Origin of the sequence: Dapis brunnea BLCC-M229 (assembly GCF_050015995.1) — a bacterium.
Classification (GTDB): Bacteria; Cyanobacteriota; Cyanobacteriia; order Cyanobacteriales; family Microcoleaceae; genus Trichodesmium.
Genome location: NZ_JBNHEP010000310.1, coordinates 1 through 40,927, shown reverse-complemented (window position 1 = coordinate 40,927; position 40,927 = coordinate 1). Strand labels below are relative to the sequence as shown.

24 protein-coding genes, 1 tRNA gene and 1 pseudogene are annotated in these 40,927 nt (G+C 37.1%); 12 read left to right on the top strand and 14 right to left on the bottom strand.

Annotated elements, in window-relative coordinates; all coding sequences use genetic code 11:
- Positions 1–688 precede the first annotated feature (688 nt).
- Positions 689–880 carry a transposase gene (locus ACP6PM_RS35685; RefSeq protein ID WP_426591609.1) on the bottom strand — a complete coding sequence of 64 codons (192 nt, stop codon included), beginning with the start codon at positions 878–880 and terminating at the stop codon, positions 689–691.
- 310 nt (positions 881–1,190) lie between these two features.
- The gene (locus tag ACP6PM_RS35680) at positions 1,191–1,625 is read right to left on the bottom strand and encodes a hypothetical protein (RefSeq protein WP_426591608.1); all 435 of its coding nucleotides are present in this window, start codon (positions 1,623–1,625) and stop codon (positions 1,191–1,193) included.
- Positions 1,626–2,298: 673 nt separating this feature from the next.
- Between ACP6PM_RS35680 and ACP6PM_RS35675 the strand changes: the two genes are divergently transcribed.
- Positions 2,299–2,457: a hypothetical protein gene (locus ACP6PM_RS35675; RefSeq protein ID WP_426591607.1), complete on the top strand. Its 159-nt coding sequence runs from the start codon at positions 2,299–2,301 to the stop codon at positions 2,455–2,457.
- A gap of 34 nt (positions 2,458–2,491) precedes the next feature.
- Here ACP6PM_RS35675 and ACP6PM_RS35670 read toward each other — a convergent pair whose 3' ends face one another.
- Together ACP6PM_RS35670 and ACP6PM_RS35665 are read right to left on the bottom strand one after the other, a co-directional pair.
- Positions 2,492–4,930: an ATP-dependent helicase gene (locus ACP6PM_RS35670; RefSeq protein ID WP_426591606.1), complete on the bottom strand. Its 2,439-nt coding sequence runs from the start codon at positions 4,928–4,930 to the stop codon at positions 2,492–2,494.
- A gap of 536 nt (positions 4,931–5,466) precedes the next feature.
- Positions 5,467–6,579, bottom strand: coding sequence for an ATP-binding protein (locus ACP6PM_RS35665; protein ID WP_426591604.1), 1,113 nt, complete (start codon positions 6,577–6,579; stop codon positions 5,467–5,469).
- Positions 6,580–8,898: 2,319 nt separating this feature from the next.
- On the opposite strand from ACP6PM_RS35665, the gene ffh reads away from it, so the two are divergent.
- The 7 genes and pseudogenes from ffh (at position 8,899) to ACP6PM_RS35630 (ending at position 14,982) form a co-directional block, all read left to right on the top strand.
- A complete protein-coding gene (gene ffh / locus ACP6PM_RS35660; RefSeq protein ID WP_426591602.1) occupies positions 8,899–10,350 on the top strand; it encodes a signal recognition particle protein in 1,452 nt (483 codons plus the stop codon).
- A gap of 209 nt (positions 10,351–10,559) precedes the next feature.
- Complete coding sequence (locus ACP6PM_RS35655) at positions 10,560–11,147, top strand: hypothetical protein (RefSeq protein ID WP_426591601.1); 588 nt, start codon at positions 10,560–10,562, stop codon at positions 11,145–11,147.
- A gap of 103 nt (positions 11,148–11,250) precedes the next feature.
- Positions 11,251–11,610 carry an IS200/IS605 family accessory protein TnpB-related protein gene (locus ACP6PM_RS35650; protein ID WP_426591600.1) on the top strand — a complete coding sequence of 120 codons (360 nt, stop codon included), beginning with the start codon at positions 11,251–11,253 and terminating at the stop codon, positions 11,608–11,610.
- Positions 11,611–11,818: 208 nt separating this feature from the next.
- A pseudogene (gene rpsP / locus ACP6PM_RS35645) lies at positions 11,819–12,088 on the top strand (30S ribosomal protein S16); the annotation flags it as partial.
- Positions 12,089–12,233: 145 nt separating this feature from the next.
- Positions 12,234–12,662 (top strand): KH domain-containing protein, encoded by a 429-nt coding sequence (locus tag ACP6PM_RS35640; protein ID WP_426591599.1) that lies wholly within the window; start codon positions 12,234–12,236, stop codon positions 12,660–12,662.
- A gap of 643 nt (positions 12,663–13,305) precedes the next feature.
- Positions 13,306–14,259 carry a PhoH family protein gene (locus tag ACP6PM_RS35635; protein WP_426591598.1) on the top strand — a complete coding sequence of 318 codons (954 nt, stop codon included), beginning with the start codon at positions 13,306–13,308 and terminating at the stop codon, positions 14,257–14,259.
- A 309-nt stretch (positions 14,260–14,568) separates the two neighbouring features.
- Complete coding sequence (locus ACP6PM_RS35630; RefSeq protein WP_426591596.1) at positions 14,569–14,982, top strand: ChuX/HutX family heme-like substrate-binding protein; 414 nt, start codon at positions 14,569–14,571, stop codon at positions 14,980–14,982.
- 392 nt (positions 14,983–15,374) lie between these two features.
- Here ACP6PM_RS35630 and ACP6PM_RS35625 read toward each other — a convergent pair whose 3' ends face one another.
- From ACP6PM_RS35625 to ACP6PM_RS35605, 5 genes are all read right to left on the bottom strand, one after another.
- Entirely contained in the window at positions 15,375–25,580 is a 10,206-nt protein-coding gene (locus tag ACP6PM_RS35625) for a hypothetical protein (protein WP_426591595.1), read from the bottom strand.
- A gap of 435 nt (positions 25,581–26,015) precedes the next feature.
- On the bottom strand, positions 26,016–26,195 hold the full coding sequence (locus ACP6PM_RS35620) for a hypothetical protein (protein WP_287525561.1): 180 nt from the start codon (positions 26,193–26,195) through the stop codon (positions 26,016–26,018).
- Positions 26,196–26,886: 691 nt separating this feature from the next.
- Positions 26,887–27,597 carry a PEP-CTERM sorting domain-containing protein gene (locus ACP6PM_RS35615; protein ID WP_426591594.1) on the bottom strand — a complete coding sequence of 237 codons (711 nt, stop codon included), beginning with the start codon at positions 27,595–27,597 and terminating at the stop codon, positions 26,887–26,889.
- An 819-nt stretch (positions 27,598–28,416) separates the two neighbouring features.
- Entirely contained in the window at positions 28,417–31,278 is a 2,862-nt protein-coding gene (locus ACP6PM_RS35610) for an efflux RND transporter permease subunit (protein ID WP_426591593.1), read from the bottom strand.
- A gap of 154 nt (positions 31,279–31,432) precedes the next feature.
- Positions 31,433–31,792, bottom strand: coding sequence for a hypothetical protein (locus ACP6PM_RS35605; RefSeq protein WP_426591592.1), 360 nt, complete (start codon positions 31,790–31,792; stop codon positions 31,433–31,435).
- 424 nt (positions 31,793–32,216) lie between these two features.
- Here ACP6PM_RS35605 and ACP6PM_RS35600 point away from each other — a divergent pair, with 424 nt between their 5' ends.
- Complete coding sequence (locus tag ACP6PM_RS35600) at positions 32,217–32,915, top strand: choice-of-anchor K domain-containing protein (RefSeq protein ID WP_426591591.1); 699 nt, start codon at positions 32,217–32,219, stop codon at positions 32,913–32,915.
- A gap of 529 nt (positions 32,916–33,444) precedes the next feature.
- Here ACP6PM_RS35600 and ACP6PM_RS35595 read toward each other — a convergent pair.
- Positions 33,445–33,588, bottom strand: coding sequence for a hypothetical protein (locus tag ACP6PM_RS35595; RefSeq protein ID WP_426591589.1), 144 nt, complete (start codon positions 33,586–33,588; stop codon positions 33,445–33,447).
- A gap of 362 nt (positions 33,589–33,950) precedes the next feature.
- Complete coding sequence (locus ACP6PM_RS35590; RefSeq protein ID WP_426591588.1) at positions 33,951–35,330, bottom strand: hydrogenase; 1,380 nt, start codon at positions 35,328–35,330, stop codon at positions 33,951–33,953.
- 81 nt (positions 35,331–35,411) lie between these two features.
- Here ACP6PM_RS35590 and ACP6PM_RS35585 point away from each other — a divergent pair.
- A tRNA-Arg gene (locus ACP6PM_RS35585) sits at positions 35,412–35,484 on the top strand.
- Between the two features lie 507 nt (positions 35,485–35,991).
- Here ACP6PM_RS35585 and ACP6PM_RS35580 read toward each other — a convergent pair.
- Entirely contained in the window at positions 35,992–36,393 is a 402-nt protein-coding gene (locus tag ACP6PM_RS35580) for a hypothetical protein (protein WP_426591587.1), read from the bottom strand.
- Positions 36,394–36,917: 524 nt separating this feature from the next.
- On the opposite strand from ACP6PM_RS35580, the gene pyrE reads away from it, so the two are divergent.
- Both pyrE and ACP6PM_RS35570 read left to right on the top strand, forming a co-directional pair.
- Positions 36,918–37,535, top strand: a complete 618-nt coding sequence (gene pyrE, locus ACP6PM_RS35575; protein ID WP_426591586.1) for an orotate phosphoribosyltransferase — start codon at positions 36,918–36,920, stop codon at positions 37,533–37,535.
- Entirely contained in the window at positions 37,525–38,004 is a 480-nt protein-coding gene (locus ACP6PM_RS35570; RefSeq protein WP_426591585.1) for a tellurite resistance TerB family protein, read from the top strand. The genes pyrE and ACP6PM_RS35570 overlap by 11 nt, the downstream gene beginning before the upstream one ends.
- 51 nt (positions 38,005–38,055) lie before the next feature.
- Here the strand turns inward: ACP6PM_RS35570 and ACP6PM_RS35565 are convergent, their stop codons facing one another.
- Positions 38,056–38,277 carry a DUF4327 family protein gene (locus ACP6PM_RS35565; protein ID WP_426591584.1) on the bottom strand — a complete coding sequence of 74 codons (222 nt, stop codon included), beginning with the start codon at positions 38,275–38,277 and terminating at the stop codon, positions 38,056–38,058.
- Between the two features lie 764 nt (positions 38,278–39,041).
- Positions 39,042–40,927: CHAT domain-containing protein (locus ACP6PM_RS35560; RefSeq protein ID WP_426591583.1), on the bottom strand; the 1,886-nt coding region annotated here is incomplete at its 5' end.

The following is a 40,927-nucleotide window of genomic DNA, read 5'->3' as shown; positions in this document are numbered from 1 at the left end:
ACTTATCAAAATAATTGGGTCTCATACCATTTCTCAAAAATCTTACTATACCCGACTAGATTTTTCTTGATCATCAAATAATTAGTATGAGTTGTTTTAGCTCAGTAATTTAAGCATGATAAATGTTCGACTAAATTAAGTCGAGCATTTTTTATCTACTTTTTTTAACTTATCAAAATAATTGGGTCTCATACCATTTCTCAAAAATCTTACTATACCCGATCCGATGGGTAAGTGTGGGAGGTGGGGGAAGAGGAAAAGTAGTAATAATAATTACTAACTCACTAATAATTGCCAAAAACAGACTTTGAATCTTGGTAACTACTTGAGTGTTGAAGTATTACCGAAGTATAGCATTACTTTTGGTAATTGGTCTAAAACCCCAGTTTTCAAGGGGAAATGTTTTTGCTGGGTTCTCACGCATCCCCCTTACAAAAACAACTTCTGACTTCTAACTTCTGATAAAACCACAATTAGAAGACTTTTGGGATGTAGGTTCTCATCTATCAATGACTCTAAACTCTTCACCATATTTCTCGTATTTAGCCTCAGTTACATTTCTAAATTATTGCCAACCTCAATCTGAAATAGCCTTAGCTAATTTGTGATTCTTAACCATGACAGAAAAATTCAAACCTTCCAAACAAAACAATTGTTTGATTTTTACGAGTTAATTGTAGTAGAAAGTTTATATATGCAAAAAGTCAGTTCTAATATCAATTATTGTATAAAGTTTAGCTACTCTTAATTTAGTTTTTTCTTGACGTTTACTACCAAGAGTTTTCTGAAATAGTTTACGCTGAAACTTAGCTAACTTTTTAATATTTTTTTTAAGTGGTTTAGGAGAATTAAATTTTTCTCCGTTGCTCAAAGTTGTCAAAGTGGATACACCTAAGTCAATGCCAATAGAGTTATTTGTACTGTCTTAAAGACTTAGGATTGATATTAACTACAAAACTGGCAAAATAACGATTAGCACTATCTTTGATAATAGTTCTACAACTAGGTTCACTAGGTAGATTTATTGACCAAATAATCTTAATTTTGCCTACTTTTGGTATATATAGGGATAGGATCTAAATTTTTAAATTTAGTTGCTGAGGTATAGAATTATGGTTGAATAAGCACCTTAATTTCTACTAACTGACAATTTCTAAATAATTATGTCAATTAATCGAAAGTGAGAAATACTATGCTAAAACTTTGAGAGCTTCTGGTTTAACAATAACTTGGACTCCTGAGTTAACTTTAATGTGCCACATACCGTTAGGTAATTGATTTAGTAATTCTACAGGTTTACCTTGATCCGCTTCTAGTTGGTCGCTGGGAGAATTAACTAAAACAACAGTGGTTGATGATTCTTTTGGAGATATTAAATTAGTAGAGAGAGGAGAAGTTAGAGGAGCAGAGTGTTCTGAAAGAGTTACTAACTGCATCCTTAGTTGGGTTAATTTGTTTTGCAGTTCTTGATTTTCTGTTTGATATTGTTGTGCTTGTTCTCTTAGTTCTTGATTTTCCTGAGTTAATCTTTGAACTTCTAGTTTTAATCTCTGAACTTCTACACATTCGTCGATACTAACATTACAAGCTTTAGCTATAACTTTTTTAATTAGAGGACTGTACATAATCTTTCAAAAATGAATTAGAGTTAATTGTTTTGATTGAAAGAGAAGTTATCGTTTTCTTTAACTTCCCTTACCTATTCTTATAATGTTCTATTTTTTCCATAGAGTATGTGACCCCTTATAGGATTTTAATGTGATTAAAATCACTCTAAAAATTATGGGTCGATGATGGGATAACTCTCAAGGAGAACAAACCTTTCTAGTTAATAGTAATTAATACTTAGATTACTTAGATAAGTTTTTTCAGCTAAGTATAATTACTTCTACTTGTTATTACACTTCTTAATCCGGAAAGAAAATTAATTGAAGTCAGTCAAAGAGCCGATCTAATCAATAATTCGTAGATCCCCTTCATCTTGAGAGTTGAACGGATCTTTGCACATATTATCTGTTTTGTCAACCTATTTTTAGAGAAAGAGTTTTTTATTTAATGTAAGATAACCCATAGTTTATGGTACTACTTTCTATTGCAGATACCATCAATTTATAATATTTTATTTGGTATTTTGTTAAAGCTTATCTTTTTCAATGTATTATTGAGATAATCGCCTATTTTTTGTTAAATTAAGCTAGGCGAGATTTTGATGTTCACACTAAAAAGCAATAAATTTTAACTTTTTTTAATAAAATTTAAAGAAGCAAAAAAAACCCCTGATAAAATTTGGAAAAAAGATTGTTACGGCATGAAATTGCCGGAAGAATGTTTGAAGATGAATATGATTTAGCCAAGGCAATTAAACAAAGTCTTTGTCAAAGGAGTTATGGGGAAAAATATCAATTAAATCCATATAAATTTAACTATAATTGCTTAAAGATAAGAGATACAAAATGATCTATCTTTTTAACGTTTATTGAGGGCAACCTACTTACCTAACACTCTCCGGAAACTCAGCCTTTAAAACTGGTAAAACTGGACAAGGTTTTTGCGACTGTAAATTTTCCGGTTTATTCCAAGTAAAAGGCGCTAACTTTGCAGCAGACATCCACAACAACTTTTTTGCCCTAGTCATTGCCACATATAATAACCGAAATTCTTCACCCATCTTTAAATATCCTGCCTCTTCCCAAGCTTTAGAAATATCTGGCAAATCTTCCCTTTGCAAACTTGCGCGAATTTGTGCCCTCGCCACTTCAGCTAAGTCAAAATATCCTAAAAAATTAGCCTGGGGTAAAACTCGTAAATTACCAGGAATTATATTTTCATGCAAAAAAGGTAAAAAGACAAAATCCCAATCTAACCCCTTAGCTTTGTGCATAGTAATAATAGTAAGTTGCCGTTCGTGAGTATAATTTTGCTCTGAATTTTCCCCCATTTCTTTTGAATTTTCCTCCGCTTCTACAGATTCAAATCTCTCGGAATTTACAATTTCACTTAACACTTCTAACATGGCATTCATCGAACTATTACCAGCAGTTTGTTTAGCAACTCTTTCTGCTAACTTATCCGCAGTTGCCAAATCTGACTGTTCATATTTTAATTCCAAAGCTAAAAAAGAAATTAACTGATATAAAGGTAATTCAGATTTTGCTCTGAGCAAACTACGACAAAAATCTCGACATTTACGCACCTTTTCTGACTGATATGGATCGAGAGGACCAGGGTAAAGAAATTGTTCTAATTGAGAAGCAAAAGCATTATAATCTTGCTGCGGAATTAAGTGGCGATCGCCCAAAACTTTCAAAGCAGATTTTAAATAATCTGGAGAATGAGGGCGGTCAATAAATTGCATTAATGCTAATATTTCTGCGGGAATTTGAGAGTGACGTGCCCCTTGAGAAACGTCATGTATTTTAATACCATATTTTCCTAAATCAATATCGATTCCATATTTTCCAGGATTAGTAAAAGTATCTGCAATAAATTTGCCTTGTTTATTTTCCCGCACTAATACAGCAAACTTACCTTCAGGATTTTCTTTAAACAAACTAATTATGCGTTTACCCATCAACTCAAGTGTTTGATAAATATCTCTAGGTTCATATATTTCTAAACCACCACCAGTAGCTAAAGGATTCTTATTTTTTTCTGATTCTTTAGCTTTTACAGGATGAATATTTTGGTCTCTAAATGCTTTTTCCTTTCCTGCTAAGTTGGAATTATTTACCCACTTCAACACAAAATTAGCTGCATCAATAATTATCTGACAACTCCGACCTGCTTGTTCCATAACTGCCAATTTTTCTAACTGTTCACACTCTTCACAAAATCGCCGAAAATCTATTGGATCTGCTGGGGTAAATGTAGAATTAATTGCTTGGTTTGGGTCTCCCACACGCATCAGATTTAGATGACTTAATTTTGATAATCTTTCTTCCTGAGCAATAGAACTAAAATCTAAGTTACTATCATTATTTTCACTGGATGTAGCAAGTATCTCTAATAATTTAGTTTGCAAGGGAGTAGAATCTTGAGCTTCATCTTCAAAGACAGCAAATACTTGATTTTGCCACATTTTTCTAGCACTTTCATTCTGCAATACCCGTAAAGCTGCTAAAATCATTTCATCATAGTCAATTAATTGACGTTCCCTCAATATTTCCTGATATATTTGATATAAACTAGCAGCAATAGTCAAAACTTGATAACTATCATTTGTTTCGTTTCGTAGTTGCCATAAATCTTCAGGTTTAAGACCAGAACTTTTTGCCTGTTGAATCGCTTTCCAAGCTAATTGAGGTAATACTTCAGTGCGTAAAACTGACTGCCTTCTTAAACGTTCCGTTTCTTCTCCATCAAACTGACTTCCTTCAATTAAAAGTTGATAATGTCTCGGATTATTAGCAATCCAACTTTCTACACAAGTGCGAGTTATCTTATTACTAGGAGTAGGCAAAATTAAATTATAATTTTCTAAATCTAACTCAGATAATTCAGGATGACGTAGGGCAATACTTAAAGCCAAACCGTGCAAAGTATGAACAACAAAACCACCTTCAAAACTGCCTTTAGGTAAAGATAATTTCTCTAAAAATTTGCGAATTTTAACCCTAATATTATTAGCTGCCGAACGGGTAAAAGTAACAACAATTAATTGATAGTGACTATGTAATTTATAACGAGCGATCGCTAAAGCTGCTGCTGTTGCCATACCATAAGATTTTCCTGCCCCAGGAACTGCCGATACTGCTAAAGGTCCCCCTTTCCAGTCAGCCATTTGTTGTTGCCCTGGTCTCAAATTGAAAGGAATTTTTTGAATTGTTTGTTTTCTTAAAGCTGCTATAGATAAACCATTTTCTGTGTCTGTAGCATTAGTTTCAATATCAGCAGATGGAAATGTAAAATTATCGTCAAAATCGTCAGTCACCTTATTTTAAATCCCAAGTTAAAATTCAAGATTTAGCAATAAATATTAATGTTTATTTCTTCACAAATAAGCATTCAGCATTCAGGATCAGCTATTAGCTGTTAGCATCTCAATTATCAATTAAGTACCTAAACAAAATTATTTACCTATTCTAATTATATGGAATCTTTAGCAGGGAAAAAATTAAGCTTGTTTAGATGTGTAATTAATTTTGTGTACTTGCATTATCAATTACCCATTAAGCATTGGTGGCAAACCTCCATACCAAAAAGTGGCAAGATTTTTGACACCAATAAAATAGGATTGCTATGTCAATTATTAATTATCAATTATCCATTAGAGAGTGAATGCACAACTAAAGATTAAGACGGCCAGAGCGCTTAATTTTCGGTGGGTGGGGTACGGAAAGTTAAATTTTAGTTACGATTCATCATTATTGTCGTCTTTTCATGTTAGCGACAGCCGAAACCAACCCTAACCCTGGATTTAATATTCCTTTTACAAACAGTCTCTTATCCATTATTAATTATTAATTATTAATTATTAATTATCGTTGTAGCTAGGGGAAAATGAAGGTAAAAAGTTGTGCCTTTGCCTAGAATTGATTCAAAAAAAATCTCTCCACCGTGAGCATCAACAATTGTTTTAACAATAGCAGTTCCTAACCCTATACCACCCTGTTTTCCATAACTTACAAAAGCTTCAAATAAATTATTCTGAATTTCTTTAGGAATACCAGCTCCATTATCCGAAAATATAATTTCAACCCATCGTTCTTTTCTCTTAGCTTTAATTTCTATCTTGCCTTCATATTGATTGATAGCTTCTAAAGCATTAGCTAATAAATTTTGTAGGGCGCGGTTTATTTTGTTTTCATCAGCATTTATGATCAAACCCTCTTCAACAGAAACTATCAATTCTACAAAAGCAGAGTCAACATAAACCTGATTTAATTTAGCAAAATTTTGTAATAGGTTGGCTATATCAATTGGCTTACAATGTAATGTCGTATTTCCCTGAGAAAAAGCCAGCACTTCTTCCGCCATATTTAACATTCTCTGAACTTGCATAGAAATTAAATCACACCACTCTTGACTTTCTGGATCTGGATGGAGTTCTTTTAACATTGAACTTGATAATTGAATACCAGTAAAAGGGCTTCTAAAATCGTGAATAATAGTGTTGAGCATCTCTCCAATCAAAGTCATTTTTTCTTTATAAGCTAATTGATTGACATATTCAGTCGTCACACTCCGCAGTCTTTGAGATAAAATACTTAATATTTTTAAAACAACATCACCTTTTGTATTAGCTAATATATCTATTATAGAGTCATAAGAAATTTTAGCTACAATTGTTTCCTTAGATGCAACTACCCTGCCGCTCCTTGGTTGTTGATCTATAATCCCCAATTCCCCAAAATAACCATTTGATTCAACCGATGTAATCACAACATAATTATTACCTTCACCGCTCTTTTTAGTAACTTTAACTTCACCCTCTAGAACTAAGAATAAAGAATCTGAATCATCACCTTCTTCAAAAATAATCTCTTGCGGACTAAATTTTTTAATAATAGCAATCTGAGAAATTTGTGCAGCTTGCTCAGGTTCAAAATAGCGAATAAACTGATGTGATTCTAGTTTCATTTTGTGGTGTGATATTAATATTTTTAGGTTTAATAGTATTGGTGATGATAAATTAATCTACCATAAAAAATCTCTGGTGTCAAAAATTGTTAGTTCTATTACACAACAAAATTTTGAGCCTAGGAATTATAAATAAAGAAGAGTGAGCTAGTAAAAGATAAATCAAACTCAGAGAAATTATTGATCTAGAGCTACAGCATAGAAATTATCTCCTAATATATTCTTAATTATGTATAGCAATCCCTATTGTTTGTGTATATAAAATATATGGAAATTAGGGAATAGCTTGACTGGCAATGGATAAGAAGGGTAATAAATTCATATTTATTATGTATATTTTGCAGTTTTAAAAATCACTTATAACTGCTAGATTTTTATTACTAATTAACGGAACATGATCTGAATTTACCGTTTAAACTATAGCGAAAAAATCCTGAATTTTCTAATAGTAACTCTTGTTATTTAGCTAGTTTACTATTGTCCTGAGACAGTGATTGATAGTAGCTTCAGAAAATATCTGTGAATATAGAATATGGATTACACTGATTTCCAAAACAGAAAATATATCTGAGTAGTAAATATATAAATAATTTGGCCTAAGTAGGTCGGCGTTAAAAATTATCGTTATCAAAAGCCAGGTAGAGGTTGGGAAACCGTGGGATTGACGGCCTATTGGCGACGTACAGAGGGCAGCTATCCTGAAGGGAAAAGGTTTTTGAGAAACTTTACTTTTCGTTACATACTGAGGTCTTTTTGCGCCTTCTTACCGAAAAATTCAGGTATAAAGCCTCTCATGAGCAAGGAGAAACAAGCGGTCGTTTGCGGAGCATGACCTAGGATGGGATAGCGTACTTCGGAGCGGCTCTGCAAGAGGCCTCGCCCTTATAAGGCGAATTTTTAGTTAATTGGTGTTTCAATAAATATGTTTTAATTGATTAAAATTCAGCAATAAATATATTAGTCGCGGGCGGGCAGTCCGAGACAAAAAACGGACTTGGAGGCAAGTTTAAGACTACCCTCAAGGTAGCAGCAGTCTGTGAAACGTCAACTCACCCAAGAAGCTCACGCTCCGTAGGAATCTCCGCGCCTGACAGCTGGGGAGGATGTCAAATAATTATCTTTTTCCGCTCCCATTTAAGCTGTTCGTAACTCTGGTGTTCTGTCACTTTAGCAATGTTTTATGAAATTGGTATAAAATTATTTTATTAAATTGGTATACCTATATTTACAAATTGTTTTGCTTGTGTTAAGATAGAAGATATTCTAGTAGAAGTAATAATATTGATCGGTATATCCCTTCCATTATCAGGAGACATATTAGAAAAATTACTACTTGTTTACCGAATAATTAAAGTAAAAAGCCTCTCCTTTAAAGGAGAAACAAGCGGTTGTTTGCGGAGCATGACCTAGGATGGGACGGCGATGTCTCCTCGCTGACCTCCAATCTCCCCTTGATCAGAAAAAATTTTCACGCTCCGCGTAAATCCAATCCGTTTTAGGGAGAGGTAATTATCCATTAATAAACAGTACCAAATAGACATAGGCGTGAAAATCAAAAATCAAATCAATTCTTATCCAGAAATTATCAATTACTTCTCCCTGTTCCCTGTTCCCTGTTCCCTCTTTTCCGGAGAGGTCTAATAATCTAGATTCATGAAGAGGTGAGTAAGCTAAACTCTCAAGCTCCAACTTAAATCAGAGGCAAGAGAAGCAGTCCCTCATTAACTATCATCGACTATAAGGCTATCGACTATACCAGTATAATCAAGGATTTTGCTCAATTTCTGAGTGAATTGAAGTTAAAAAAATTACGATTTATGTAGGAAAAAAAATAGATTAGAAAATTATTGCTAACACTATAAATTTTATCAAAGGTAAACGAGTTTATAGCTTGCTCAAAAAAAAATCTCAACTTAGAGTTGTTTTTTACTCAAAATATGTGATAAAAATTTGAACTGCAAACTTGAGGATGAAAAGACCTCCTAAAATACTTAATTATTTATATAATATGTAATATAGAGAAAACTTTATTGACAGCAAAAACCCTAAAATATAAATTGTCTAAGTGTTTGAGCATAAAATATTATGGATAGATATTAACCCTGTGGAAACGAGAGAAAGGCAGGAATAAAATTAGATATTGTTAAAGTTTGGGATGAGCAACACATAAAAGATAAAGATAAAAAGCAGTTAATTGAGAGAACAAAGCTGGCAACTACCAAATCAAAGATAAACACTAAAAAAAATCAGAAAAAAAATACAAAAAGTTGTCAAATGATATATAATGAAAAACTACTACTAGCTAGCTGAAATTGCTTTATGTTTGATGCCCTTGCTGACCGCTTAGAAGTTGCCTGGAAAAAACTAAGGGGTCAAGACAAAATTACAGACTCAAATATACAAGAAGCCCTGCGAGAAGTACGTCGTGCCCTATTAGAGGCAGATGTTAACTTACAAGTTGTGAAAGACTTTATAGCCGAGGTCAGCACCAAGGCAAAAGGAGCAAATGTATTAACAGGAGTAAGACCAGACCAACAGTTCATCAAAATAGTCCATGATGAGCTAGCACAGGTAATGGGAGAAACCAACACTCCCTTAGTAAAAGCTGACCAACCGCCAACTATTGTCCTGATGGCAGGTTTACAGGGAACAGGGAAAACCACAGCCTCAGCTAAGTTGGCCCTACATTTACGGAAGCAGAACCGGAGTGCTTTGCTAGTAGCTACTGATATATATAGACCAGCTGCTATTGACCAGTTAGTTACTCTAGGCAAACAGATAGATGTATCCGTATTTGAATTAGGTACAGATATAGACCCTGTAGAAATTGCTCAAAAAGGAGTAGAGAAGGCCAAAGCAGATGGTATAGATACAGTAATTATAGATACAGCAGGTCGGCTACAGATAGACCAAAATATGATGGCAGAACTTGCCAGAATTAAAGCAGCAGTTAAGCCCCAAGAGACCTTGCTAGTAGTAGACGCAATGACAGGTCAAGAAGCGGCAACATTGACCCGTACCTTCAACGATCAAATTGGGATAACAGGGGCAATCCTAACTAAAATGGACGGGGATACAAGAGGTGGGGCAGCTTTATCAGTCCGTCGAATTTCTGGTCAACCGATAAAATTTGTAGGGGTAGGAGAAAAAGTAGAAGCTCTGCAACCTTTCTATCCAGAAAGAATGGCTTCTCGGATTCTGGGGATGGGAGATGTACTGACCCTGGTAGAAAAGGCTCAGGAAGAGTTTGACATAGCTGATGCTGAAAAAATGCAAGAGAAAATCCTCTCAGCTAAGTTTGACTTTACTGACTTCCTGAAGCAAACGCGACTGATGAAAAATATGGGTTCCCTGGGAGGAATTATGAAATTAATTCCAGGAATGAATAAAATAAGTGACGATCAGTTGCAGCAGGGAGAAACTCAGCTAAAACGGTGTGAATCTATGATTAATTCAATGACACGCCAAGAGCGCCGAAATCCAGAACTTTTAGCAAAATCTCCTTCCCGACGACGACGTATTGCTGGTGGTTCAGGTTATGCTGAGAAAGATGTTAGTAAACTGGTAAGTGACTTCCAAAGAATGCGATCGCTGATGCAGCAAATGGGCCAAGGCGGAATGCCAGGGATGGGGATGCCTGGTATGCCAGGGATGGGGATGCCTGGTATGCCAGGAGGTAAAACACCTCCTGGTTGGCGTAACCAGCAAGGTATGGGTAGTGGTAAAAAGAAAAAGAAGCAGAAAAAGAAAAAGGGCTTCGGGCAGCTTTAAAAGAAGGGACTACAACAGTCAAAAATACTTAGTAAAAAACTGTAGATTTGACAATAAATATCGAAATGTTGCCTAGATTACCAAAAAAATGGGTTTAGAGCAATGCTCTTCTAGGGTGGCTTTTTTATATTTTCAAGTGGCAGATAATAGACTTAGTATGATATAATATCCTTTACTATTCTATTATCAAAAAAAGGAGGTGAAGTAAATTGTATGGATGTCAACAAGATTTAATCAAAAATCCTCAACTTCTTCCCTTTTTGGAGTATTTGTGTACTACACCCAATAAACTTATTAATTGTGGGATTTATTTGGCACGTCAATGGTACTTTAAATTAAGCTATATCACAGGTAAATATGATTTAGAGAAACAATTAAAGTCAAATTTTAATTATAAATTTATTCATTCTCAAGCAGCACAACAAACTATCAGAACAGTGGCAGAATATTTTCAGTCCTACAGACAGCTTTTTCATCAGTATTTAGGAGGAGAGTTGTCAAACAAACCTCAACTTCCGAGATATGGAAAAAAAGCAGGATTAGGAGTTATAACTTATCCTAAACAAGCTATAAGATTGAAACAAAATAAAGTCAGAGTACCTTTGGGCAAAAAAGTAAAAGCTGCTTTTAAAGTTGATAGTTTTTTGTTGAATTTCCCCAAAAATATTGACTTTAAAAAAATTAGAAAAATCAGGATTAGACCTTGTAATAATTATTTTTATGTTGAGTGGGTGTATAAACTAGAAATCGAGCTAAACCAGGCTATGGAAAAAGATAAAGTTCTTGGTTATAGATAATGGCGTTAATAATTGGTTAGCTTGTCTTAGCAATGTAGGAACGAGTTTTATAATCATTGGCAGACACCCACCCCTTTAGTTCCCCTCCCGGGAGGGGATAGGGGTGGGTTGGTACAACAAACAGGTGGCAAAAATTAAGGAGAACAACCCTCAAGGATTTTGGTCAAAAAAGTTAGCTAACATCACAGAAAAACGCAATCGCCAAATGAGAGATGCAGTGAATAAAACAGCAAAATTAGTAGTTAATCATTGTCTAAAATATAGAATTGGCAGGATTATTTTTGGATGGAATAAGGGGCAAAAAGATGGTATAAATATTGGAGCAAAAAACAACCAAAAGTTTGTACAAATCCCCACTGCTAAACTTAAAGAAGGTATCAAGGATATGTTGTGCGAACTAAAAGGAATAGAGTTTGTGGAAACAGAAGAGTCTTACTATATCAAACCAAAAACGGTTTATTAGTTAATGCCGACGTTAATGGTGCAGGTAATATTCTCAGAAAAGTATCAACAACTTGAAGATTTTCTCTTAAATGGAGTTAGTAGAGGCAGCTTGATAATGCCTTTAAGGGTCCACTTTTAGATTGCTTAAGAATCCCCGTACTTCAGAGTGGGGAGTATCAAGATGAAATAATAGCTTATAATTTTAAACAGGAGTATAATCACTCGAAATGATCAAACTGCGATTAAAGCGATATGGAAAAAAACGGGAGACTAGCTACCGGATAGTAGCAATGAATAGCAATTCTCGTCGTGATGGCCGTCCATTAGAAGAACTCGGATTTTATAATCCTAGAACAGATGAAACAAGATTAGATGTACCAGCAATTACAAGACGCCTTGAACAAGGTGCTCAACCAACAGATACAGTGCGTGACATATTGAAAAAAGCCAATGTCCTTGAATCATCCAGAATCGGAGTTAACACCCAAGCAAATGTATCAGTTTCCAATGCAGAACCGACCGAAGCCATTACCAATACTGAACCGAGCCAAGCAACTGCCAATACCGAAACCAACGAAACCATTGACAGTGAGTCAACTGCAACAGCAACCATTAGCGAGTCTGAGGAACAACCACCAGTCAGTGAATCCTGATTATTCTGAAATAGTTAGGTCTTTAATTGAACCATTTCTAGAGTCACCAGAATCTTTACGAGTGGACTGTGAAGTTAACCCCCGGCAACCAAAAGCTTGGATTCGTCTGGCTTTTGATGAACCGGAAAAAGGGCGAGTCTATGGTCGTGGAGGACGTAATATCCAAGCGATTCGTACTGTATTAGCAGCAGTAGCTCAAGCAGCAGGTCAATCTGTACATTTGGAAATATACGAAGACCAGTCAGATATACAACGCTCTTATCATTCTGACTATCCAAGTAATCGAGAAGAAGGAGTATACAATAGAAGGATAATACCAAGTAGTCGCCTACCGGAAAACAGACACAGACTATCTCGTCATCGTGGTACAACTCCAAGTCCAATTAGATACAAAAGAAATGGACATGGAATGACATAAAAATCATCACTAATGCCACCACTAACCTCTATCAGGAATAGTGGGGGCATTTGAGTTATCAGTCAGCTTCCTGGGTCGTAACTTCCTTAAAAGTACCGACCGCTGAAGCTAGAGCCTTGAAATACTGCAGTTTATTTTTTTACCCCTTTAAAAGCTATGCTTTACCCATACTTGAAACCCTTTTCTGATAGGGAGATCGGGGTATGGGGGGAGAAAGAGAGCACGCATTACATCCAAGCCTCTAATTAAATCTAATTAAATACGTTTTAAATACGTTGACTCTCCCGAAATATCCATTTAATGGCAAATACATAACTTCTCTCTTTTGTCAAGTTTTATGTTAAGAAAGATGTGGGTAATGGATACCTTTAAAAGGATATGCTTGAAACCTTACTTTTTTGGTCAGTTTGACCATGACTGGCTGTAGTAGCGTGTCTAAGTTAAAATTATGGGTAAAACCTAACTCCCTGACCCCCTTCCCTGCTAGCGTTGGGAGAGTTTCTTCCCTCTCCTACAAGTAGAGGGGTTGGGCGAGAAGTCTTTATTTTCTCAAACTTAACCACACTCAGAAAGCTAGACCCGCTAGTAGAATAGCTAATTTCAACAATTCTAGAATGAGGATGAGACAAAGAAATATGTTGGCATGACAGAGGCACTAAAAATAGAATTGCCTAGTATTGATAGCGCGATCGCTCTTTCTGGCTATCAGGAAGAAAATATAAAACTACTGGCAAAACACACAGGGGCAAATATCGTACTACGGGGACAAGAATTACTCATAACTGGCACTGCAACTCAAATTGAGCGATGCCAGAAAATTGTATATTCCCTAGAAAGCCTCTGGAAGAATGGCAAAACTATCACTGGGGTAGAAATTCTCACTGCTCGCCATGCTATTGAGACAAACCGTCAGGATGACTTGGAACAACTTCAGCAAGACGTTCTGGCCAAAACCCGCCGTGGACTAGAAATTAGGGCCAAAACTTTTCGCCAAAGAAAATATGTGCAGGCCATTCGTATTAAGGATATGACTTTTTGTGTTGGACCAGCGGGGACTGGTAAAACATTTTTGGCAGCAATTCTAGCAGTAAAAGCGCTTTTAGACAACCAATATGAACGCCTTATTTTAACTAGACCTGCTGTCGAAGCAGGAGAAAAATTAGGATTTTTACCAGGAGATTTGCAACAGAAAATCAACCCCTATTTGCGACCTTTATATGATGCTCTTTATGAATTAATTGAACCAGAAAAAGTGAATACTTTGATGGAAAAGGGAGTTATTGAAGTTGCACCTTTAGCTTATATGAGAGGTAGGACTTTGAATAATTCTTTTGTGATTCTTGATGAAGCTCAAAATACCACTCCTGCTCAGATGAAAATGGTATTAACTCGCTTAGGTTTCCGTTCAAAAATGGTAGTGACAGGAGACATTACTCAAACAGATTTACCCCTAAGTCAAAAATCAGGATTATCTGTTGCTATGAAGATTCTACGGAATGTTGAAGGTATTGCTATTTGTGAACTATCTCAAGCGGATGTGGTACGACATCCTTTAGTACAGAGAATAGTTGCTGCTTATGAAGACTATGAAAAATAGGCGTTTTAGGGAGATGGGGAAATAGGGGGATGGGGAGATGGGGAGATGGGGGGATGGGGAGATTATTTAGAGAGGGATTTGAAAAGGGTAGTTTTGATAACCCGATTTGGTATGATTTACACATTAGACCTCTTGCAAAAGTTTTAATTAAATCAATTCAAGATATAAAATCAACAATTTCATTCCCCCTATTCCCTATTCCCTATTCCCTATTCCCTGACTTCTGCAAGAAGTCTATTATAAATTTAGGAATTTCATACCTAAAATCAACAACGCCGAAAAATAAATAATCAAAATAAATATTTATCTATGACTACTAACCTGAAAGATTTTTTAGAAGCTTGTGAACAACTTGGAACTTTACGTTTAATTGTGACAAGTAGTGCTGCAGTATTGGAAGTTAGGGGTAAAATTCAAAAGTTATTTTATGCTGAACTTCCCAAAGGTAAATATGCTAATATGCACGCCGATCTTTTTGAGTTTCATCTGAATATGGATCTGATTAAACAAGTAAAGTTTGAAACTGGGGAAGCAAAACGGGGAAATTTTACTACTTATGCGATTCGTTTTTTAGATAGTAAAGGTGAAGTTAGTTTGAGTGCATTTTTGCAGTGGGGAAAACCGGGAGAGTATGAACCTGGGCAGGTGGAATCTTGGCAAGATTTGAAGGAAAAATATGGTGAGGTTTGGGAACCTGCGCCAGTGGAAAGCTTGGAATCTTGAGTTAATTTTTTTAACAGTTTTCACCCAATTCAGTAAAAAAAGTGTTTCTAGGTGATGTTTCTTTGACTCAAAAGAGAGTTTCAATCTAAGAAGTTCAGGACTTACACACACCCTATTTTTTTGTAGTGGACTAATATCATGTCTGCTTGAATAGTTATAAATAACGAAGGAGGAGTCAGGAGTCAGGAGGGAAGAGGAGAAAGTTTTTTTATCACTAATTATCCGGACATGATATAACACAGGTAATTTTGTGTATTAGGGCGGGTTCATCTCATCTTAGGTTAAGCATTGAACTTTCAACTGGAACCCGCCCCTACTGTTGCAACATTTCAGGCGTGTCAGTCTAGTAGAGCGGGCAAAGATTTGCCCACCTTACTTTCAGAGGATATCAATTAAATCAGTGCCTCATTCGTATCTATGGCTGCTAAAACTGGATCTTGACTATCATTATCAGCAGTTTCAATGGTGCTTGAACCTGTTGTGATATTATCCTCAATATTATTATCAGATGTAGTTAACTCTTTAACTTCAATTTCAGGGATAGAAGCTAAATTATCTCCATCTCCAGCAAGTAGAAACTCATCTGTATTGTCCAAGGATAACTCCGACACACCATTAAGTAGTTCATCTTCTGTTTCTGTGGATACCTCTTCACCAGTTATAATATCAGTTTCTTTATCCTTGGGTGAGTTGGAAGCGATCGCTTCTAATTCTGCTACAGAATTATCCGACTCATCAGTTTCTGGAGATTCAGCATCAGAAGTAATATCTTCGGACTCTGCGACAGTTTCATTATCAGTTTCTGGAGATTCGGAAGTAACATCTTCCTCTTCTGTAATAGAATTATCTGAATCATCAGTTTCCTCTTCAGAAGTAATATCTTCCTCTTCTACCACAGTTTCATCAGTTTCTGGAGACTCAGAATCAGAAGTAATATCTTCCTCTTCTACTACTGTTTCATCAGTTTCTGGAGACTCAGCATCAGAAGCAATATTCTCTTCTACCACATTTTCATCCAACTCATCAGTTTCCTCAGACTCAGACTCAGAAGTAATATCTTCCTCTTCTGTCACAGTTTCCTCAGTTTCCTCAGACTCAGAAGTAACATCTTCCTCTTCTGTCACAGTTTCATCAGTTTCCTCAGACTCAGAAGTAACATCTTCCTCTTCTAGCACATTTTCATCAGACTCATCATTTTCCTGAGACTCAGAATCAGAAGTAATATCCTCCGACTCTACCACAGTTTGATCAGTTTCAGCATCTACAGCAATTTCTGTTTCCTCTTCATCAGTTTCCTCCTCTACCTCATCACCACCAAAGGGGAAGAAATGAAAACCAGTCAACTCATCCGCCTTCACACCCTCCACAAAAGCAAGTTGTTCCCCACTATCCAAAACACTAATTACAGCATTATCATTCGACTCCGTTTCCTCACTTATTTCCAACTCCTCAAAAGTCAAATCTATTAACTCAAAGAAATCATCATCCACTTGGAAATTATAAACCGAATCAAAACCTCCTCCTTGCTGCAATACAAATGTATCACTACCACTGCCAGCATATAACTCATCATCACCTTTCCCACCATCAAGAATATTATCACCCTCATTTCCATGTAAGGAGTCGTTACCCTCACCACCTTCTAACAAATCATTGCCTTCCCCAGCATTTAATTCATCATCACCTTCCCCTCCAATAATATAGTCATCTCCATCTTCTCCTTCAATTACATCATCACCTTCTTCTCCATCAAGTAAGTCGTTGCCTTCATTACCATTAATATTATCGTTTCCTGTACCTCCGTAAGCTTGGTCTTCACCTTTTCCTGCTGTAATTTCATCATCACCTTCCCCACCTTCAATATAGTCGTGACCAACTCCTGCATCTAAAGTATCATTACCTCCTTCACCATAAAGTTGGTCTTCCCCTTTTCCTGCTGTAAGTTCGTCATCACCATCACCACCTTCGAGGTTGTCATCACCATCTCCACTATCAAGAGTATCATTACCTTCCTCGCCAGAAAGTAAGTCGTTACCTTTACCTCCGTCTAGTTGGTCATCGTCATCCCCTCCATAAAGGTTATCGTTACCGTCTTCTCCAGAAAGTTTGTCTTTGCCTTCTTGACCATATAGTTGGTCGTTACCTTCACCTCCAGCTAATTCGTCATCGCCTTCACCACCTTCAAGATAGTCGTTACCTTTACCTCCTGTCTGAGTATCGTTACCTTCTTGACCGTAAAGTTGGTCTTCGTCTGCTCCACCGTCTAATTCATCATCACCATCACCACCTTCTAAGTAGTCATCTCCTTCTTTGCCTAATAATAAGTCTGCTTCTTCTCCTCCTTCCAGTATGTCTTCTCCTTTTCCTCCGTCTAGGTAGTCTCGACCAGACTGACCTAATAGATGGTCGTCTCCTGTTTCTCCTTTGAGTCTATCGCTCCCTTCTCCTCCATCTAGGTAGTCATCTCCACTGTCTCCACTGAGGCGATCGCTTCCTTCTTCTCCATACATGAAGTCGTCGTCTGCTCCACCATCTAGTATGTCTTGACCTGTTCCTCCTTCTAGGATGTCGTCTCCTTCGCGACCGTAAATGCGGTCATTGTCTTCGTTACCTTGAAGTTCGTCGTTTCCTGCTCCTCCGTCTAGGTAGTCGCGACCTGTGTTTCCTTTTAATTCGTCGTCTCCATCTTCTCCATAGAGGCGGTCATTCCCTTCATTTCCTTCAAGTGTGTCGTTTCCTACTTCACCATTGAGATAGTCGTTTCCTTCTTCTCCATAAATGCGATCGCTGTTGCCTCCTCCCCAGAGGTTGTCGTTGCCTTCTCCTCCTTTGAGCAGGTCTTTGTCTATTTGGCCGAATAGTTCGTCGTTTCCTGATCCACCTTCTAGGGTATCTTTGTCAAAACCACCTTTGAGTAGGTCGTTGCCGTCTCCTCCAGAAAGGTAGTCGTTGCCTTGGTTGCCATAGATGCGGTCGTTGCCTTCTCCTCCTTCTAGTTGGTCGTTGCCCGATCGTCCTTCTAGGAGGTCGTCATCTGTTCCTCCATCAAGACTGTCTTGGCCTCCCCAACCGTAGAGTTGGTCGTCCCCTGCTTCTCCAGAGAGGTTGTCGTCTCCGTCTCCTCCGTCTAGTTGGTCGTTACCTTCTCCTCCTTTGAGGTTGTCGTCGCCTATTTCTCCAGAAAGGTTGTCGTTACCTGCTTCGCCGTCTAGTTGGTCGTCGCCTGCTCCTCCTTTGAGGTTGTCGTTGCCTGCTCCTCCTTCTAGGGTGTCTTTACCTGTTTGACCGTGGAGGTTGTCGTTGCCTTCTCCTCCGTCTAGTTGGTCGTGGTCTTGGCCGCCTTTGAGGAGGTCGTTACCTGCTTGACCTTCTAGGGTGTCGTTGCCGTCTTGACCGTAGAGGCGGTCGTTTCCTTCTCCTCCGTCTATGAGGTCGTTCCCCCTTTTGGCTTTGAGTAGGTCGTCTCCTCCGAGACCGCTGAGAATGTTGTTTTGTGCGTCGCCGATGAGTAGGTCTTCGTATTCTGAACCTTCGAGGTTTTCGATGTTGGTGAGGGTGTCTTTTTTGGCGTCTCCTGCCCAACCTTTGCCGTCATAGAGGCTGACGTGGACTCGTTTTTCGGAGGTGAAGTAGGAGGCGGTGTCGTTGTCGTTGCCTCCGTCTAGTTTGTCTGGGTCTTTGCCTCCGACGATGAAGTCGTTGCCGTCTTCGCCTTTGATGTCGTCTGTTCCGTCTTCGCCGAAGATGATGTCTTCTCCGTCGCGTGCTTCTACGATGTCGTTTCCTGTTCCGCTGTGGATGATGTTGTCTACTTCGTCGCCTGTGATGGTGTCATCGAAGTCGGAACCGATGACATTTTCTGTGTTTAAGATTTGGTCTGTGTTGCCGAAGCCGTCGTTGGCTTGGTTTTGTTCGAGGTTGACGTTGACTTTGTCTGGGTCTCGGCGATAGGAGGCGGTGTCGTTGTCGTTGCCTCCGTCTAAGGTGTCGTCTCCAGCGTTACCTACCATTATGTCGTTGCCTGCAAGACCTTCAATGCTGTTGTCTTTTTCGTTGCCGATGAGAACGTCATTGAATTCTGAACCGATGATATTTTCTAGGTTGGTGAGAATATCTTCTGTGTCAAAACCGTCTTGGGCAGTGCCTTCTTCAATGGTAAAGTCTGGTTCGGTGTCGGTAGGGATGGATTTTTCGGTAACAATGGTTGTGTGTTGATATCCGCCTGGGTTTTGGTAGTCTTGTTGTTCGTCGATATTGACTACTACTCCATTTGGTGAGTTGTCGTAAATGACTGTATCGTTGTCGCCTCCACCGTCGATGAAGTCGTTACCTTGTTCTCCTTTTAGGAGGTCGTTATCAGCTTCACCAAACAATTCGTCGTTGCCTTCTCGACCATTAACTGTATCGTCTCCACCACCAGCAGTAATAATATTTTTTTCTACATTGCCAGTAATTTCGTCGTCAAATTCTGAACCAACGACGTTTTCAATGTTGGAAAGTGCATCTGTATCTCCCCAACCATCTGTAGCTTCCCCGACTTCAAGGCTAACATTAACTGAACTCGGATCTCGACGATAGCTAACAACATTTCCACCGTTTCCGCCATCAACTGTATCGTTCCCAGCGTTACCAATAACGAGGTCGTTTCCATTCAGTGCAGTAATTTCGTTATCACTAGCGTTGCCAATAATCACATCATCAAATTCTGAACCGATGACATTTTCAACATTGAAAATCTGGTCTTCACCTCCCAAACCATCTTTTGCCGTAGCAGCATCAATCTGAAAGCTATCCTCTAAATCACCAATACCACCTGAATTTTGATAATCTTTGCTGTCGTCAAGATTTACAACTACAGCTTGTGTTGCCTCCTGATAATCTATTAAGTCAGTATCATCACCGCCATCAATGTTATCATTACCTGCTTCTGTTTCAAAGAAGTCGTCTCCTGCTTCTCCCAATAGTTGATCGTCTCCCTCTCCACCAGATACTGTATCGTTGTCAGTACCTCCAGCAACAATATCGTTTCCTAGACCACCATCAACTATGTCCTCTCCTGCTCCACCGTTAATATCGTCGTTTCCTGCATCTCCAGAAATCACATCCGAATTGCCGTTTCCTTGGAGAGTGTCGTTTCCTGAATTTCCATTTATGGTATCTTGACCGCCACCTCCAGTCAGAACATCGTTACCATCACCGCCAGAAAGTTCTGCATTTACATCAACATTGATAGTAACTGAATCATTTTCTTTTGCACCATTGGCCAAGATTTTACTGAGATTTGTTGCTGTTTCATAATCACCAGTTGCATTATCAAAGCTGGGTAAATTTGCATCTACAGTTACTTCGTTTCCTTGCTGACTACTAACGATGAAACTTTCACTACCATCAGTAGTATCCCTAAATAGGCGATCGGGTGCTGCATCTCCCATATTGAGACGTAAAACTCCGCCTCCCAGATCTTCAGCGAGGATAGGAAAGCAATCTGGGTGTGATAACTCAAACTCGAAGAGTTCAAACTCTGCAATTTCAAATGTTTTGCGTGAGAAGAAAGTCTCAACAAACGCATAGAAATCTAGGGTGATATCTCCTTCAATCTCAAATAAGTAAGCAAGTTTTCCTAATTGATTACCCTGGTGTTCAGCACACTCGAATAGTTGAGCAATCTCAGTAGCTCGAACTTTACCGTCATCGTTTACATCATTCAAATCTAAATTTACAGTTCCAGTGAGTCCTCCACCTACACCGCCTCCTAGTATGAAAGCATCAAGTCCACCTTCAGCAAATAAACGTGCTGTGAGAACAGTTTCTGGTTTATCAACTCCATCTTTATCTAAATCATCAAGGAAAAATCCATCAAATACATTGGCAAAACTGCCTCCCTCAGCAAACTTGCGCAGTCCAAAAGTGTCATAACCGAAATCGTAATCCAACTTTGCGCCTAAACTACCTCCTATAGTAAACTTAATCACACCTAAAACTCGGAAGGGTTGACTATAACCAAAAGTAAAGTCAAAGGTTGGCATATCGTAGGTAAATAAATCAGCATCTTGTCCGAGGAAAAGACCAAAAACGGAGGCTGGGTCTTCCAGGATCGGAAATTCTAATCCACCACCGGGTTGTTGTTCTGCTTTAGTGACAAATTCTGGTGTACCTGCGGTAAATGTTGGTGCTGGAAGGTCAAGTTGCAAATCTTGAAGATTTGGTAAGGCAGCATTGGGGTCACTTAAATCTAAATCATCCAGTTGGGAATCATCTCCAGTTAAAACAAAGTCACCAAATGAAACTTTTCCCGAATCTTCTGCGTCTAATAATTCATTAATCCTATTAACTGCACCGATAAAATTTCTTGCAGTGTCAATGACTTTTGGATCGACATACCCTGAAAATTTTGCTAGATCGAGTAAATCAACATCGCCAGCAAACTCAGAAATTAGGGGAATGGGAGCATCTATAAAGTTGATAACGGGTTCAAGAGGGTCGGTAACCTCTTGGATTTTTCCTAGAATAGGTGTTGCAAAGTCATTCAGGAAACTACCCATATCAAGTTGGATGTCATAAAAGCCAACATCAGGAGAACTATTCTGAACGCTATTTGCTAAACTTTGACTGCCTTCAGGAGCGAATTCCCAGTCAAGTTTGAAATTACTCTCAAGTTGTGGAAAATTAGCATCGCCCTCAAAACTGACTTTTAAATCTAAATCAACATTGGCACCGGGATTTTCTTGACCATCCAGACCTTTAAGGTCGGTGTCAAACAAATTGCTGAGAGAACCCCCAGAGACTAACTCATTTAAAGTTAATTGATTATCTGAGTTAGGGTCTTGGATATCAATGGTGAATTTACCACCCAATTGACTCTCCTGATCTGTAACATCAACTTGCAAAAAGGCTAGTTTTCCTGTTGCTGTAGCAGGTTGACCTTCAGTATCAGATTTTAAACCAGCTTTTAGGGTAACTTCTAGTTCGTCTTCATCTGAGGTATTAAAATAGAAACCCTGGTCTTCATTGATACCAAAACCAAAGTCTAAATTCCAATCTAGATCCACATCCACATTGGCATCCACATCAAGATTTAATGCAGGAATGCCAATATCAAATCCGGCGGGAATTTCAAAATTAGTATTTTGACCTAGATTCATATCAAACTGAATATCATCGTCAGTTTCTATGACGAGAATATCTTCAAGGGTAATTCCAGATTGACCATCTCCGTCTTGTAATAACCCTAAACCACTCGCTCCAAATACATCAAATAATGCTTTTTGGACAACTTCAATAACATTATCACCTGCATTATTGATCTGACGCCTCAATTCTTCAAGAACATCTTCACGGAAATCCTCGATAAACTGACTTGCTTCTGTTTCAGCTAACGCATCACCGACAATGGGTAAAGAAACCCCTAAGATTTCACCATTGAGTCCATCTTGTAGGGTGGCTAATAAGGAATCTATTCCATTGATTAATGTATCTGGATTTTTCAGCAGATTGGATATACTAAAATCAGGTAATTCCAACAGGTTACTAAAGTCTGGCAACGTGAAGTTGTCTGTAGTGAGAGTAGACGTTCCTAGTAGTAACCCTTCAAGATCGTCTATGACAATTTCTAGGGGGTCAGTAGTTGTAGACAGGGATAAATCGATCGGTAGATTTGCTTTGGCAGTTGCTTGTCCCAGGTCAGCCTCAAAGTCAATGGTTTCTGTACCTAAATATAGTCGTCCATCGTCACTATTTTTCAGATTAACAGTAAAGGTAATTGGATTGCCATCAGGATCGGCAATGGATGCAGTTCCATTTTCCACAGATAGATTCAATGGTCCTACATTGGCTGTAAAATCTAGATTGTCTGCAGATGCTTTTGCTTCTAAAATTAAACCTGTTCCGCCTTCTTCTGGTTTTCCTTCAAACAAAAATGGTTGGGGATTATCTTGACTTAAATCAAATCCCAAAGCAATTTGATAACCTGCATTTGCTTTTAAGTTTAGTTGTGCTGAAGCACCAACACCAATTAAATTGGTAATGGCTTCTGGAAGGTCTATTCCGGCAGATTTTGTTAAATCCTGTAGGTCAATATTTAATCCTAAATTATCCTCAAAATCAGCTTCTAATTGTAGATCGACCCGCAAAACATCATCAATCAAAGATAAATCGACTTCGGAATTACCCGAAATTTCTCCTAATGCTTCTTGAATAACAGATTCTAGGGTTTCAATTGTATTTGTTGGATTTTCCGAAACTTGGTCTATGATGTCGGCAAAGCGATCGCTATAATCTAGTACGTCATTAATACTCAGATTAATTAGAGGAATTTCTTCATTGAGAAGTGGGAAGTTATTTTCATCAGCTAAGTTTCCTAAGAAACCCACTGCATCAGTTAAGTAAGCCACAACTGTTGAGAAATCTAATTCACTCAAATTATCAAAGATATTCTCAAATCCTTCTACAGTAACCTGTGGGTCTATGGGTTGAGTAATATCCTCAATTTCAACAGTAATACTTGCATCATCACCGATGGGTATATTTAGTGAATTGTTGGGAAGAGTAATATTTTCTAAATTGAGAGTAGCTGTTCCAGCAATGTCTTGATTTGTGATAATTTGATTGACATTATTATCAATGGCATTATATAGTTCATCAATGGTGAGACGATTATCTCCAGTTGTTTCGCCTAAAGCTAGATTAACGGAGGAATTAATATTAGCTTGACCATCATTTACCTCAATTTCTAACAAACCTAAATTAGCTGCAGCTTCAAAATTGCCATTAATATCAACACCTGCTTCTAGTGAGGTATTGTCAATAAAAATAGACTCGCCAAATGAGCGTGTATCTATTAGTTGACCTTCTATTATACCATCTTGAACCGGGGGTTCTTCAGTGGAATCTGAAGAGTCTGTTCCTAAAATTCCAAGGACAAATGCCGCACCTGAACTATTAATTGACTTGACAGTTAATTCTTTATCTCCACTGGTTTGATCTTCTAAAATGATGCGATTTTTGTTAGGATCAATCTTGGCAATAACCTGACCTGCTGCAGCTGTATTAATAGCATTAATTACATCTCCAATTGTATTAGCAGAGTCCAAGTTAACTTGAAAAAAATTGCCATCTTGTACTTTAATTTCGATGTCATTTTGACCATCTGCATTAAAGATACCATTGCCATTATTAAGGTCACTTAGTTCTGTATCGACAGTAAGATTTTGGGTTAATTTATCTAAGTCAATTCCAAAAGTTAAATTGAGCGTCCCCGTAGGTGTTACTGTCACATTCGCTTCACTACTAATATTACCTACAGGTTCTAGATTAAGATCGAAATCTAAAGGCAACTCGACATCTTCGGAACCTTCAAAGGGAGAAAGGGTTAAATCAAAAGTCAGTTCACCACTCGTCTTATCATACTGAGCATTAATATTTGTACCTGGAAGTATTTCTTCTAAAAGAGTAGTGAGTTCTTGAACTGATGCAAATTTAAGGATTTCTTGATCAACTTTTTTAGAATTAGGATCGTCAGGATCGAGTTGAATCTTTTCTTTATCAATCAACTTGCTAACAAAACTGTTTTCCAAACCTGTTCCAATATCAAGTAAATCTCCCAAAGTTTTATTATCGATAAAAGGAATTTCAATTCCATAGATATCAGATTGACGAAGTTGATCTAACCAGGAACCTAGTTGTCGAACAATACCAATAAAATCTTTAGCCGTAATATTTGTAAAATCTGTCCAGAGTTTATCACCGGGAAGCTGAAGTTGTGGTGCCGTTTCAAAGAAATTTGTTGTGCCATCTCCTAGAGTAATGTCTACAGGTTGTGATGGAGTAGAACCCAAGACAACATCACCAGACTTTACTTCCACAGGTAAATTTGCCAAAATTGTACCTGTTGATGACAAATTCACTAAATCTTGCAGGTTTTGAATTTGTTTTTCTGAATCAGATTCTGCAATCTCTAATTCTGAGAGTGTAATCTTATTTCCGTTGCCACCAGGGTCATTAAAGGTCGCTTCAATTGATGCGTCTAAATCAACTGTACCCCCTTGAATACTTGCCCCTAAAAAACCAACATCTAAATCTGCATTTAGGGGAGAATTCGTATTATCAACACTAGCTGTCCCTAATAACTTATTAATATCAATAAAGGAATTTTGTTGATTATTTAGGTCTAAACCGACAGTGGCCTTAAAATCTAAACCAGTTGTTAGATCGATTTGAGTTTCTCCATCAAATCCTAGCTGAAAATCACCGCCATTTAGATTAATTGATTGTGTCTGGGTGGGAGACAAACTTAAATCAAAGGTTAATAAATTCAGTCCTGAATCAAATTGAGCATTATCTATATTTGGTACTAGATTATTGAGTCTGTCAATTAGTTCTTCTGTTGTGTCATTTGGCTCTGCTGAAAAATAGTCATCAATTGGCTTAATTATATTTTCTTGAACTTGATTTCCTAAATCAATTACCTTTCCCAAACTTGTCTCTAATATTGCTAATGGCTCTGCCAGAGTACCGAATTTACTAACTGTTTCAGTTAATAATTTTATGTTTTCTAGGGATTCCTGAATATTATCGATGCCTGTAGTGTCGATTTGATCCATGATATTCTCCTTAATTATGATTTGATTTTAACGAAATAAACAGCCTGAAATGGAGAAATATAATACCGCTTCATTTCAAAACGGTATAAATTACTGAATAATTAATTATTAATTATTAATTATTAATAATTACATCCCTTGGTTAAAAGCCTCCCCGCTCTATGAAAAAAAAAGTGCTAGGAGATTTCCTTATATTCAATTCCCGAACGGTTTTAACCAGAGGTAATTATCCATTATCAATTGATGAAAATATTTTTCCATTAAGTGAAACTTTTATAATTACTTAACAACTAAACGCTAAATTTCTGTATCTTCTTTCGCTCAATAAATAGTATTATTAGCTCCTGCAAAAGCACCATTCGCACCATTAATCTCTGCTGCGGAGCGAATATCAATCTTGGGCAACCATTCTAAATTTTCTACTTCCCACTTCCCTCACAAATCTTCTGCTTTTTCTCGCTCAAATTGATTACCAAAAGCTACTTCAAATATTGGTAATAAACTGCCATCTGTAGCAATTACTTTCAAGCTTTCTTCTAAACTTAATAATCCTAAATTCAAAGCAGACATTTCAGACTCATCTAAAAGCTGAGTCCCCATTATTATATTATTCATGTTATTCTCCTTAGCCCTCCATATTATTATATTATTCATGTTATTCTCCTTAGCCCTCCATCCAGAGCCGCTAGTTCTAAGGAGTCACCCTAATTATTTGTTTAGTACCAAATACAATTTATTACTCAACTACTAGCCTATGCTAAATCATCTCACCTAAAATTCGGTACTTCTTTAGGTAGCTCCCTGATTTTTACTTGTGATAATTAACCTAATTATTAGATTAGCATTATTTACCCGTATTTTTGCTATTATTATGTTAATTATTATTAATAAAATCCGGTTTTTTTTGCTATACAATATTTCTTTTTGTAAAAAGCTAAGTATTTATACATATCTCTACATTAATTAATTAATGTTTAGTTCTCGTGCATTAAAACTTTCTGAAAAATATTGAGTATTTAATATGATTTGTAGTAGTAGAAATTCAGTAAAAGTAGATTGGGTTGAGGTACTCCGAAACCCAACATTAATAAGGCTTTGTTAGGTTTATTCTGCGAATAAACTTCCCTAACACTGTCGTTTTACTAAACCTACGCTTCCAGGTGTACCTGATAACTACAGGACTTACGCATGAGGTGCGCAAAACTAAGATTTGAGATTACTATCCTGACGGACTGCTACGCAAACGCTGTCGCTCGTAATGACAGAAATAAGTCCTGTTTGCGTAAATCCTAAACTGATAACCGACTCAAACACTTTGCTTTTGCTTAACCAACAAAGCCACACCTAATACCCCTAGACCAAATATAGAACTAGGTTCAGGAATTGAAGTTTCTTCTAAAGATGAAGAATCTACTACTAACTCAAGAGTTGCTGAAGAAATCCGAGCATCATCCTGAAAAAACCAAGGGATACTCTTAGGAGTGCCAGAGTTGAAAGCCGATAAAATTTTCTCAGGAGTAAATCGAAGGTTGTTAGGACCAATTAAAGGACTAAAAAGGTCAATCTCAAGTATGCCCGTCTCTCCCACAGCAGGAATATCGGACAAACCTTGCATTAAAACAGAAGGCCCGATAATGCGGGTTATACCTGTAGCATCAGTAGATAAGGAATTCATTGGTGTCATTGTCAGTGAAAGGTTTGCTGACAACAAAGAAGAGCCTGAGTCAATTAGATTCTTAAAAATATCTACATTGGGGTCTCCATTAAAATCAAAATCCCAAAAAGCTATGTCATCGAGTCCATCACCTAAGCGACCAGCTGAACCAGTAAGCCGAAAATCTCCATCTTGTAGAGAAGTGCCAGCAACTGGCACTGTATTAGGGTCGCTATTAACTGTGGAGGTAATAGATATTGCAGCAGCACCCCCAGTGAAGCAAAAAGCTGTAGTTGCTAAAGTTATGGTTGTAGCAAACATTTGACGGACAAAGGGAAAGAGTGACTTGAATTGGGTAGACATATAACACTCCTGGTTTGAAATCAAAGTTAGGTTTGTGTTTTTGATATTCAGGACTTACGCAATACCAGGTATTTCCGTCATTGCGACCGATAGGGAAGCAATCTCAAACCTAGATTTTGCGTCTCTCATAGGTAAGTTCTAATATTGTCAAAGAGCGATCGCTATTAAAGAACAAAAATCCATATGTAGGAACAAATGGCCGTTTGTCCCTGGCGGTATGTAGTAATGGGAATATATAATTCTGGTTCAACCAGATTCGATTTAATTGTGGTTTGAATGAAAGATATATTGAGCGATCGTTCTGATATAATAGTGAGCATATGAACTATAATTCCCAGTTTTCCTTAATCTTTTTTTTATTTTTGCTGCTTGTTATTTGCATACAAGTAGACAAACTAGATAACAAGAATCTAGCTTAAGTAGTCCCACGGTTGTAAAATAACTAGCTTAAATACGATGTTGACCCCCTATGGAAATCAGTTGATAATAAGTTTGGACATTGGGTTGAACAAGTCTACATTTATATATCAGTCCTACAGAAAAAAATCGTGCAAAATTAGATTTGAACTAACCCACATCTATACATCAGCTATATAGAAAAAAATCGTGCAAATTTTGATGTATTTAATTTCTTACTTAATAATTTTTCACATAAACTAAAAGTAATTGTGAAATTTTGATCGATTAGTATTCAGGCAGTTGTATGATTAAGAAAAAAAATTTTATTAACAATTGAAGCGATCGCTTACCATCCATAAAATCTCCAGGTTTTGTTGTTGGGTTTATCCTAATGAAATTATGCAACTAACCCAACTGTTTTTACAATTCCCACCAATCTTCTAATAAAGTATACAACACAGGAACTACAATTAAACTCAACAATGTAGAAGTAATCAACCCCCCAATAATTGCCACAGCTAAAGGTTGTCGTAATTCTGCTCCTGCTCCTAATCCCAGAGCGATCGGCAACATCCCTAAAACAGTCGAACTTGTGGTCATTAAAATCGGTCGCAGTCGCACCATCCCAGTTTGCAAAATTGCTTCTCTCCGGTCTAACCCTGACTGACGCAGTTGATTAATATAATCCATCAACAACAAGGCATTTTTATCAAGCAAACCCAGGAGAAAAATCAGACCTAATAAAGAAATTACCCCAAAATCACTCTGAGTAACCAACAACCCTAACATTGCTCCCACAATAGACAGAGGCAAACACAAACCTACTACCAGAGGTTCCAAAAATCTACCAAAAAGTAAAAATAGCACTGTCAACATACAGACAACAGACAAACCTAACGTCACCCCAAAACTACCAAATACTTCTCCCACTCTTAGAGAATCTCCACCTAAGTCTAACTCAACACCATCTGGTAAAATAGGTTGAGCTACATCTACTGCTAGATTGATGGCATCTGCTAATCCTAAACCATCAGAGAGATTAGCAGTAATATACACAACTTGTTTAAGACCGCGACGAGTTATTTCCAGGGGGTTATCAAAATTCTGAAACTGAGACGTTATAGTTATGTCTACAAAACCCGGTATTTTTTGAATCTGAGTTTGAATTTCGGTAGCAGTATTGTGCAGAATTTCCCGGTTATCTCCCAACAGCATTATTTCAAAAGGTTTTCCTGCACCAGTCTCTACAAAAGGAATATCCTCAACACTGACAGTAACCTTTTCTAATTCTGATAAAGCACTACGAGTTTGCTCTTGTACTTGAGTAGTGGTTAGCGAACGCTCTTTTTTCAGTTTCACATATACTTTACCACGATTTGGTTCCCCCTGAAAACCTGCAATACTAAAAACAGATTCTACTTCTGGGGAAGATAAAACAATTTTCTCAATTTGTTGAGCTATTCTACGAGATTTTCTTAACAATATTCTGGTGGGAGAGTTAGTTAAATCATTAATCCAATTAAATGCACCTTCCCCAAAAATTGAGTTTTGAGGAGGCGGTTGAATTTCTGGCGATGGGGGAGATTTTTCAGTATTAGTCGCAAAAGTAGGCAGAGGATAAGAGTAGGTAATATTAAATTCACCTCGGTCGAGTTGAGGTACTAACCCTTTAGGAATTAGAGGAATCATTGCTACACCAACAACAAAACTGAGTAAAGCTATTGCGATAACAATTTTGCGATGATCTAGCGAAAAGTTAAGTAATTTTTGATATTGATTAGATAAAGTTTTTTCCCACTGCGGTGTTTGATTTAATAAACTATCTTCTTTGAGACTTACATCATTTCCTTCTAAATTCAAACTTTTGACTTTTGACTTTTGAATTTGGAATTCATTCTCCTGACTTCTAACTTCAAAATTCAAACTTTTGACTTTTGACTTTTGACTTTTAACTTCATTATTTCCTTCTAACTTTTGACTTTTGACTTTTGACTTTTGAATTTTAAAATTACTTGCCAATACTGGGGATAAAGTGCGGGCAACCAATAAAGAAATCAATACTGCTGCGGAAACAGTTAAGCCAAAAGGTTGAAAAAATTGACCGAGAGTATCTCCCATAAAAGCAACTGGCAAAAATACTGCTGCAATAGTGCAAGTAGAAGCAACAACAGTTAAACCTATTTCATCAGTGCCAGAAATTGCTGCTTGTTTAGGAGTTTCTCCTGCTTCAATATGTCTAGAAATATTTTCCACATCCACAATAGCATCATCAACAATAATCCCAATAATTATTGCCAATGCTAAAAGAGTAATGGTTTCTAAATTAAATCCAAATATTGCCATAACAATACAAGTTCCTAATAAAGAAATAGGTATTGCCAAAGCTGTAATCATTGTCGCTGCAAAATTCCGCAAGAAAGGAAAAATGACTGCCACTGCCAAAATAATTCCCAATAGCAAAGCATCAATAGTAGCTTTGGTTGCCTCCTGAATATAATCTGCTTGAGTTTCTGCTAAGACGAGTTTTATTTCCGGTAAGTCAGACTGCAATTTTGCTACAGTTGCTTCTACCCTACTCACAACTTCTAGAGTATTAGCATCAGCACGTTTAACTACTTGAAAAGCTATAGCATTTTTAGCATTGAAACTGACCAGAGTTGGGGGAGAGGTAGAGATTAATTTTTCCTTATCTTTTTGTTTTCGGGAAGTATCACCCAGTAGATTAACTTTTAAAACTCCTGGTAATTCTGCAATAGTAGGAATAATTTGATTTTGAGCAATTTTAGTTAATTCTCTTAGGGTTTGACTCTCACTGGTAATAGCGTAACTAATAGCTGCTGACTCATTTAAATCCAGACTAATTATTTCTAAACTGCTTTCTGGAGGTAAAGTAACTTTTTTGAGAGCAGTTTCCACATCTGCGGTTGCCGAGCTTAAATTGTTGAGAGTGCTAAAAGCCATATTTATGACTGCTTGACCTGGATATGTCGAGGAACGCAATTCATACATTCCTTTTGTTTCCAAGATTTTTACAGAATTTTCAATAGGAGCAGTAATTTCTTTTTCTGTTTCTATCGCAGTGTCAAAAGTTGATTTTACTTGTACTACCACTACCGGAAAACTGACCTCTGGAAATAAAGCATATTTGAGAGTGCTAAAAGCAAATAATCCTCCTATAGTTACAGTTAACCAAAAACAAATAGTTAACCAAGGTTTAGCGATCGCCCACCTAGAAATATTCCAGCGCTGCCGCAGATTTTTGCCTGAAGACTGTTTCATCATAAATTCTCATTATTCTATAGAGAGCGATCGTTTGTAGTAGGGTTTTAGCCCCATCTATACTTATACTTAGGGCTATTGCCCTACTACGAGCTTTGATTATAAAACATAATATTACTCCCCTACTCCCTACTCCCTACTCCCTATTCCCTAAAGATCAATTTATTAACTTTTCAGCACAAAGCTCTCCGATTTCTATTAACTCCTCCCCTTTTTCCTCCTTTGCTGATTCTGCCAATAGTTTCTGAAATTTTTCTAAGGTATATTTAGATTGAAACTGATTCAAGGTACAATTACATAATATTTCAGCTTGTTCTTCAGACAATCCTTTTGCTACAGCATTAAACTGACAACTTGCCTGATAAGTCTCCGCAAAATCTTGAGGATATTCATTTTTATCTGGCAATTTAGGAGTTTGACTGTTCGCCTCATTCAAAAACAAACTACAGTAAGCCAGGATTGAAATAGTCATTAAAAAGGCTGTAATTAGAGATTGTTGGCGGAAGGTAGTCTTCATTAAGTAATTAGTCCTTTTTCCGAGTAATATTTCTCTATATATTTTCATATTATACGAATAATAAATAGATGGTATTCAATCTAACATTAGCTTAGATATTCAGGATCGACAACCTATTTTTGGCCAGCTTTTATGAAGGTTAATTTACTATGAACATATCTGACATAAAATTAGATAAAAATAGTGATTTTTGATAATTGAAACATTAGTAAATATACTATAGCAATTCCCATACTGGTAAGGTACAAAATCCGTTTGTTTTAGGGAATAGGGAACACTTAACTGGGAATAGAATAGAAATGAATATTAGGTGTACCTCATTAGCCTGAGAAACGCTATATTCCTGAAGAGAGAAATGGCATAAGAAGTAAGTTATTGAGATAATTAACTAATAAAAACACAAAATCAGGAGATATAGTTGACAATGAACAGAACTAAATTGTTACCAACCTTAATAGCAACTACTACAATGTTGTTGGCAACAACAGGAAAGGTTGAAGCTATTACTTTTGCTGGAACATCATCTGGTTCTTGGGGTCTACCCGTTGTATCTGCTGGTGCGGAATTTCTTTCCAATGAAAACGGTGGGACAAATAACAGGTTAACTTGGGGAATTCCTCCAGCTAGCTCGTTCAAAAATTATGTTCAATATGATGGTTTAGGTTTCAGCACTGGTCTAAATACTCAGTTTGCTGTTGGCGATTTAACTTATCGGAATGGTTCCACGTTCAATTCTTTTAATGGAGACTTTCCTCTAGAAGTTAAGCTATCTTTTACTAATCCTTTTAATAGCGCAGAAAACTTCAACTATATTTTCAACATTTTTAACAGTCCTAACATTACAGGAGACCCTGTTTTAGATGGAGATAAACTCAAATTTCAAGCTAATGGTCTCACAAGTGATACTTTTAACTTTGGTGGAGTAGATTACACCCTAAATTTAATAGGTTTTTCTAGTGACGGTGGTAATACTTTCCTCAGTGAGTTTAACTCCCCAGAAGGGTCAACAGCAGAGGCAATGTTATATGCTGAAATCGTGGATGTTCCGGAACCTACCGCAGTATTTGGTCTGGGTTTACTTGGTGTTTATCTAGCAGGTTCATTGAAGAAAAAGCCTCAATAGTGGCTTTCAGGTAGAGGGTAAATAGGTGGGCAAATAGTTATTGCTATATGTTTACAGCGGTTTTCCTGCACGGTAGACCACAGTAGGGGCGAATGGCCATTTGCCCCTACTGAGTTTTGGTTATGACGTGAGGTCATTAATCTGAAAAGCCCTGTATAGAAGCCATTTGGAATATTAGCCAAAGTGCGAGTTTTTGGCAAAGGAGTCAGTCCTGAGTCCTCAGAAGTCAGGAGATGGAGAAATAGAATAGGGGAAAAAGGTAGAAACATAGATATATTTACCATCTCCCTATCTGCACTATCTCCTCATCTCCCCATCTCCCCATCTCCCCCTCTATTTTTAAATAGATCCCAAATGGGTTCTATAGTGAATCTCTTTGATTAAGAAGCTCGAACCATTTGTAAAAAAAAAGACTCATGATTATTCTGTATTTGCTGATGCAGTTCGCCAAACTTTGAAGACTGAGCTAGCAGAGTTACAGCCATACGAGATGGATATCATTGAGTATGCAGCTTTATACTTTGGGGTATCAACGGAAAGTTAACATAGATGTGACATTTCTTGGCGCTGGAGAATGCTTATATCTCATGTCTGGTTGAATAGTTATAATTAAACCTCGTAGTAGGGCTTTAGCCCGCCAGATAGATATTTCATTAGATAAGACCTCTTGCAAAAGTTTTAATTATATCAATTCAAGATCTAAAATCAACAATTTCATCTCCCTCCATACCTATTCCCTATTCCCTATTCCCTGACTTCTGCAAGAAGTCTATAGATATTTCATTTGCTCAAGTCCTACTACAAACAAAAACTTTTTTATCACTTATTATCCAGACATGATATAATAGTATGTCCGCATCATTAATTATCAAAAAGTCCTGTGTTTATAGTTGTGCTTCAGCACACTCAATATGTGGAGCAGCGCTTTAGCGCAAGCTGTTATTATAACTGTTTTACCGAACATGATATAAGTCCTGATGATATTAGATGAAACAAAACAAGGTATTTGTGTGATTAACTACTGACTCCTGACTCCTAACTTTTAGGTTCTATCCAAACTTTTATTCCCTCTACTCTTAGAGATTTATTGCGAGTACCACAATATTGACCATTTGAATAAACTGGCAAATCTCCCATATTTTGTACATGAGCAGTGTAGAATATATCATAACTACTAGCTTGAAGACCTGTAAGTTGCAGAGCGAATCCTTCTAGTCTACGCGCTCTTCCACGTTCCCCTGCTAATTTTCCTGCTTCTAACCAAGGGGTATCACCAACTCCACCAATATTTGCCATATATTCCAAATTTAACCCAGGAATAGGGGGTTCTATATTAATTTGAAAAGCTTCGACACGGAAACCTTGACCGCGAGTACCTGCATATTCTCCAGCAGCAAATGAGCGATCGCCCATATTTTGTATATGAACTATAACTTTTAATCCGACAGATGTTCCTGACTTTTGATTAGTCGTTTCTCCAAACATGATATTTGGTCTTTGAATTTTAGCGGAATTTTGAGGCGTTTCTACTCCAGGAACAATAATAATTTCGTCTAGAGGTTTTGCTGGTGTTGGGTCTTCTAAAATCATTATATCTGGATCGTCAATAGGTGCTTGATTAGGTTCGCCACCACCAGAGGGTACTACTATTAAAGGTGGTAAATTTCCAGTAGTTGACTTTTGGGGATTAGTTGCTTGACTAGCAATATTTTCAGTTCGCTCTAATTCTTCAAGTGCAGGTAATTTAATTCTAGATGTTGTTGGTAAAGAATCATTGGCAATTATCAGCTTTCCTCTAGATATAGCTAACATTAATTTTTTGCCAAAGGTTATGTTAACTTTTTCTTCCAATTCTAACCACTGTTCGTCATCTAAATTTTTTCCCTGTTTAACAAGTTTTAATACTGCTGAAAGTGGATGTCTATCTTCAATTAAAGCTTGAGCATTATCAGGTAATTTTTCAGATTTTGTCTCAGATATTAGTTTATATAGTTCTTTTGCTTGTGCTTTTACTGATTGTAAAGGAGAAAATTCTGGTTGTTCTTGATGAGCGATCGCTAAAATTTGATTAAGAATATCTAAAGCTGGTTGACTTCCTGATAATTTTGTGGTTTTTGTAACTGCTTTAATTAAGTTTTCTAAGTCTGTAAAGGAAAGTATTGCCCCAGTAGAAACTTGAGATGTTTGTGCCAATTTTAGTCCTTGCTCTTTCAGATTAGCAAAATCTTTACAGTAGGCCATCAGTTCTTCTAGTAAACTTTCTGAAGGAGGAGTACCTGCATTTTGTAATTCTTTAGCTGCTAGGGAGACGCGAATACCTAAGTTAGGAAAATTTTCTGATAGGGATGCTAGTTTTTCTAACAAGTTATGATGAGTTGTTTCCATACTGTTGTTACGGTAAAATCTTACAGTCACAATTTTACCGCTTTAGGAAAAATAATAATTCCCCTATTGCCAGTTTAAGACTAGAGATGCTATCCTTAAATTTATATATTAGGGCGCGTAGCTCAGTGGATAGAGCACCAGATTCCGGTTCTGGGTGTCGGGGGTTCAAATCCCTCCGTGCTCGTTTGAAAATAAAAATACTTCCCTACCCCTTACTCAGACTGAAATAATGGGGTAAATACAGAAAGTGAAAACTTCTCTAAAATTTATCAAACTTACTGATAACTATAGCGATAAAACTATCTAGGAGCTAAGTTTTCTCAGTTGTCTATCCATTGAGTCGTTATCAGCTATCATTAAGATTTAGATAATATCACAAGATACTGTTAAAACTAACAATTTATCTCTAGAAACCTGGTTTATTTGGGTAAGTCTTACAGCAGTTTTCATTTGGGTAAACCACAGTAAGAGGTTCCATGGAATGTCCTTACAAGGTTATCGTTGTGACGATGTGGTTCATCAATCTGAAAAGCGCTGTAAAGGTAATTAAGTAAAGCGTGGTAAATTTTGTGCGTTATGTATACAATTGTAAAATATCTCAAAAGTCAGGTATATCAAGATTTTGAGATATTTTGTCCCTAAATATGCGACGTCTTTTTTTTAGCTTGCTCTACTTAGTATAAGTAAAGAACTAATTACCACCAAAACTAGGATTTGAATTGGGAGGAGGAGCTGTCAATACAGATTGATTATAGGGGTTAATCAAATCAGGAGTCCGAATAACTGGGGTACTAGAAAATTGTCGTCTTTGTTCATCTATATATAACTGGTTAACTCGGCGATTATCACTCTCAATAGCTTGCTCTGGATACTTGGGAATACCAAAATAACGACCTATCTGATGCAAGATGTCTCTGTTCCCAAAAAAGTTACCAGAACGTCTTTGACTTGCTCGGTTAAACTTTTCTGCAAAAGGTTGATATGTACGGGCAGGATCTTCTGGATGTCCCGCTTGAGCAATCTGGACAGATGTTAGGGTCGCGATCGTAGAAAAAAGAATCGTGCCACTGAGATTTTTCCAATTCATGGCCATAGATTATAATTTATTTAGATTATTATTGCTAAATTGCTCGTATTATATCAGTGATACAAAATCGGGTGATTGATTCAAGGGTATTTGTCCTATCCCCAAATCGGATGTAGGGCAAAGACTTTGACTTTTTTGATGACCCTATTATTAAGCTAGATTTTGTAAGTGGACTCATAGAACCAAGAATCCTGGTTTCAGGAGAATCTCCGCGCCTTTAGGCGCGGAGAGTATGTCAACAAGCAACTCATATCATATCCGCTTGAATACTTATCATATAGTTGAGGGAGATGGGTTATTGGAGAGAATAGGGATATTTGCTATTGAAGTGAGAGGATAACTTTTTTCATAATTAATTAAACAGATTTGATATTAAATATATTATATAAACGGATTCTATATCCTGGGTTCTAGGCAAGAAAAGTTTACCATCTTACCTAAAATCTTCTTTTAGTTAAATCCCCATTCATTCAATTTAAGCTAAAACCTACTACCTAATAACTTCTTCAACTATTTTTTGATTGTTTAGTATGACAAACCAAATTTCATTTTTAGATTCAACTACTGCTGATTTAATAACTATTAGACAACAACTACTCGATCTGTTATGTTGGTTAGCTTATCGTGAGGGAAATTTTGTACTATCCTCTGGGCAAAGTAGCTCCTATTATATAAATGGTAAATACGTTACTCTTCATCCCCTGGGCGCTCTGATAATTGGCAGATTATTATTGTCGATGTTGCCTGAAGATACTCAAGGAGTGGCAGGTTTAACATTGGGTGCCGATCCAATTGTGACTGCTGTGAGTGTTGTATCTGCTTATGAAAATCGACCTATACCAGCTTTAATTATCCGTAAACAAGCCAAAGGACATGGCACAATGTCTTACATTGAAGGGCCAATATTAGAGGCTAATGCCAAAGTAGTTGTTTTGGAGGATGTCGTAACAACTGGAGCATCAGCAATGATGGCGGTTAATCGACTACGAGAGGCAGGTTATCAGGTTAATCAGATTTTTTCTCTTGTTGATAGACAACAAGGTGGTAGGGAACTTTATGAAAAAGAAGGTATTCAGTTTGAGTCAATATTTACTATATCAGAGCTGCAAGAAAATCTGAAAAATATTAGCCATAAAAATGACGACTAAAGCCGATTTTACAAATTCAGAATGGGAGTTATTATTACAGGCAATTACTTTGGTTTCGATGATAATTATTTCCTCTGAATTTACTCTTTTTTCGGCTGTTAAAGAAGTATTCACTTTTAGCGCAGAAATTAAGCACGCTAAGTTAAATTATCAGCATAATCAACTGATTTATAATTTGTTGATAGATGCTTCTGATACCGAAAAAAAAACTCAAATAAATGAGATAGAAAATTCAGAAAATTTTGAAGATTTTCTCGAAAATGTACTAGAAAAACTTAAAGCTGCGGTAGCGATCGCTCATCTTAAAGCGACTCTGAAAGAAGCTCAAGAATACAAGGAATTTCTCTATGAAATAGCTAATCAAATAGCTAATGCTTCTGGAGAAGGAATATTTGGTACAGGACCTAAAATTAGTCAAAAAGAAGCTCTAGTTTTAGAGCAAATCAAAAAAGCTCTTGAACTAGATTAATCAATCGGATTAAATATGACGATATAAGAAATTAGAGTTAGATTTTCTGCGTTAATCTTCTCGCCATTCTTCTCTACCAATCAAGTCAATAATGCGGTCTCTGGACAGAAAGTTATTTCTCTCTAATTCTGACTCAATTTCATCCCAATCCCGATTAGGAATATACCAACGGAGAGTATAAATAGATTGATGACGACTAATAAGTTTTTGTCTTAATAATTCCCGTGCTTCATCCTTGATAACATCAAGAGAGTAGAGAGTAGCTTGAACCATTGGACTTCTCCTAAGCGTAGATATTGTTAAACAGACAATTAACCAGAATTAGTAATTTAGAGTGAAACTTTTTGCCAAAAATCTAACTCATATCTAGAAACATAAATCTGATTATCCAGAAAATATTTTTGTTTTGCAGTATTTGGTTTGACGTTTTAAAAAGCTGATTTTTGATAAAGTTAATAGACATCTCCAAAAATGAAAAATAAAATCAATTCTTATCGATAAATTATCAATTACTCCCCTCCTGGGAGGGGTTAGGGGTGGGTTAAGTGTTCCCTGTTAAGTGTTCCCTGTTCCCTCTTTTCTGGAGATGTCTAATAATTAACCTTGAAAATTTAGATATAGCGCTGCTGGCTCAGGTATTTACAACCCATATTCCGCACGTCAAGTTGTAATATTAAAAGTAGTATAAAAAATGGTAGCGCGGGTTCGTATTTATACTCTATAAATCCTATTCATTGACCTTTCTCAGGAGTCAGATTCTCAGGAAAATATTAAGCATAAATACTCAATTACTTACTCCTATTGACCACTTTGATTGCCTCCTGTCTCCTGTCTCCTGTCTCCTGTCTCCGTTTTTCATGCTACATTTTGTCGTGCGGAATGTAGGTTACAACTTCCAGCTCAAAGTGCATTGATTAATGAAAGTAGTTTTTTTTATGGGTAAACCATACTTAAAGCACTTATTTGTTCTGTGTCTCGTTAAAAGGACAAGCTTTATTTATTCTGACTTCTGACTTCTGACTTCAAACTTCTGACTTCTACTCATTCCACTCTCCCTGCACAACAAATGGTGCCCAATAATAAGGTGCATTCCAATTCTCTGACCTCAACATTTCTAATTGAGTTTCTCTCATTGCCTCCACAGGATTTTTACCCGTTTCTAATATTTTCTGATAATATTTTTCCATTAATTGAGCAGTTGAATTATCTGCCACACTCCATAAACTTACTACTACTCTCTTGGCTCCTGCATACATAAATCCTCTGGTTAAACTGACTAATCCTTCTCCTCTAATTTCTTCTCCTATTCCTGTTTCACAAGCACTTAATACTACTAATTCGGCTGGCATTTCTAGGTTAAATATATCGTTTAATTGTAAGAATCCTGGTGTTTCTTTACCAGTTTCGTTATACAAGGAAAGCACTAATCCTGATAGTTCTGGTTGGCTTTCATTTAAGAGTCCGTGGGTGGCTAAATGTACTATTTGATATTGGGATAAATTGGGATTTATTGCGGTGTCTCGATTGGCATTGAAGTCTAATGATAGTTGTTCTAAATTGTCTGGAACTAATGCTAATATTGCTTCGGCTTCTTGACGTGTTCCTTCTAGACGATTGAATGATGAACCGAGAAAATCTTCTAGGGAACGGGTTAATGCCATTGCGATTAAATTGTTATTTTCTGTTGCTTTTTTTGGTTGAGAAGCTATTTGAAATCTGGGGTCGTTATCTTGAAATACTGGGTCGGCAATAACAGCTACTTTTTTGGGAGCGGCGGTTCTGCCTTTGACTTGTTTTCTGAGAATATCAATACTTGAAGCTGAGGGTAAGGTGACTATTTCATGGTTGACAATTAGGGGTTGATAATTTTGACCCCCCTCATTCCCCCCTGCAAGGGTGGAGGAATTTTCTCCTTCTACTATATTTCCCCCCTCTCCTCGCAGGAGAGGGGTCGGGGGAGAGGTCAATGGTAAAGCTGCAAATGGAATTGCTTGTAATATTCCATCTCCTACAATAATTAATCGTTTATTTCCCAGTTTACTTGCTACAGGCGACAATAATATTTCACTTAATTTATTTCCAGTTTCTGGCACTGGGGAAAGGGAGATTATTTCTTCTCTAAATTGTTTTGCTAATTCTTCTATTTCTGCTCTTGGAGCTAGTTCATAACTGCTAATTTCTTTTTGAGTTACTAACCATAAATAACTGGCGTCTTTTCCCAGAGAATATTGTAAAAGTATGGTGTCTTTGTCGATAACTTGTTGTTGAATTTCTGAGGCGGTGAGAGGCTGTGGATATTTGAGGTTGGCGTAACGAGGGCTGTTTTGTTTGATTTTGACTTCTAGTTGTTGGAGTTGGTTGCTGAGGGTTTCTATTTGTTGTTTGAGTTCGTCGGGGTCGTATCCAGGGGTGTTGAGTTGTCGCGCTTGGTCTAAGGTGTTGAGTTGTTGCAGCAGTTGTTTTTCTTGGGCGAGAAGTTTAGGATCAACTCCCGTTTTGATGTCTGATCCTGATTCTGCTAAAATATCTAATAAACTTCTGGCACGACTGCGTTCGCTGACACTTAATGCTTTTCTATCATTACCTTCGTCTGGGTTTTGTTTGTGGAGTTGCATTAAGAGGTTGATGTAGAATTGATAGTAATCTTGTACTGTGGCGAAGTAGGATGTACGGAGGTCTTGAGCAACGATCTTGGTGCGGAGGTCTTCGATTATTTCTAGGGATTTTTCCATGAATGTTACGCTTTCGGTGAGGTTGCCTTGGCTAGCTTTGAGCCAAGCCATATTAAAAAGAATAGTAGCAACACCAGCTCGATCCCCCACTTGTCGCCATAGAGTCAGGGATTGGTCGTAGTATGAGAGTGCTTTTTGTTTTTCTCCTAAAGCATTGTATACAGCACCAATATTATTGAGAGTAGTAGCAA

Bases quoted from the DNA above. Each gene is read 5' to 3' on its own strand.
- ACP6PM_RS35630 (WP_426591596.1), top strand. From the start codon at position 14,569: ATGACTACTAACCTGAAAGATTTTTTAGAAGCTTGTGAACAACTTGGA.
- ACP6PM_RS35620 (WP_287525561.1), bottom strand. From the start codon at position 26,195: ATGAATAATATAATAATGGGGACTCAGCTTTTAGATGAGTCTGAAATG.
- pyrE (WP_426591586.1), top strand. From the start codon at position 36,918: ATGACAAACCAAATTTCATTTTTAGATTCAACTACTGCTGATTTAATA.
- ACP6PM_RS35600 (WP_426591591.1), top strand. From the start codon at position 32,217: ATGAACAGAACTAAATTGTTACCAACCTTAATAGCAACTACTACAATG.
- ACP6PM_RS35610 (WP_426591593.1), bottom strand. From the start codon at position 31,278: ATGATGAAACAGTCTTCAGGCAAAAATCTGCGGCAGCGCTGGAATATT.
- ACP6PM_RS35565 (WP_426591584.1), bottom strand. From the start codon at position 38,277: ATGGTTCAAGCTACTCTCTACTCTCTTGATGTTATCAAGGATGAAGCA.
- ACP6PM_RS35665 (WP_426591604.1), bottom strand. From the start codon at position 6,579: ATGAAACTAGAATCACATCAGTTTATTCGCTATTTTGAACCTGAGCAA.
- ACP6PM_RS35625 (WP_426591595.1), bottom strand. From the start codon at position 25,580: ATGGATCAAATCGACACTACAGGCATCGATAATATTCAGGAATCCCTA.
- ACP6PM_RS35605 (WP_426591592.1), bottom strand. From the start codon at position 31,792: ATGAAGACTACCTTCCGCCAACAATCTCTAATTACAGCCTTTTTAATG.
- ACP6PM_RS35580 (WP_426591587.1), bottom strand. From the start codon at position 36,393: ATGGCCATGAATTGGAAAAATCTCAGTGGCACGATTCTTTTTTCTACG.
- ACP6PM_RS35680 (WP_426591608.1), bottom strand. From the start codon at position 1,625: ATGTACAGTCCTCTAATTAAAAAAGTTATAGCTAAAGCTTGTAATGTT.
- ACP6PM_RS35635 (WP_426591598.1), top strand. From the start codon at position 13,306: ATGACAGAGGCACTAAAAATAGAATTGCCTAGTATTGATAGCGCGATC.
- ACP6PM_RS35570 (WP_426591585.1), top strand. From the start codon at position 37,525: ATGACGACTAAAGCCGATTTTACAAATTCAGAATGGGAGTTATTATTA.
- ffh (WP_426591602.1), top strand. From the start codon at position 8,899: ATGTTTGATGCCCTTGCTGACCGCTTAGAAGTTGCCTGGAAAAAACTA.
- ACP6PM_RS35615 (WP_426591594.1), bottom strand. From the start codon at position 27,597: ATGTCTACCCAATTCAAGTCACTCTTTCCCTTTGTCCGTCAAATGTTT.